Below are 54487 nucleotides of genomic sequence, written 5' to 3' on the forward strand. Positions count from 1 at the left end.
GGGGCGCCCCCATCAGCATGAGCAAGCAGGCTGAGGTTTACGGCTTACGGCTCGAATTTGTAGCCGAGGCCTCGCACTGTCACGAGGTACCTCGGCGCGCCCGGGTCCGGTTCGATCTTGGCTCTGAGGCGCTTCACGTGGACGTCGAGGGTCTTGGTGTCGCCCACGTAGTCCGCGCCCCAGACGCGGTCGATCAGCTGCATGCGGGTGAGGACCCTGCCCGCGTTGCGCAGCAGCATCTCCAGGAGGTCGAACTCCTTCAGCGGGAGATCGACCTTGCCGCCGCCGACCGTGACCACGTGACGGTCTACGTCCATCCGCACCGGACCGGCCTCCAGGGCCGCCGGGGTGACCTCTTCGGGCTCTCCGCGGCGGCGCAGGACCGCGCGGATGCGGGCCACCAGCTCCCGCGAGGAGAAGGGCTTCGTGACGTAGTCGTCGGCTCCTATCTCCAGACCCACGACCTTGTCGATCTCACTGTCCTTGGCGGTCACCATGATGACCGGAACATTGGAATGGCTGCGGAGCTGGCGGCAGACCTCGGTGCCGGGCAGGCCCGGGAGCATGAGGTCCAGCAGGACGAGGTCGGCGCCGTTGCGCTCGAACTCGTCGAGCCCGTCGGGGCCGGTGGCCGCGATGGCGACCTCGAAGCCCTCCTTGCGCAGCATGTAGGACAGGGCGTCGCTGAAGGATTCCTCATCCTCGACGACGAGCACTCGGGTCACGGAAGGACCTCCGGGTGGGGAATGGATTCGCGATCAGTGGTCTCGTACGGGCCGGCGTCGTGTGCGGACTCATTGACGCCGTGCGGGCGCGCGACCGATGACCGGTCGCGTGCTGCGGCTGCCTCGGGCAGTCGCAGGGTGAAGGTGGAGCCCTGTCCCTCGGAGCTCCACACCGTGACCTCCCCGCCGTGCGAGGCGGCCACGTGCTTGACGATGGCCAGGCCGAGGCCCGTACCTCCGGTGGCCCTGGAGCGGGCCGGGTCCACGCGGTAGAAGCGCTCGAAGACGCGCTCACGGTCCTTCTCGGAGATGCCGATGCCCTGGTCGGTGACGGCTATCTCGATGAGGTCCCCGCCGGGGGCGGAGATCCGGCGGCCCGCTATGCCGACGCGGGTGCGGGCCGGGCTGTAGTTGACGGCGTTCTCGACGAGATTGCCCAGTGCGGCGGCGAGCTGGCCGCGGTGGCCCCAGACGTGCAGGCCCTCCGTGCCGCCCGACGCCATCGTGATGTTCTTGGTGGAAGCGGCGTGGCGGCTGCGGTCCATGGCCTCGGCGACCAGTTCGTCGACGCGAACCGGCTCCGCGTCCTCCAGCGGGTCGTCGTTCTGGACGCGGGAAAGATCAATGAGCTCTTGGACCAGATTGGTGAGGCGGGTCGCCTCGATCTGCATGCGGCCCGCGAAACGGGTGACCGCCTCGGGGTCGTCCGAGGCGTCCATGACGGCCTCGGAGAGCAGCGAGAGCGCACCGGTAGGAGTCTTGAGCTCATGGCTGACATTCGCGACGAAGTCGCGCCGTACCGCTTCGATGCGGCGGGCCTCGGTGAGGTCCTCCACCAGGAGCAGCACGAGACGCGAGCCGAGCGGGGCGACGCGGGCGGAGACCGCCAGCGCCTCGCCGCGGCCGGTGCCGCGACGCGGAAGGTCCAGTTCGACCTGGCGTATCTCACCGTCCCTGCGGGTGTCGCGAGCCATGTGGAGCATCGGGTCCACAGCGAGCTTTCCGCCCCGGACCAGCCCGAGGGCGTACGCCGCCGAGCTGGCCTTGACGACGCTGTCGCTCTCGTCCAGTACGACGGCGGAGGAGCGGAGCACGGACAGCACGGTGTCGACGCCCGGCGGCAGCACCGCGTTGATGTCGGGGCGCATGGAGGACCGGGTGGGCCTGGCCTGCTCGCGCTCGCTCCAGCGGAACGTCAGCACGGCGATCACACCGGTCAGCAGACCGGCGATCGCTGCTGCTGCGGCGACTGCCGCGTTCACGTCCATGCACCCAGGTTAAGCGGGGGCTGTGACACTCCCCCAGCCAAATGGGTGGCCGCTCGAACACTCGTCGCTCAGAGTTCACCGAGGGGATGGGGCTGGTTCACTTGGGGTGCCGGAACCGGACGCGTAACGGACAGAACGTGGGAGCGTGGGGTTCAGAGGCCACAAGAAAGACAAGAGAGGGACTTTCATGCGCGACGCGTACCACGAGGAACTTGACTCGATCGGTGAAGCCCTGGTCGAGATGGCCCGGCTCGTCGGGTCCGCGATCGGGCGGGCCACCACCGCCATGCTCGATGCGGACCTCAAGCTCGCCGAGAGCGTGATTGCCGGCGACCAGAAGGTCGACGATCTCCAGCACGAGCTGGAGGCGCGCGCGATAGCCCTGCTGGCCCGCCAGCAGCCGGTCGCGACGGACCTGCGGATCGTCGTCACCTCGCTGCGGATGAGCGCTGACCTGGAGCGTTCGGGCGACCTCGCCCAGCACGTGGCGAAGCTCGCCCGGCTGCGCTTCCCGGCCTCGGCCGTACCGCACGACCTGCACGCGACCATGCTGGAGATGGGGCAGCTCGCGCAGCGCCTGATGGCGAAGGCGGCGGAGGTCATCACCACGAAGGACGTCGACCTCGCGCTCCAGCTGGAGCACGACGACGACGAGATGGACCTGCTGCACCGCACTCTGTTCCAGCACCTGATGGACGACCGCTGGAAGCACGGCATCGAGACGGCGGTCGACGTCACGCTGCTCGGCCGTTACTACGAGCGGTTCGCCGACCACGCGGTCTCGGTGGCGAAGCGCGTGGTGTACTTGGTGACGGGTGAGCACGCGGACGAGCTCCAGGCGGCGGCGGCCGCGGCGGCGACGCCGCCCGCCCAGGGCGAGTAACCGCAGTAACAATCGGAGCATTGCGCGTGTGCGCCGTTGATGCGCCCGCCGGAATGGGCATCCAATGGGCAGCAGGAATACGCCACGTGCGTCGCCTTCGAGGAGGATCCCCATGGTCGATTCCCCCACACCCAACTCCCAGCAGGAAACGCCGGTTGACGTGGTCCACCTACGTCTCGCGCTGCCCGTCCTCGGCGCCTGCGGCTGCGGGTCCGGCTGCGGCTGCGGCTGCCAGTCGGGCGGGCCGTGCCAGTGCGGTGGCTGCTCGGGCTAGGGCGACCGGTGAGTACGGAAAGGGCCCGTCCGCTGAGGACGGGGCCCTTTCCGTACCGGCTTGACCGCTTACGCCGCGTCGTCGTACTCGCCCTCGTATTCGTCGTCGTCCTCAAGGCCGAAGTTCTCCGGCACCTCCAGCATCGCCTCCCGGAACTCGGGCCGCGTCTCGTCCATGGCCGCTTCCCTGAAGAGCGCCGCGAGCCGGTGACGGTCCTCGGCGGAAAGCCTGCCGAGGTGGTCGGCGACGTCTTCGAACCAGGTCGTCGCCAGATCCGGATCGACGTCGTCCTCGTCCGTCAGATCGATGGCTGTGACCAACTGCGCCATGGCAGTGGCCAGGGTGGTCAGCAGGGTGTCGCTCATATCGTGCTCTCGCCTCTTCGCGGACCGCTCGGAACCTACACGTCACGCAGCACCGAGCCCCCTGGCGCGGAAAGTCCGCGCCAGGGGGCTCGATCCGTGCGTGTTACTTCTTCTTGCCCTGGTTCTTCACGGCCTCGATGGCGGCCTTCGCGGCCTCCGGGTCGAGGTACGTGCCGCCCTTGGTGACGGGGCGGAAGTCGGCGTCGAGCTCGTAGTAGAGCGGGATGCCGGTGGGGATGTTCAGGCCGGTGATCTCTTCGTCGGAGATGCCGTCGAGGTGCTTCACCAGGCCTCGCAGCGAGTTGCCGTGGGCGGCGACCAGGACGGTGCGGCCGGCGAGCAGGTCCGGGACGATGCCGTCGTACCAGTACGGCAGCATGCGCTCGACGACGTCCTTGAGGCACTCCGTGCGCGGGCGCAGCTCGCTCGGGATCGTCGCGTAGCGCGGGTCGTCGGACTGGGAGAACGTCGTGCCGTCTTCGAGGACCGGCGGCGGGGTGTCGTACGAGCGGCGCCAGAGCATGAACTGCTCCTCGCCGAACTCGGCGAGCGTCTGCGCCTTGTCCTTGCCCTGGAGGGCGCCGTAGTGGCGCTCGTTGAGGCGCCAGGAGCGGTGGACGGGGATCCAGTGGCGGTCCGCGGCCTCCAGCGAGAGCTGGGCGGTGCGGATGGCGCGCTTCTGGAGCGAGGTGTGCAGGACGTCGGGGAGCAGGCCGGCTTCGACGAGCAGCTCACCGCCGCGCACCGCCTCCTTCTCGCCCTTCTCGGTGAGGTTGACGTCCACCCATCCGGTGAACAGGTTCTTCGCGTTCCATTCGCTCTCGCCGTGGCGGAGGAGGATCAGCTTGTACGGTGCGTCGGCCATGCGTACGAGACTAATGGACGCCTCGGACGGTTGACGGCCCGCGTCAATTGGGTAGCTCCGGACCACTCTCGCTTGTAAGTTGCGGGTACCGCGTCAGCCTCTTACGGGGGCGGTCCACCACCACCGCCGCCGCCGAAGGTCCCCGGGGGGATTACGTATGTCCATAGCCACGCTCACACGTGCCGCGAAGGAAACGGTCTCGGGGCTTCCCGACGGTTTCTGGTGGCTGTGGACGTCGACGCTCGTGAACCGCACTGGTGCTTTCGTCCTCACCTTCCTCTCGCTGTATCTGACGCAGGAGCTGGGTTATTCGGCCTGGTACGCGGGGCTCGTCATCGCGCTGCACGGGCTCGGCGGGGTGGCCGGTTCGCCGCTCGGCGGGATGCTCACCGACCGGTGGGGGCGGCGGCCCACGATGATCGCCGGGCACCTGGGTACGGCGGCGGGCGCGGCCGCGCTCGCCGTGGTGACCAGCGCGGTCGGCGTCGCGGTGGTGGTGCTGCTGATGGGTGTCGCCATGCAGGCGGTACGCCCGGCGATCGGCGCCACGATCGCCGACATGGTGCCGGAGCACGAGCGGCGGCGCGCGTACGCCCTGAACTACTGGGCGCTCAACCTCGGCTTCGCCATAGCCGCGCTCGGCGGCGGCGCGGCGATCGTCTTCGGCTACCGGACGCTGTTCGTCGTGGATGCGGCGGCGACCGTTCTGTGCGCGATCATCGTCTTCTTGAGGCTGCCGGAAACCCGGCCCGTCGCCCCGCCGGCCGTCAAGGGCGAAGAAGCGGTCGCCGAGGCGAAGCTGAGCCTGCTGGAGGTGCTGCGCGACGCGGCCTTCCGGACGCTGGTGCTGCTCAACCTGCTCGTCTGCCTCATCTTCACCGCGCCGTGGGTCGCGCTGCCCCTGACCATGGCCGGCGAGGGGCTGGAGCCGAGTGCGTACGGCATGGTCATCGCGGTCAACGGCGTCGTGATAGTCGGCTTCCAGCTGCTCGTCAACAAGGTCACCGACCGCCGTTCGCCGGCCGCGTTGCTCACCGTCTCCGCGCTGCTGTTCGCCGCCGGGACCGGGGCGACCGCGCTGGCCGGGACGCCGCTGCTGTTCGCGGTGACCGTGGTGGTGTGGACGCTCGGCGAGATGGTCCACGTGCCGACCAACGCCGCCGCCACCGCGCGGCTGGCTCCGGAGCACGCGCGGGGGCGGTACCAGGGCGTGATGGGCATGTCCTGGGCGCTGGCCGGTTTCCTCGCGCCGATCCTGGCGGGCTGGATCGTGGACGGGCCCGGGCCGGACGTGCTGTGGATCGGGTGCGGGGTCGTCGGCTGCGTGGCGGCGGCGGGGTACGCGACGCGGCTGCGGCGGGTGCTGGCCGACGCGGAGGCCCCGCAGGCCCCGCAGCCGGCGGTGGCGGTCGCCCTCGTACCGGCGCCTGAGGCTGATGGAGAGAAGGTCAACGGCGTCTGCTGATGGCGCGTTGGCCGATGCCCATGCTGATACCCGCCTCCACGTACGTATGTGAATGGCATTCAGGTACGCGTGGGCGGCGAGCATGCCACGGGGAGAGTGCGCGGGGAAGGGTGCGTGCGACCGATCGGAGGCAGACTTCTCCCCCGTCCGGATGCCCCCATGGCGTGTGCCCCCGTCAGGTGCGCGGAGGTGGAGTGAAGTCAGACCCCGTCAGGCCCCACCCGTCACGTACGTACAGGAGAGCGAAACATGCTTCGTCGCGTCGCGATCACCCTCGTCGGCATCACCGCCGCCGGCTTCATGGCAGCCGGCCCCGCTGCCGCCGCCACCATAGACTTCGACGGCGGACCCTCCGACAACGGCCCCTTCGGCGGCGCCCCCTACAGCGGCGAGCCCTTCGAGTCCGACCGCTTCACCGACCGCCGCCACTGCAAGAACCAGCACGGGGAGTTCCACCTCTCCAACGTCGGCGGTCCCTACGGAATCACCGAGATCCACGCCTCCCACTCCTGTGGCAAGCACCACAACGGTGGCAAGCACAACGACGGCCACAAGGACGGCCACAACGACTTCCACGGCGAAGACTGAGGACTGAGACCTGAGGGCTGACAAGGCCGGCGATCCGCCGCGTCCGCCACAACCGAACGGCCCCGCCTCCACGTGTCGTCATGGCGGCGGGGCCGTTCGCCTGAGCCGAGCGGATCGGAGCGGACCGGGCGGACCGCCGGTCAGCCCGAAGGGCGCTGAGTCAGGTGCGTGAACGCGTCCAGGTTTCTGGTCGACTCGCCGCGCGACACCCGCCACGCGTACTCCCTGCGGATCGCGCTCGCGAAGCCCAGCTCCAGCAGGGTGTTGAAGCTGCCGTCCGCCGCCTCCAGGACGCTCCCCAGCAGTCGGTCCAGCTCGTCGGGAGTCACTGCCGACAGCGGAAGTTTCCCGGCCAGGTAGATGTCGCCGAGGCTGTCGATCGCGTAACTCACCCCGTACAGGCGCAGATTGCGCTCCAGCAGCCAGCGGTGCACCGCCGCGTCGTTCTCGTCCGGGTGGCGGATCACGAAGGCGTTGATGGACAGGGAGTGCTTGCCGACGATCAGGGAGCACGTCGTGGACAGCTTGCGCGTGCCGGGGAGTTTCACCACGTACGAGCCGGGCTCAGGGCTCTCCCACTCCAGCTCCGCGTCCTTGAGCGTCTGCTCCAGCGTCTCGGCGGCCTGCTGCTGTACGTCAGCCATGGTGCGAGCGTACGCGACGGCGGTGTTCGTGCATCGCGGCCAGGTATACGTCGGCCGTGCCGGACGCGGCCGTGTCCCAGCCGAACGACTGCGCGTGGCGGGCGGCCGCCGCGCCCATCCGGTCCACCAGTCCCGGCTCGTCGATGAAGCGCCGCAGCGCACGGGCGTATCCGGCCGGGTCATGGCCCTCGACCAGGATGCCGGTCCGGCCGTCCCGTACGGCGACCGGAAGGCCGCCCACCGCCGCCGCCACCACCGGTGTGCCCGACGCCTGCGCCTCTATCGCGACCAGGCCGAAGGATTCGCTGTACGACGGCATGACCAGGACCGATGCCGCCCGGAACCAGTCCGCCAGGCGGTCCTGGCCGACCGGCGGCCGGAAGCGTACGACGTCGGCGATGCCCAGCCTGGCGGCCAGCTTCTGCAGGCCCTCGGGCTTGGCGAGGCCGCTGCCGCTCGGTCCGCCGACGACCGGCACGACGAGCTTGGAGCGCAGCGACGGGTCCTCGTCGAGGAGCACCGCGACCGCGCGCAGCAGGATGTCCGGGGCCTTGAGCGGCTGGATGCGGCCGGCGAAGAGCGGAATGATCGCGTCCTGCGGGAGGTCCAGGCGGGCGCGGGCCGCCGCCCGCCCGTCGGCCGGACGGAAGCGTTCCAGATTCACGCCGGGGTGTACGACGGCGAGCTTGCCGGGGTCGGCCTCGTAGAAGCGGGCCAGTTCGTCCGCCTCCTCCGCCGTGTTGGCGATGAGGCGGTCCGCCGCCCGTACGATCTGCGTCTCGCCGATGACGCGCGCGGCCGGCTCGGGGGTGTCGCCCTCCGCCAGCGCGGCGTTCTTGACCTTCGCCATGGTGTGCATGGCGTGGACGAGGGGCGCGCCCCAGCGTTCGGCGGCGAGCCAGCCGACGTGTCCGGAGAGCCAGTAGTGGGAGTGGACGAGGTCGTAGTAGCCGGGGCGCTGGCCGGCCCAGGCCTGCATCACGCCGTGCGTGAAGGCGCAGAGCTGCGCGGGCAGCTCCTCCTTGGCCAGGCCCTCGTACGGGCCCGCGTCGATGTGGCGGACCAGGACGCCGGGCGCGAGCTCGACACTGGGGGGCAGGCCGCCGGTGGTCGCGCGGGTGAAGATCTCGACCTCGATGTTGATGGCGGCGAGGCGCTTGGCGAGCTCGACGATGTAGACGTTCATGCCGCCCGCGTCGCCCGTCCCCGGCTGGTGCAGCGGGGAGGTGTGGACGCTGAGCATGGCGATCCGGCGCGGCTTGCGGTGGTGGGCGCCGGGGAGGCGGAGGCGTGGCGGAGTCGCCAGTGTGCCGGCGAGTCGGGAGACGTACTGGCTCACGTCGGCGGTCCTCATCGCTCGGGGTCATGGCATGACGCACAGAGGGCCCGGGTCCCGGCCCTCCGTTCATCCCAAACAGCGGAATGCCTCCCTCCAATTTCCGTTTTGCCAAATCATTACTTCACTGACTCAACCTTTACGAGCCCCAGCGGGCGCTTACCCTCGCTTCATGGCCTCCCGCACATCCCCCTCGCGCCCCGTCGGCGCCGTCACCCGCGGGACGACCAACCCGAACCGCCTGCGCCGCATGGACCGCTGGATCGCCGCCGCGCACGGCCCTGAGCTGCGCCGCAGCGGCGACCCGGTCGCGGTCGACCTCGGGTACGGGGCAGCTCCCTGGACCGCCGTGGAGCTGCTCGGCCGGCTGCGCACCGCGGCGCCCGCCGCCGAGGTCGTGGGCATCGAGATCGAACCGGCCCGGGTGGCGGCCGCGAAGCCGTACGAGCGCGTGGGTCTCGCCTTCCGGCACGGCGGCTTCGAAGTACCCCTGCCCGACAGCCGCCGCCCCGCCCTCATCCGGGCGGCGAATGTGCTGCGCCAGTACGACGAGGGGGAGGTCGCGGCGGTCTGGGAGCGGCTGTGCGCGCGGCTGGCGCCCGGTGGGCTGCTGGTCGAGGGGACGTGCGACGAGATCGGGCGGCGGCATGTGTGGGTCGCGCTCGGGGCGGAGGGGCCGCGGACGGTCACCTTCGCGACCCGGCTGGGGTCGCTGGAGCGTCCTTCCGATCTCGCGGAGCGGCTGCCGAAGGCGCTGATCCACCGCAATGTGCCGGGCGAGCCCGTGCACGCCTTCCTGCGGGACTTCGACCGGGCGTGGGCGGCGGCCGCTCCGTACGCCTCACTCGGCGCCCGGCAGCGCTGGATCAAGGCCGTACGCGATCTGTCGGCGGACTGGCCGCTGGCGGACGGGGAGCGGCGGTGGCGGCAGGGTGAAGTGACGGTGAACTGGGCCGCTCTCCAGCCGCGGACCGGCTGAAACCGTTTTGGATCTTCCCGAATGAGTGGCCGCTGAGGGGAACGTGGCGAGCTGGCCGTTCGTCAGAAACCTGTGGGCGGGCGCCTCTGTCGTTTTCACGGACGGCATGGCAGCATCACCGCAGCGCACCTAAGTTACTGACGGTAAATCACATGTGGGCCATGTGATGAGGGATCTGGGATCCGGGGGAGCTTGTGAACCGACGTCGCAGCGCCGCGACCGCGATCGCGCTGATCTGTGCCTCGACGGCCTTGACCGTGCTGGGCGCGCCCGGGCAGGCGTACGCCGATCCCAGGCCTCCCAGGAGTGAGCAGCGCCTCCAGGAGGTGCGCGGCGAGATCGACGCCCTCTACCGCAAGGCGGGGGCGGCCACGGACGCGTACAACCTGGCCGAGGAGCGCGCCGACAAGCAGTCGGCCGAGATCGTGGCGCTGGCCAAGGAGATCGTCAAGGGCCAGCAGCGGATCGAGGAGCTGAAGAGCAAGGCCGGGGCCGAGGCGCGCGCCCAGTACCGCAGCGGCGGCCTGCCCCCCGAGGCGCAGATGATGCTCAGCGGCGACCCGCAGCTCTTCCTGGACGGGGCCGGCCGGATCCGCGAGGGCCAGCAGGCGGCGAAGGGCCTGCTGGGCGAACTGTCGCGGACCCAGGCCGACTTGGAGGCGTACACCCAGGACGCGTCCGCCCAGTGGAGGAAGCTGGAGTCCAGCCGCAAGAAGAAGGAAGCGGCGAAGAAGGAGATCAAGAAGCAGCTCGCCGCCGCCGAGAAGCTTGAGGCGACGCTGGAGAAGGAGGAGCGCGAGCGGCTCCTCAAGATGGAGCAGGACGCGGCGTACGAAGCGCAGACCGCCTGGCTCGACTCCGGCGCGCTCAAGGACATCGGCGGCAAGGCGACGAAGGGCGGCGAGGCGGCTGTCGCGTACGCCACGGCGCAGATCGGCAAGCCGTACGTCTGGGGCGCCGAGGGCCCGGGTTCCTTCGACTGCTCGGGGCTGACGTCGCAGGCGTGGCTCGCGGGCGGACGCGGCATACCGCGCACGTCGCAGGAGCAGTGGAAGCAGCTGCCGCGCGTCGCCATGAAGGACATACGGCCCGGCGACCTGATCGTCTACTTCGACGACGCCAGCCACATCGGGATGTACGTCGGCGACGGCGCGATGGTGCACGCGCCCCGTCCCGGCCGGGACGTCACGATAGCGGGGGCCGGCTCGATGCCGATCCTGGGCGTCGTACGCCCGGACAAGTAGATCCGGACCTGCGGGACGAGCCCTTCCGGGCGGACGTGCCGGCCGGCCCTTCCGGGCGGGCGTGCCGGGCGGACCGGTGGGGCGGGCGAGGGCCGGTCGTGAGCGGGGCTCGGGCGGCTGTACGGGTGATCCGGGGCGTGATGTTCGTCATGGCCCGGCACCCCGCCGATCACGCCGGATGCGTTGCGGGAAGCGGCAATATGACCCCGGCGGCTTTTCGAACGGCATTCCGTTGGGGCGCCGGGTAACGCTATGGTCCCCGTTTGGCGGAACGTCGATCGTCGTGCCGCCGCACCCTCGGGGGGAGGGAAGGAAACCGAAACCGATGCCCGTACCCGTACCGCGGCAGCGTGTGAGTCCGGCCGTGGAAAGCGGTCAGGCCGCCGTCCTGCCGAAACAGCAGGTCGGGAGCAGCATGGAGTCCGCAGCAGCCACAGCACCCCCGGCAGCCACGGCCCCCGCCGCCCCGGCCGCCCCCGTCGTGTCCGCGAACAGCACCGACCTCACCCTGCTGGTGATCGAGGACGATCCGGCGGGGACGTTCACCGTCCCGTCGCTGCTCGACACCGCCGGCACCCGTGTCCGTATCCGCACCGCCCGCAACCTCACCGAGGCCGAGCGGCTGCTCACGGACGACGTGCACTGCATCCTGCTCGACCTGACCCTGCCCAGCCCCTCCGGCGAGGACGGCGACGAGCTGGCCACCCTGCGGCACGTGCTGCGCCTCGCGCCCCGGCACCCCGTCCTGGCGCTGACCGCCGAGGCCGACGCCGAGCGGGCCGCCGAGGCGGTGCGCGTCGGCGCGCAGGACTACCTCTTCCGCGACGAGCTCGACGGGCGCCAGCTCAGCCGCGCCATCCGGTACGCGGTCGAGCGCAAGCGCGCCGACACCGCGCAGCACAAGCTGGCCGAGTCGCGGCTGCGCGCCCAGGAGAACGCCCGCCTGGAGCGCGGTCTGCTGCCCACACCGCTGCTGGAGGGATCGAACCTGCGCTTCGCCTCCCGCTACCGGCCGGGGCGCTCGCGCGCCCTCCTCGGCGGGGACTTCTACGACACGGTCCGCACCTCCGACGGCACGGTCCACGCGATGATCGGCGACGTCTGCGGCCACGGCCCGGACGAGGCCGCCCTCGGCGTCGAGCTGCGCATCGCGTGGCGGGCCCTGACGTTCGCCGGACTGTGCGGCGACGAGCTGCTCTCCACGCTCCAGCAGGTCCTGGAGCACGAGCGGGAGAGCGAGGAGATCTTCGCGACGCTCTGCACGGTCGACATCGCGCCGGACGGACGGCGGGCCGGGCTGTGCCTGGCCGGCCACCCGGCGCCGCTGATAGCCCGCCAGGGCAGGGCCGCGCAGCTTCTTCCGTACGAGGACGGGGGCCCCGCGCTCGGCCTGCTGCCGCGAGCCCGGTGGTCGCGCCGGCAGGTCGAACTGGGCGGCTCCTGGAGCCTGATGATGTACACGGACGGCCTGATCGAGGGCCGCGTCGGCCCGCCCGGGTCGAAGCAGCGGCTGGGTCAGGACGGGATGGTCGACATGATCAACCGGCAGCTGACGGCCGGGCTCACCGGCGAGGCCCTGCTGGAGGCCGCGGTCAACGAGGCACGGGACCTCAACGGCGGCGAACTGACCGACGACGTGGCGCTGCTGCTCCTGGACCGCGGCTGAGCAGCGGCCGAGCAGCGCCGCCGCCGCGGCCTGTGAACCGTCCGGGGCAGCGTTCAGCGCCCGCCGTTGTACGGCCCGTACGGACCGTCGCTGCTGCTGCCGCCGCCCTTGCGGCCGCCACCGCCGCCGCCACCCGAGACCTGCTTGATCGCGGGCCGTACGTCGACCATGAAGACGATGGTCGCGACCAGACCGGCGATCTGCAGGAACAGCATCGGGACGAACAGGTTCACGGCGACCGTGACACCCAGAAGGACCAGCCAGAAGACCTTGGTCTGCTTGTCGGTGGCACGGTACGCGTCCTCGCGGGCCGTCGCGGCGAAGAACAGCGCCACCACGGCGAGGATGAGCATGGCGAGGTTGAGCAACGACAACAGAGTGCCGAATGCCTGGAGCAACATGCTGTACACCGCCTAGAGAGTGGATGAGCGCCTCGCGGCCAAGGTACCCGGACAACGTGCCGGACACCCATAAAGGTGCCCGGCGCGCGCCCGCCCTACGTCACTTCTCGGCTGCCGGCGTGGCCTTCTTGGCCGGCGCCTTGCGGGCGGGAGGCGTCTTCGTCGCCGGAGCGGCCTTGGCCTCGGCGGCCTTCGGCTCGTCCGCCTTCTTCTGCGGCTCCGGGTCGGGCTCCACGGCGACGGCGATCTCGTTGATCTCCTCGGCCGCGTCGCCGCGCCACGCCCTCACGCTCTGCTCGCCGTGCTCGGCGACCTTCTCGTACGCCTCGCGCGCCTTGACCGCGTACTCGGCCGCCACACCCACGCTCCGCAGCGCGAGGTCCTGGGCCTGCTCGCCCAGCTTCTTCACGTCGGTGTCGAGCGTGCCGAGCACCTCGGTGACCTTCGCCTGAACGGTGGCCTGGGCCTCCTTGGCCCGGATGGTCACCTTCTCCTGGACGGCCTTGGGGTCGGTGTTGCGCACGGCGTCGATACGCGCCGGCGCCTCGGAGCGCAGCTGCTCGATCAGCGCCGGCACCTTCTTCGCCTGCTGTACGGCGAGGTCCGCGGTGCCGGCCGCGAAGTAGAGGGGGGTCGGGTCGGTGAGGGTCTTACGCAGGTCATCGGTGATGGCCATGACTGTGGTCCTCCCGGATCTCAGTTCACTGTGAGGGTGATGTACCGGCATCACTGCCGTCGGCCTTGCGGGGCCCGTCAGCAGAGGCGTCCGTCTCAGCGTCCGTCGTGACGTCCGCTTCGGCGTCCGTCGCGTTCTCCTTACGGAACGACTCGTAGATCTGCAGCAGCACCTGCTTCTGCCGCTCGTTGATCGACGGGTCGGCGAGGATGACGGCACGCGTCTCCAGCGCCTCGCGCTCCCGCTCGTCGAGGATCCCGGCCTGGACGTACAGCGTCTCGGCGGAGATCCGCAGCGCCTTCGCAAGCTGCTGCAGGATCTCCGCGCTCGGCTTGCGCAGGCCGCGCTCGATCTGGCTGAGGTACGGATTGGACACCCCGGCGGCGTCGGCGAGCTGCCGCAGCGACAGCTGCGCGTTGCGCCGCTGCTCGCGCAGATACTCGCCGAGATTGCCGACGTTGAGTGATGCCATGTCCCGATTGTGCGCCATCGGTGCTAACTATTGCAAGCGACCGCTTGCAATAGTGTTCCGTGTCGCACGCGTGCGATCACCTCCGACTGTCCGGTTTGTCCGTTCTCAGCAGATGTGGCGAGTCCCAGTGGTTCTGGCGAACGACCTGGCGGAGTCCCGACAAAGCTGGCCGGCTGGTGTCCTGTCGCGCTGAAGCTGTCGGATTCCCACTCGTTCTCGTTCGTACTGCCGGATTCTCTTTCGTGGCGCTCTGAGCGGCTGTCCGCTCTCACTCCAGTGGCTGGTCAGGGCTCCTTTGGATCAAAATCCAAGTGCGTACGAGCTGGTTCGCACTCGTATACTCGTGCGAGCTCATGGAGGGGGAGGTGGAGACAGTGAAGCTTGCTGAGGCACTGGCAGAACGTGCGGAAGCGACGCGCCGTGTAGAACAGTTGCGAGCGCGCGTCGTCAGCAGTGCGCGGTACCAGGAGGGGGAGGTGCCCGCCGAGGATGCCGCCCAGTTGTTGGCTGAGGCCGGTGAGGTGCTGAGCGCTCTGGAAACGTTGATCCGGCGGATCAACCGGACCAATGCCACCGTGGAGATGGGTCCCGACGGCACGCTCACCGATGCCCTCGCACGCCGGGATGTCCTGCGGTTGCGTCACTCTGTGGTCACTGCGGCGGCGGACGCGGCGGCGGGTAGCAGCGAGCGGGGATACGGCCGGCAACTCCGATCCGAGCTGATGATGCTTTCCGCGCTTCCGGTCGCGGAACTGCGTGGTCAGGCGGATGTTCTCGCGCGGGAGATCCGCGAGGTCGATGTGCGGATCCAGCGTACGAACTGGGAGGTGGATCTGCTGGACTGAGTAGTCCAGCAGGCGGGGACGATGTGGAGCAGGTAGCAGCTTCGGAGGCGTGCACACACCGAGGGCCGGCGGTTTTCCAGCCCACTCCTGGCGCGTGAAGAGCAACGCGGGGGTTCGACTCCCCATCAACAGTGCAGCTCAGCACGGCGTACAGGTAAAGGTGCACATCGCACAGCACATCACCACGTGCAGATCCGAAGCGGTGAGGGCGGGTTCGGGGCTTTCCACATCGCAGCACCATGGACGACGGCGATCCGAGCGCAACGGGGGCATGCGAATGGCTGATCCGTACATCACTCTCAACGAGCTCGCCCAGGAGCTTCGGCCGATGTCACAGGGCATCGAGTGGTTCGAGAGTCTCTCCGCTGAAGAGCAGTCCACCACCCTGCGCCTCCTGTCACATTTCTGCATTCAGGCCCGCGCCACCACCGAGGACGGCCCGGAAAGTATCCGACGTGCCGGACTTCGCGCCACGCACACACCGGCGGTTCTGATCGCACGAGGGCGGATCGACCAGCAACTCGGGAAGATCGTCAGCCTCACCCCCCACGACGAGCGCCTCAAGTCATTCCGGCTGCTGATCGCGGTGCTGGCCGTCGCCGACGGACGTCGACGGGAGCGCTTCTGCTCCGACGGTTGCAGCCACGAATGGCATCGCCTGTCTGTCGACACCCTTGCCGAAACGCTGACCTGATTCCGCGCTGCCGCCCCTACCGGGCCAGCGGCCGCAGGGGAAACATCGCGCTCAGCCGCGGCAGTTTGCGCGCCGCCTCGGCTTCGCTCCGCACGTCCCACTGCTCGCCGAGCGGCCCTCGGCTACGCCCCACATCGTCCTGCTCGGCTTCGATGGCTTCATAGAAGGCGTCGCCGCAGTCGTCGATGCCGGTGAGGAGCCCGTACGCCTCCATGGCGACGTAGTCGAGGGACTCCCACTCGGGCCAGTCGTCGTTCCAGAGCTCGCGGGGGCGAGCCACCAGGCACTGGACCTCAGGGGTGTCGGCCAGAGCGTCGGGATCGGCCTCTGCCCGAGAAAAGGCGTTCCGGCCTAGCCCCACCATCCACAGGCCGAAGTAGCAGAACCCGTCGTCCGAACACCAGCCGCCGAAGATCCGCTCCGCCGCAGCCCATAGATCCCAGGTGAAGGCTACGAGCGTCACTTCGTCCAGGCGAACCTGGAACTGCACGATCTCTGTCAGCGGCCTCCGCGACAACTCGTCACGCAACCAAGCCAGCCGTTCGTCCCGGCCCCGCGCCTGCCGTCGGCACTCTTCGATGAGCTTCCAGAAGGAATCGATGTCCACGACGGCACTGTGCCAGGCACCTCTGACACCGCGTGGTCGGCGAACTATGTTCGAGCAGTGGAGAACGCGGAGATCATCATCAAGCTCAACCCTGATGAGGCCATGGTCCTGTCCGATTGGCTGGAGAGGGTGCAGATGACGGACCTCAGCCGTCTCGTCGACGATGAGGCAGTCTGGGCACCGATTCGCAGGCTGGCCGGCACGCTCGACAAGTCCCTGCCGGGGATCTTCGCGGCGGACTACGGCGAACGCCTGTCTTCGGCACGTCGCAGGCTTCGACCCGCCTCAGGCGATGCCGCCAATGATCACGCAACCTCTGACTGAGCTGGCTCGCAGCATCACTCACTTGAGGGGTTTCATCCCAAAACTTCTGGTGGATTCCCATTGATTCTGGACAGTGAAGTCCATGGGGCTGGGTGGGACGAGCGATACGGCACCGCTACACGTGGACGAATTCGAGGTCGGTTGGCGGGATGCCGGAGGTGAACACCGACGACCACTGAGTGAGGCGGAAGAGGTCGAGTTCGAGAAGGGATTACCAGTACGTGGCTTCCCTTCATACCGCGGTCAGCGGAACTTCCCGGGCCTGTACTGGTCGGCCACGACGGGCGGGCACGTGGGGTTCGAGTCGTGGCTGGAGCGGGATCACGCGATGCTGCTGGACTTCACACCCGAGGTGACCGGGCTGCTGTCGCAGCCGCTATGGCTGTTCTGGCAGAACGACAAGGGCCGGGCGGTCTCCCACGCGCCGGACTACTTCGCACGGTTCGAGGACGGCCGGGGGTTGCTGGTGGACTGCCGGCCTCTGGACCGGGTGGACGAGCGATCGGCGGCCAAGTTCGCGGTGACGCGGCTGGCGTGTGAGGCGGCGGGCTGGGGCTATCGGGTGGTCGGGATGGTGGACCCGGTCCGTATGGCCAATGTCCGCTGGCTGGCGGGTTATCGGCACCCTCGGCATGCGACCACCGTGGGGATGGCCGAGCGGCTGATGGCGGTGTTCTCGGTGCCCTCACCGTTGGTGGGGCAGGCGTCGCTGTTGGGTGATCCGATTGCGGTGTTACCAGCGGTGTTCCATCTGCTCTGGGCGGGGCGACTCCGGGCGGACCTGTCGAAGCCGCTGACGGACACGACGCTGGTGTCGCGGGTGGAGGCGTGGTGAGCGGACGGGCGGCGCTGCGCGTCGGCGACCAGGTCCGGCTCGACGAGCGGCTGCACACCGTGGTCGGGTTGTCAGGGACGCTGGTGCGGCTGGCCGACGAGGCTGGTCGGGCGAGTCTGGTGTTGCTGCCTCACCTACTGGCCGCCGAAGGCTTCGAGTTCCTTGGTAAGCGGGACGGGTCACCGGTAGTGGCGCCCTTCGCGTTGCTGGACACCGTTCCGCCGCTGGAGGCAGAGAAGGCCACCGCCTGGGAACAGCATCTACTGGAGCTGGAGTCCGGGCGGCAAAGCGGTATCGGAGCCGGGGCGGGGCCGCGGCCGGAGTACGACCCGGCCCTGCATACCTTGGAGGAGCGGATCGCCGCGAAGGCCACCGAGTTGCGCGCCCTGGGCTGGACGGTGAGCGCGCGGACGGTCGAGAGGATGCGGGCCCGCTACCGGGATCAAGGGGTCTGGGGGCTGGTCGATCACCGCAAGACCCGTCTGTCCTCGCCGACGGGCCGGGCTGATGAGCGGGTGGTTTCAGCCGTCGCGGAGGTGCTGGCCTGCCAGCTGAACGAGTCGACTGGGACACGAGGCCGGGTGCGGCGCCGGGTCGAGGCCCTGCTGGCCGAGCAGCACGGGGCCGGGGTAGTGCCGATGCCGTCGAAGACGACGTTCTACCGGCTTGTCGAGGCAGTGAGCGCGGGCACGCATGCCTTCGGTTCGGCTGCTTCCCGCCGCTCCCAAGCTCGGCGGCCCGAGGGAATGTTCACGCCGTCCGCGGCCTGCCGACCTGGCGAGCTAGTACAGATCGACACGACTCCGCTGGACGTGCTGGTGATCCTGGAGGATGGGGTGAGCGGTCGTCCGGAACTGACCATCGCCGTTGACGTGGCGACCCGGACAATCTGCGCGGCGGTGCTGCGGCCAGCGGGCACCAAGGCGGTCGATGCGTCGCTGCTGCTGGCGAAGATGCTGGTCCCCGAGCCGCTGCGGCCGGGCTGGCCGGAGGCCCTGGCCCTGTCGGCGACGCTGATTCCGCACGCCCGGCTGCTGGACATCGACGCCCGGCTGGAGCAGGCCGCCGCGAAACCGGTGATCGTCCCGGAAACCATCGGCATCGATCACGGGAAGGTGTTCGTCTCCAGCACCTTCCTGACCGCCTGCCGGTCGCTGGGCGTCTCCGTTCAGCCGTCCCGCCCGGCGACCCCGACTGACAAGGGAATCGTCGAGCGGCCGTTTCCTCGATCAACACACTGTTCTGCCAGCACATCCCTGGCTACACCGGTTCGAACACGACCCGCCGGGGGGCCGAGGTCGAGGCCGTCTGGACGCTCGCGGAACTGGACGACCTGTTGCAGGAATGGATCGTGGCCTGCTGGCAGCAGCGGCCGCACGAAGGACTGCGCAGCCCGTTCCTACCGGGCCGGCCGATGTCTCCCAACGACGCGTACGCCCTGCTGGTCTCCCGCACCGGCTACCTGCCGATGCCGCTGAGCGGCCCCGACTACTTGGAACTGCTGCCAGCACTCTGGCGTTCGGTCAACGACTACGGCATCCGCGTCGACCACCGCACCTACAACTGTCCCGGACTGAACCCGCTGCGGCGCCGCTCCTCGGGAGTGACCGCCAAGGGCGGGCTCTGGGAGGTCCACTACGACCCCTACGACCTGTCCCAGATCTGGGTACGCGACGCGCGCATCGGAGAGTGGATCACTGTTCCGTGGACACACCGGCACCTGGTCTCCGCGCCGTTCGCGGACTTCACCTGGCGCCGGGCCCGGGACCTGCTCGCGATGCGGGGCCAGGACGACACCAACCAAGCCGCCGTGGCCGCCGCAGTCGACCAGTTGCTGACCCGGGGGGAAAGCGGACCGGGCCGCCGAATCGCGGCCCGCACCCGCGCCGCCCTGGAGTCCGCTCGGTCCGTCCCTGCGCTGCCGCAGGCACCGGCTCCGGAAGACGCCGAGGACGAGACCACCGTCCTGGAGCAGCCGTCGAACATCATTCCCTTCAGCGTCTTCGATGCCTTCACCGACGGGAGTCGCCTGTGAGCGAGGCTCCGCTACAGGACATCGCCAACCCGCAGATGTCGCTGACCACGAAGGAAGGCTGGCGGGCGTTCGTCGACGACGGCAGCGAACGCATCACCCGCCGCCGGCTCGACACCATCCACGTCGACCACGCCAGTGAAAGGGCCTTCCGCGGCGAAGCCCGGCGCGGCAGGACAGCCTGATGACCGGCCGACAGAGAGGTCCTGCTCCCGTCACGCTGGCTCCAGTGCCCGCTCAACGAACTGGAACGGCTGGAACTCATCAGCGGCCAGCCCCGCACCACTCTGCTCTGGGCACTGCCAGAACTGCGGCACCACGCTCCCGACATTGTCCCGCCACCCGAGACCTTCATCGTCAACCACCGCCCCGCCTGCGACCTCTGCGCTTGGCGCTCCGGCAGTAACGGCCAACCCATCCACGTCTACATCCGAGGGTTCCATGACAACGTCTGCATCCGTCATCAGCGCTGGCTGAGCTACGGACACGTGAACGACTCCAAACAGATGGACCTGTCACAGGCTCCCGAAATCGCGCAGGCCCAGATTCTTCTGGACCAGCTCGAACGCCGGCACGGCGCCTCCGTTCTCCTTGAGTGTTACCGCCGGTGCGAAAAGTTCTGGACGGAAGTAGACAATCGGGCACTGGTGCACCGAGACAGAGACTCCGTACTCCAGCGCATCTACCGACCCAGCAACGGGGCTCTCCCGAACCGCTTCGCCGCCCATCGAACACCACGGCTCAAACGAGCCGCCAACTATCCCCAAGCCGCCAGGTTCACGAAGCTGATTATTTCCCTGGCACAGCGACCGGAGACCGAACGCAGAGTCGCGCACCTCACCGGCACCACCCAGATCGCGTTCGAGCAAGCCTTCCGCCTGGACCACCGCCCCCGAGGCATCACGCTCCCATGGCTCCGCAACGGCCTTATCGGCTTGGTGGAAGCCGTCGCAGACCTGACTCACGATGGTGAACCCGAAGACGCCTCGTCCTGACTGACCATCACAAAGCGCCCGCGTCGTGGTCGATGAGGGACATGCCCGATGCCAGTGCGCGGGCGGTGTCGGCAAAGTACTGCTCATCGGCACCGGGGGCAAGACCGAGGGGGACGCCCTGACTGAGGCCGACGAACAATGCCCTGAGCGCGGTGGTCAGGCGTTGTGCCTGTTGCGACGTCACGACGCTTCCGTTGTGCGACCTTCCGGTGAACAGCGCGATCAGATGGTTCTCTTGCGACCGGATGGACGCGGCGAGCTGGGAACCCAGCTCTGGGTCATGCAGGGCCATGTCCAGCAAGGTGATCTGGAGCGACAGGCCAGACAGCGCGTCCGAGGCGTCACAACTGCGCCGGTAGTACCGGGCGAAGGCGTCGACCGCTTCCAGCAGATCAAGTCCAGCGGGAACCGCCTGCTCGATCTCCTCGTAGTGCGGCCGCAGGTAGTCGGCGATCAGGGCGACCACCAGGCCGTTCTTGCTTCCGAATAGCGAGTAGATGGCGCCGGTGGTCAGGTCGGCGCGTTCGGCGATCTCATCAAGCTTGGCCCGGTACCCGTCCCGGGACACGACCTGGAACGCAGCGTCCAGCAAGGCGCGGCGGTTGCGTTCCTTGGCCTCCGCTCTCGTCATTCTCATAGTTTGATTATTGCCGTAATCTCATTACGAAACCAGTCGTGACGAGCTTCAAGGAGGACGCTCATGGCCCAGGTCTCGGCATCGCGGGTGACCCGCCAGACGGTGGGCGCCATCGCCGATGGCGCCTTCAAGGTGTTGCTTGCCGCTGTCTCCATCGCCGGCGCTGCGCCGCTCGGCCGGTTACTCGGAACGCCAGCCTGGCTGATGGTCGTCTCAGGCGTGGCCCTGCTGATCGGCGGCGGCATCGAGATCAGATACACGCGCAGCCGGTCGATGCGCACCTACACGCAGCTCATGATTGCCTACGACAGTGGCTGGGTGTTGGCGGCCCTGACCGGTCTCCTGATGGCGTGGCAGGGCAGCAGAGCCGGGGGTGAAGTCTGGATGGGGTACCAGACAGTCGCCCCCGTCGTGTTCGCCGCCCTGCTGGTCGCCGCTGCCCCTACGCAGGTAACCCCGGGCACTCAGCGCGACACCTCAGTTTGAGCGAGACAGCCGGCCCGCCCCCGTCTCGCTCAAACTGAGGCACCCCAGGTCAGGCACTGACTCTGCCTCACCTCGAGCGAGACCGGACACCGACGAAGCCCTAGCGGCCCGTGCGGCCGTCGGCCAGCTCCCGCAGGATGTCGAGGTGGCCGTTGTGCCGCGCGGTCTCCTCGATCAGGTGCAGCATGATCCAGCGCAGGTTGACGCGCTTCCCGTTGTCCCTGGCGCGCTGCGCCTCGGTGTCCAGGTCGTGGTCGGCGACCAGCTTCCGGTACCGGGCGCACTGGGCGTCGTACGCCGAAAGCAGGTCGGCCAGCGGCACGTCGAGCGCGATGCGCATCTCCCGGTCGGGGTCCTCGTCCGTCCACGGCCCCTCGTCCTCCTCGCCGAGGAACACCACCTGGAACCAGTAGTACTCGACCCAGTGGAGGTGGCTGATGAGCCCGCACAGCGTCATCAGCGGAGATCCGGGCAGCGGGGCCCTGCGGGCGTCTTCGTGCGACACGTCGTCGCACTTGGCGCGCGCGGTGTCGCGGACGTAGTCGAGGAACGTGGCGAGCGAGGCGCGCTCGTCGGGCGCGGGAGGCATATCGGTTCGTGTCATCGGGGTGAATGTTCTTTGCCCGTACGCCCGCTGTCGAGCGATTTTGAGTCACCGCAGGCTCCAGGGGTGACTCTTGAGAAGGTCCGGCACTACGCCGGGACCAGCGATACGGCGAGAAGGAGCAGCACACGTGACAGCACACGTGACACACGAAAACGGCGGTGGCGACGGCATCGGTACGGGTACGGGTGCGGTCAAGCTCAGTCCCAGCGGCTGGGTGGCCGAGCAGGCCGAGCTGTACGAGGAGTCCGGCGGCACCAAGGGCACCACCATGCAGGGCGCGCCCTGCCTGCTGATGGACTACCTCGGGCGGCGCAGCGGCGCCATCCGGCGCACCGTGCTCATTTACGGGCGCGACGGCGACGACTACCTGGTCGTGGCGTCGAAGGGCGGCTCGGACGAGCACCCCCTGTGGTACCTGAACATCCAGGACAACCCGCACGTACAACTGCGCGTCGGCACCGAGCGGTTCCCGGCCCGCGCCGAGACGCTTTCCGCCGAGGAGAAGGCCCGCGTGTGGCCGCATCTGGTGGACATCTTCGCGCCGTACGAGACCTACCAGAAGAAGACCACCCGTGACATCCCGGTGGTGCGGCTGCGGCGTACGGACAAGACGAACGGCTGAGGCGGCGGGCCGCCCGGCGCCGGATGACGCCGGGCGGCTCCCGCATTCCCGGCCAAACCCACTGCTGCCGAGGCGACTTCGCGCCGTACACTCCGCGATCATGACGACTGAGACGACCGCACAGACGACGCCCGCGCTCTTCGACACCATGTCGACGATGCGCGCCATGCGCCGCCTCAAGCCCGACCCCGTGCCGGACGAAACGCTCGACCAGCTCCTACAGGCCGCCGTCTGGGGCCCGAGCGGCGGCAACATGCAGTGTTACGAGTACGTCGTCGTGACCGACCGCGAGGTCATGTCCCGGCTCGCGCCGCTGTGGAAGCGGTGCGTGGACGCGTACCTGGCGACCACGGGCAAGTACGCGCCGAAGGGCATGGACGAGGCGGCGTACGCCCGGATGGTCGCCGCCATCGAGTACCAGCGCGACCACTTCGCCGAAACCCCCGCGCTCATCGTCCCCTGCTACCGCTTTCCCGAGCCGCGCACGGACGAGGCCGGGCTCCAGGCGTCGGCGCAGGCGCTCGGCCCGGAGGGTGTCGCGCACATGATGAACACTCAGACGCGTTTCATGGCTCTCGCGGAGGGCTCGTGCGTGTACCCGGGCGTACAGAACCTCCTCCTCGCGGCGCGCGGTCTCGGCCTCGCCGCCAACATCACCATCTGGCACCTGATGCTGGAGCAGGAGTGGAAACAGGCGCTGGGCATCCCTGAGGACATGCATACCTTCGCCGCCGTCCCGGTGGGGTGGCCGCTGGGGAAGTTCGGTCCCGTACGCCGCCGCCCGGTCGCCGAGGTCATCCACCGGAACCGCTGGTAGGGCGGACAGGCCGGCCTCAGGCCGGCATGGGCGCCGGGAGCGGGAGGCGGTGCAGTACGTCGAGGCGGCTGACCGCCCGGGTCAGCACCACGTAGAGCCGGTGCAGGCCCCGCTCCTCGGCGCCGGCGATCTCGGCCGGTTCGACGGCGATGACGTGGTCGTACTCCAGGCCCTTGGCGAGCGTCGCCGGCAGCACGGACAACCGGGGCGCGTCGCCGAGCCCCGCCGCGTCCAGCGCCTCCCGCAATTCCCGCACCCGGCCGGCGTCCGCGATGACGCCCACCGAGCCCTCCCTGGTCAGGGCCGCCCGTACCGCATCGACCGTCGCAGCCGCCACATCCCGCACCTCACGCACTGCCAGTTCGCCGTCCGCGCGCAGCGACCGGCCCGGCGGTACGTCGACGTCCAGCGCCCCGAGCAGCCGGTTCGCCAGCTCCACGATCGCGGCCGGGACCCGGAAACCGGTGGTCAGCGGCACGACGGCGGCCGTCTCCTTGCCGAGGTGGGCGAGGAGTTCGGGCCAGGTGCGGGCGGCCCACGGCGTCGTACCCTGCGCCAGGTCGCCCAGCACCGTCACCGATCCGAACTCGACGCGGCGCGCGATCGCCCGGCACTGCATCGGGGAGAGGTCCTGCGCCTCGTCGATGACGACGTGGCCGTAGCTTTCGGGGCGCTCGACGAGGCCGGCGACCTCGTCGATCAGCACCAGGTCGGCGGCCGACCACTTGGCGCTCTTCCAGGAGCGTGGCGGCTTCGCCCAGCGGATCGCCCGCCGCTCGGCCGGCGTGAGGAGCGGATCGCAAGGGTCGGTGAGCACCGCCGCCACGATCTCCTCCGGCTGGACCTTCGGCCACACCGCGTCGACGAACGCCCCGATCGCCCGCGACCGCCCCATCCTTCGCAGCCACTCGTCGCTGGGCGGACCGGCCCGGCGTTCGGCCTGGAGCTGGAGCGCCCGCACCGCGCGCGTGCGCACGCGCTCACGGCCGACGGCGTACGGGGGCGCCTCGGCCCGCACCTCCTCGACGATCCGCTCCAGCTCGCCGCGCGCAATCCGCCAGCGGTACGAGCCGTCCGGCACGGCCACGGTCTCGGCGGGCGCCGACACCCGCCCGTACAGCGCCCGGTGGAGCACGCGGCCCATGCGGGCGTCGTGCTTGACGACGGCGGCGGCGGGGCTGTCCTCGGCGCGGACGGGATGACGCCCGATCTCGTCGTCGACGGTCGACTGCCGGATGCCACCCTCCCCCAGCGACGGCAGCACCTCTGCGATGTACGAGAGGAAGGTCCGGTTGGGCCCGAGGATCAGCAGGCCGCTGCGCTGGAGGCGCTGCGGATACGTATAGAGGAGGTACGCCGCGCGGTGCAGGCCGACGGCGGTCTTGCCGGTGCCGGGGGCGCCCTGCACGCAGACGGATTCGGTGAGTCCGGAGCGTACGAGATCGTCCTGCTCGGGCTGGATGGTGGCGGCGATGTCGCGCATCGGGCCGACGCGGGGCCGCTCGATCTCCTCGGCGAGGATGCCGCTTTTCGCCGCGCCGCCGCTTTCCTCCCCGGCCGCGAGCCGCTCGTCCTCCATCCCGGTCAGGTCCTTTGACGCCCCCTTGCTCCACGGCGCCCAGCCGAACCGCCGGCGCACCAGGACGCCCTGCGGGTCCTGCGCGCTCGCCTGGTAGAAGGTGCGGGAGACGGGGGCGCGCCAGTCGATGACCAGCGGCGGATCGGCGGGGTGTTCGGCGATGCGGCGGCGACCGATGTGGTGGCTCTGGCCGTCGGCCAGATCGAGCCGTCCGAAGAAGAGCGGGCCTTGCGGCTCTTCCCTCAACTCCTTGGCGTACGAGCGCAGATGGAAGCCGAGGGTTTCGGCGTCGGCGCCGGAGGCGGAGACGTCCGCGCCGGTGACGACCTGTTCACCGGCGCCTTCGGTCATGCGGGTCAGGGCTGCGCGGCAGAGGTCGTGGAAGGTCCGCTCCTGGCTGAGGGCATGGTCGAGTGACGTCATCCACCCAAGATAACGTAACCAAGTAACGAATTTGACTGAGGCCTAAAATCGCGGACGGAGGCCGGTACTCAGCTGCTCGAAGGCCAGCTCGGCCGCCGCCACAGCCCCCGGAAGTACCTTCCGCGCGCTCTCCCCCGCCTCGATCCGACGCCAGTTCTCCTCGGCGAGGATCCGCTGTACGGCCACGATCTGCCCGGCCGCGAGCCGCGCGGCCAGGGGGTCGGGCCCGTCGAGGGCGGCGGCGAGCGCTTCCTCGGAGCGCTTCACGTACGCGTGGAGCCGGGCGACCAGGCTCGGCGTCCCGTACAGCAGCCGGTGGAAGGCGAGCACGTCGGCGTCGTCGCTGAGCCCGGTCACGGGGTCGCGCCGGTCGAGGCCGGCGAGGAAGTGCCGCCGCAGGGCGTCCAGCGGCGAAAGCCCGTCCGCGCGCCCGTCGACGACCACCCGGGCCGCCTCGTCCTGGTGGTCGGCGAACCGGTGCAGCGCGAGGTCCTCCTTCGTGGGGAAGTAGCGGAAGAGGGTCGGCTTGGAGATCTCGGCCGCGGCGGCCACCTCGGCCACGGAGACCTTGTCGAAGCCCTTTTCCAGGAAGAGGGCGATCGCGGCATCGGAGACGACCCGGTACGTCCGCTGCTTCTTCCGCTCGCGCAAACCACTCATGAGGACGAAGCGTACGCGCTTGACCTCAACAGAACTTGAGGTCACAGACGCACAGACGTCGGAGTGGGGAGTGAGCGTCACAGAGTTCGGCGGTCCGGAGGCACTGGTGGCGGCCCGGTCAGAAGATGTCCGGGCACCACGGTCGCCTGGGCGTACGGAACAGGGCGTCGGCAACGGCGGCGGCACCCGCCGACTCCTCCACGACCCGGCCCAGCGCCACCAGCCGCACCGCGGACTCCTCGCCCAGGTACAGCGCCCCCAACTCCCGTACATCCAGCGTCAGATCGGCCGCCTCGGCCGAAGTGGCACACACCGCCCCGTCCGCCGAGGCATCAAGCCGGAACCGCCCGCCGGCCAGCCCCGCCGCGTCGTGCACCTCCAGCACGAGCGAGGCGGGCACCGCGTACGTACGAGCCGCCAGGGCCCGTACGACGTCGAGCAGCCGCACCCACAGGAAATCCGCCTGAGTGACGATCCTGGCAGCCCGGGGATCCGGGAGCAGGAGGGGAAGCAGATCGTCACTGGCGCGGTATCCGGACCGTACCGTCGAGATCCAGTCGATGGCGCAGACGAAGTGCCACAGCGCGCGCTCGGCCGCCGGCGACACCGCGATCATGTCGCCCACGTTCGCTATGTTCAGCGGCTGCTTCGCGTCGCCCCACTTCTCCTCGGCCCGGTAGACCAGCAGGCCCTCGACCTCGCCGTGCGCCGAGCGGTAAACGGCGTAGAACGGCTCGCGCCAGGGCTCGTGCGCCATGACGACCTGCCCCGTGTTGACCTGCCACCAGCGCTGGTCCCGGCTGACCGCACCGGGCTGCATCGCGCGGAAGCGGTCGTGGAGTTCGGGTCCGAGCTTGCGTACGTCGGCCCCGTCGACCAGATCGACCCGGCCGCCACCGTCGTCGGGCCCCGCCCAGCGCGCGTCGAGCCCCGCCCTGGGTACGTCGATCTCCCACTCGCTGATCGACGCGGCGTGCCCGAACCCGTACCGCCCGTAGATCGGATACTCTGCGGCGATCAGCGTCGACAGCACGTCGCCGCGCTCCTTCGCCGCCGCGAGATCCGCGTCCATCATCCGGCTGAGCAGACCGCGGCGGCGGTGCGTCGGCGACACGGTCACGTTCGACACGGCACTCGCCGGGACCGCCGCGCCGCCCGGCACCGTGAGCTCCTGCGCGAAGGAACGGTACGTCGCGACACAGCGCCCGTCGTCGAACGCGCCCCGCACACGGGCCAGGTCCGTATGTGCCAGGCGTTCCGCCGCTTCCTCTTCCGAGGCGAGAGGTGCCCGGAGGAAGCCGGTGGCCAAGGCGCGCAGCCAGTCGCGGAACTCGGACGCGGTGATCGTACGGACGTCGACGCTCATGCGTCCACGCTATGCACACCGGCCGCCGCCTGTCGCCCGTATTTTTCCGGGCGCCCGGACCCCCGCGTCCAGGCAGACTCCGCTCAGAACGCCGCGCGTATCTCCCCGACCTCGGCCGCCCCGCCCATCAGCGGCGCCCGCCCGATCCGGTCCACCACCGGCCCGTCCACACCCAGCCGCCGCAGCGCCCGCGCCAGCACCGGACCCAGCGCCCGCGTCGCACCGTCGTCGACCTTGAACGCGACGGCGCGGCCGTCCGGCAGAGCCACCGCCTGGACCGCCTCGGCGCCCATCTTCGACAGCGCGCCCGGCACCTCGCGCATCAGCCAGGTGTCGGGGCGGCGCGTACCCGCGACGTACTGAGGGTGCGCGCGCATCGCGTCCGCGACGCGTCGCTCGGCCGTGCCCGGCTCCGCGAGCACGAAGCTGCGGAAAGCCGTCGCCAGCCCGACCAGGCTGATGCCCATCAGCGGCGCGCCGCACCCGTCCGTACCCACCGCCGTGACGCGCTCGCCGCTCGCCTCCTCCACCACCCGCAGCACGAGCCGCTGAAGCGGATGACTGGGGTCCAAGTAGGAACCCGTGTCCCACCCGTTCAGACCGCAGGCCGCCAGCATCGCCGCGTGCTTGCCGGAGCAGTTCATGGTGACCCGCTCGCGCACCCCGCCCCCGGCCAGGTACGCCTCCGCCTCCACCGGGTCCAGCGGCAGATCCGGCGGAGTCTGGAGGTCCGCCTCCGTGAGCCCGTACTCCGCCAGCATCTTGCGTACGAGATCCAGCTGGAACCGCTCCCCCGAGTGGCTCGCGGCCGCCAGCGCCAGCCGCTCCCCCGACAGGTCGAGCCCGGCTCGCAGGATCGCGGCGGCCTGCATCGGCTTGTTGCTGGAGCGCGGGAAGACCGGGGCGTGCGGATTCCCGACCGCCAGCTCCACGCTGCCGTCCGCCGCCAGAACGACCAGCGAACCCCGGTGATGGCCCTCGACGAAGCCGGAACGGACGACTTCCGCGAGGACCGGGGATATGGCGGTGACGGCGGCGGCGTTGCTGGAGGACATCTCGACCTTCCGGGGCGGGAACAGGACCAGGCTCCCGTACGGCCGGATCGCGGCGTCAGGTCAGCAGGTCGTCTACTTGAGCTTCCCCATCACGGTACCTGCGGGCAATCTCCGCACTGCAATCGTCCGCCGTCCGCTGCAGATGCTGCCGGCGCCGCGAGACCTGCTGTTCGTAACGGACCAGCCGCCCCATGGCCGCGTGCAGCTCCTCGTCCGTACGGGCGGCGAGATCCGACAGCTCGACCTCGGCCAGCATCTCGGCCGCCAGCAGCCGGAACTCCTCGCTGTGCGGTGTGGACAGCGTCACGTGACGAGCGGAGGAACGGTGCCGCGAAGGGGCGTCCGCGAGGATCTCCGACAGCCGGTCGACGACAGGGGACTCCGGCCCCGTACGCCGCGCCAGCTCGGCCCGCAGAATGTCGATCCGCCCGTGCAGCAGACGCCGCACATAACTGAGGTCCGCCTCGTCACGCTGCGAGTCACGGCGCAGACCGCGCAGCTCCGGCAGCCCCAGCACACCGAGATCGGTCTTCGGCTGACGCTCCGCGCTCTCACCGGTCCGCTGCGCGGGTGGTCGTGCGGCGGGAGCGGAAGGCGTCAGCTGAATCATTGGCATAGGTACGGGACCGAGCGGCTGCCCGGCGCCAGATGTGCTCATGGATTGTTCCGTCCCCTCGACCGGTGCGGGGCGCGCACCGCCTCCCGTGCATCGTGCCACTCCTGACGGCGGCTACGCAGGCGCTCTACGCCCGTTCAGCCCCGGATAGATTGGGCCGCATGCGTGCAGTGGTGCAGAGGGTCGACGGCGCGAGCGTCGTGGTGGCCGGACAAACGGTCGGCGAAATCGTGGGCGAAGGCCTGTGTGTGCTGGTGGGAGTCACCCACGGGGACACAACGGACAAGGCCGCCCAGCTCGCCCGGAAGCTGTGGTCGGTTCGGATCCTTGCGGGCGAGAAGTCCTGCTCCGATGTGAATGCGCCACTTCTGGTCATTTCACAGTTCACTCTCTACGGGGACGCCCGCAAGGGCCGCCGCCCCACCTGGAACGCCGCGGCCCCCGGCGAGAGCGCCGAGCCGCTGGTCGAGGAGGTCGTGGCCCAGCTCCGCGCACTGGGCGCGCACGTGGAAACGGGCCGCTTCGGAGCGGAGATGCGAGTCTCCCTCACGAACGACGGCCCGTTCACGATCCTGATCGAAATCTAAGGACTGACCTTCAAGCAGTCCTACGGCTCTACGACGACTTCCTGCGCCGCGGCCGTGTTCCCCGCCAGCAGCTCCGCGTCCACCGGCACATTGCGCTTGACCAGCGCGAGAGCGATCGGCCCCAGCTCGTGGTGGCGGGCCGACGTCGTGATGAACCCCAGCTGGCGCCCCTCCTCGCCGTCCGCCGCCAGCCGCACCGGCGTCCCCGGCCCCGGCAGCAGGACATCGCTGCCGTCCAGGTGCAGGAAGACGAGCCGCCGCGGCGGCTTCCCCAGGTTCTGGACGCGGGCAACGGTCTCCTGGCCCCGGTAGCAGCCCTTCTGGAGGTGTACGGCGCTGCCGATCCAGCCCAGCTCGTGCGGGATGGTGCGGTGGTCGGTCTCGAAGCCGAGGCGGGGCCGGTGCGCTTCGACGCGCAGGGCCTCGTACGCCAGAATGCCGGCCGCCGGACCATGAGCCCCGGCGTACTCCTCCAGCCGGCCGCGCGGCAGGAAGAGATCGCGGCCGTGCGAGGTCTCCCGTACGGCCACCCCCTCCGGTACGCCGGCGATCGAGCCGGCCGGCAGGTGGACCACGGCGAAGTCGTCCGTCCGGTCCGCCGTCTCCACCCGGTAGAAGAACTTCATCGACTCCAGGTACGCGACGAGATCGCCCTGCGTACCCGGCTCGACGTGCATCCACACCGTCTCGCCGTCGTCGACGAGGTACATCGCGTGCTCGACATGACCGTGCGCAGTGAGGATCAGCGCCTCGGTGGCCCGGCCGGCCGGAAGGTCGCTGACGTGCTGCGTGAGCAGGAGGTGCAGCCAGGTCAGCCGGTCGTCACCGGTGACGGTGACGACGCCGCGGTGGGAAAGGTCGACGAAGCCGACGCCGTCGGCAAGGGCGCGCTGCTCGCGGAACAGGTCGCCGTAATGCGCGGCGACGCCTTCGTCGCGCCCTTCGGCGGGCACGGCACCGGGCAGGGACAGCAGGGGGCTCTTCATGCCGCCAAGCCTACGACTCGGTAGTTGAAGCTTCCGCGGAAGCCTTCGCGGCGCACTTCTGACAGCGCCCGAAGATCGCGAAGTGCTTCATGTCGGTCTCGAAGCCGAACGTCTCGCGCAGCTTGGCCGTGAAGTCGGCGGCGATCGCGATGTCGGCCTCGATCACGTTCGTACAGTCGCGGCAGACCAGGTGGATGTGGTGGTGGCGGTCCGCCAGGTGGTACGTCGGTGCCCCGTGCCCCAGATGCGCGTGGCTGACCAGCCCCAGCTCCTCCAGGAGCTCCAGGGTCCGGTACACCGTGGAGATGTTCACGCCGGACGCGGTCCTGCGCACCTCGACGAGGATGTCGTCGGGCGTCGCGTGTTCCAGGGCGTCCACGGCTTCCAGGACGAGCTGACGCTGGGGCGTCAGCCGATAGCCGCGCTGCCGCAGGTCGCTTTTCCAGTCGGTGCTCACCACGTGCCCAGTGTAGGCAGCGCGGCAGGCAACCCACGTGGTGTCGGCCTACTTGAAGGCTTACTTGAAGAACGCGATCCCGTCGTCGGGCAGGTCTTTGAGGTCCTTCGCCCACTCGCTCGGGTCGACGACCTTCTTCAGGTGCGCCGACATGTAGGGGCGGAGCTCGACGTCAGGGGTGGCCTTCTCGCCGACCCACATGAGGTCGCTCTTGACGTAGCCGTAGAGACGCTTGCCACCGGTGTACGGACCGGAGGCGCCGGTGCGCGCGACCGCGTCGGTCACCAGGTCGATCTGCGGCTTCTGGTCGGCGAGCTCGCCGTACCAGATCTCGACGACGCCCTGGTCACGGATCATGACGACCTCGACCTTGCGGTCCTTGTCGACGCGCCAGTAGCCGGACTCGTTCTCCAGCGGCCGGACCTTCTTGCCCTCGTTGTCGAGCACCCACGTGTGGGAGACGTACTCAAGGAAGTCCCGGCCGTCGTGGGTGAAGGTGACTTCCTGGCCGAAGTTGCACTTCTCGGCGCCGGGGAAGTCGGAAACGCCCGCACCCTCCCAGCGCCCGAGGAGGAAGACGAGGGGGACGAGGTCCGGGTGGAGGTCGGACGGGATCTCGATCATGAGCTGCTCAGACGATCTGTGAGGGGAGGGGTGGCGGGGTGGGTCAGCGCTGACCCTGGTAGAGCTTCTTCACGGTCAGACCGGCGAAGGCCAGAACGCCGACGCAGACCAGAACCAGCAGGGCTTCGAAGAAGATCGTCAGCACGGGGTTGCTCCTTGCACGAGCGGTGGGCGGTACGGGGCCGGGCCCCAGCTTAGTCGGCGGGGCCCGGCACGGCCGTCGCGGGTTCGCAGCTGCTGGTCGTCAGCCGGAATCAAGACGCGATGGACGCGATGGACACGATTACAGTTCGGACATGGCGAAGAAGCTCGTGATCAAGGTGACCGCCGGGGCCGACGCCCCGGAGCGGTGTTCGCAGGCGTTCACGGTGGCGGCGGTGGCCGTCGCCAGCGGGGTCGAGGTCTCGCTCTGGCTGACCGGCGAGTCCTCGTGGTTCGCGCTGCCGGGGCGCGCGGCGGAGTTCGAGCTGCCGCACGCGGCGCCGCTGCCGGACCTGATCGAGTCGATCAACGCGGCGGGACAGATCACGCTGTGCACGCAGTGCGCGGCACGCCGCGAGATCACCGAGAACGACGTGATCGAGGGCGTACGGATCGCGGGCGCCCAGGTCTTCGTCAGCGAGGTCATGGCGGGCGACGTGCAGTCCCTCGTCTACTGACCTGCTTGGGGCCTGCTGGGGAGGTCCACTGGCGAGGTCTACTGGGGACGCTTCTTGCCGTCCAGCTCGTCCCACCAGTCGTCGGACTTCGGGTCTCCGGACGGGTCGTCCCACCAGCGGTCGTCCGGCCCCCGCCGGTTGGCGACCATCGCCGCGATCGGCGGAATGACCATCGCGACGAAGCACATCCCCACGGCCACCGGCACGGACCACAGCCGCACGAGGGCCCAGGCGGAGACGAAGAGAACGATGCATCCGCCCATCAGCAGGAAGTAGGCGTGCCGCCGCCGCTCGTACATACCTCCACGGTACGACCGAAGGACCGCACCTGGTCCGGGACAGCGTCCAACCCCCCGGGGTGCGGCCCTTCGGCCAGTGAGAAAGCGCCTCGTCAGACGGCGATCGCGACCTCTGCGAGGCCGCCCGTCTGGGCGACGACCGTACGGTCGGCCGTGCCGCCGGGGACCAGGGCGCGTACGGTCCACGTGCCCTCGGCCGCGTAGAAGCGGAACTGGCCCGTGGCCGAGGTCGGGACCTCGGCGGTGAACTCGCCGGTCGAGTCCAGGAGGCGGACGTAACCGGTGACGGGCTCGCCGTCGCGGGTCACGCTGCCCTGGATGGTGGTCTCACCGGGCTTGATCGTCGAGGCGTCGGGGCCGCCGGCCTTTGCTCCACACATGTTGAATCCGTCCTTCAAGTCGCAGGCGATGAGGGGTTACTTGTTGGCGCCGAGCTCGATCGGCACGCCGACCAGGGAGCCGTACTCGGTCCACGAGCCGTCGTAGTTCTTGACGTTGTCGACACCGAGCAGCTCGTGCAGGACGAACCAGGTCAGGGCCGAGCGCTCACCGATGCGGCAGTAAGCGATGGTGTCCTTGGCCAGGTCGACCTGCTCGGCCTCGTACAGGGCCTTGAGCTCTTCGTCGGACTTGAAGGTGCCGTCGTCGTTGGCGTTCTTCGACCACGGGATGTTGCGGGCGGACGGGACGTGGCCCGGGCGCTGCGACTGCTCCTGCGGGAGGTGGGCCGGGGCGAGCAGCTTGCCGCTGAACTCGTCGGGGGAACGTACGTCGACGAGGTTCTGGTTGTTGATGGCCGAGACCACGTCGTCGCGGAAGGCACGGATCGAGGTGTCCTGCGGCTGGGCCTTGTACTGCGTGGCCGGGCGCTGCGGGACCTCGGCGACCAGGTCGCGGGAGTCGAGCTCCCACTTCTTGCGGCCGCCGTCCAGCAGGCGGACGTCGCTGTGGCCGTAGAGCTTGAAGTACCAGAAGGCGTACGAGGCGAACCAGTTGTTGTTGCCGCCGTAGAGGACCACCGTGGTGTCGTTCGCGATGCCCTTCTCGGACAGGAGCTTCTCGAAGCCGGCCTGGTCGACGAAGTCGCGGCGGACCGGGTCCTGGAGGTCCTTGGTCCAGTCGATCCGGATCGCGTTGCGGATGTGGTTCTTCTCGTACGCCGAGGTGTCCTCGTCGACCTCGACGATGGCGACCTTCGGGTCCTCGATGTGGGCCTCGACCCAGTCTGCGTCTACCAGGACGTCGCTGCGGCTCATGCTGTTCTCCTCCGGGGCAGTGTGCGGCGGTTATGCGCGAGGTGCGGATGTGCGGGTGTGCGGGCACGCCGGTACGCGGAACGGGACGGCGTTACGACCGCACGGGGGGCCGGCCCTGACTGCGACTGCACCAGTTCGGTCGGTCGGTGGGCCGGGGGGAAGGCGGGTGCCGGACTGTGCCGGTCAGAACCCGCTCAGGCAGTACGACAGAGCATGGCGGCGACGCGGCACAGGTCTACTGCCCGCCGCTTCGTGAGGTCCGCCTGTCGCTGCTGCATGGGACCGATCGTAGGGATGTCACGACCGGCATGTCACCGGTGTGTCGCATGTTGAGACACGATCGTCCGGGATGCGGGATGGGATGCCGGCGCAAGGGCTTCGTTCCGGGCCGGCGCGCCGCCTGCGGCCGCCCGCTGCCTGAGGGGCGGACGCAGGCGTCTCACTATCCGGCGAGGCCCACGTTCGTACCGGTGCCGGAGATCTCCAGCCCGCCCTTCGTCGCCTCGGCCTTTTCGAGCTTCAGGCCGATGGGCAGCCCGCTGATCTGCCGGTCGAAGTCGGTCTTCTCGCGGACCTTCGCCTCGATGCCGGGAAGGCCCTCCCCCGGAACCTCGTCCGCCCGCACCCTGAGCGTGTCGCCGTCGACGACGGTCACGCTGGACAGCACGCTGCGGGTGATCTCGCGCCCGAGGAGCTGGACGGAACCCGTCACCTTCACCTTGCCGTTGCCGCCGTAGGCGACGGGAAAGCCGCTCTCGGAGGCCTTGGTCAGGTCCTCGTACGAGATGCGCGCCTTGCCGGTGGCGAGCTCCGCCGTCGCGTCCGAGAAGCCGCCGACGGTGCCGCGCACCCGCACGTCGTGGAGTTCGGCGGTCATCTCACTGATCCGGACCTTGCGGCCCTCCGCGCTCGCCTCGACGCCCTCGACGGTCACGTCGACCTGGTCGAGATGCTTGGCGGCGACCTGGGTCAGGAAGGGAAATCCCTTGATCGATACATCGGCTCCGCCGGTCAGACCCTGTTGGCTCTGGACGCGCTTCGCGACCTCGGACTCGGCGAAGTTGACCGCGAGGCGGTCCACGACGACAAAAATGCCGCCGAGGATCACGGCGACGGTCAGCAGTATTCGCAGCGCACGCATTTGTTACGGATCCCCCACACTCGTCGACTACTGCCAGGTAACCACAGGCGTCAGGAGATGACCCGGCCGATCAGGTAGACGGCGGGGGCGGCGGCGGTCAGCGGCAGGGCCACTCCGGCCGTCATGTGGACGAACCGGGAGGGGTAGTCGTAGCTGGCCACGCGCAGACCGATCAGCGCGCAGACCCCGGCCGCGAGCCCGAGCAGTGCGCCGTCGGCGCCGATGTCCGTCATCCCTCCGGCCGCGACCCCGGCGCCCGCTGCGGCGAGCAGCGCGACGGTCACGGAGGCGACGCCGGGCAGCGGCAGCGCGCGGGCCAGTACGGCGACGGCGACGGCCACGCCGCCGACGGTCACGGCGTCGGCGGCCGCGGCGTCGGCGGCCGCGGCGAGGTGACCTGCGGCGATCACGGCCAGGGCGGCCGAGGTGACGGTGGCCGTCAGGCCGTACATCCGCTCGTCGGCGGGGGCGCGGTTGCGCAGCTGCAGTACGAGCGTGAGCAGCACCCAGACGCCGAGCGTGCCGATGATCGCGGCGGGCGCGTGCTCGGCGTCGACGGCCAGCAGCGCGATGTCGGCGGTGACGCCGCCGAGGAACGCGAGCGCGATGCCCTGCCTGGCGGGCCACATGCCGTTGAGCCGGAACCAGCCGGCGGCGGTGACGGCCTGGAGCAGCACGAGCGGCACCACGAGCGCGTACTGGCCGACGGCCGCGGCGCCGGCGAGCAGCAGCGCGAGCCCGGCGGTCAGGGCGGCGGGCTGCATGCCGGGCGCGATGATCGGCGAGCGGCCCTCGGCGCGGGCGCGCTGGGCGGCGGTGATGCCGGCGTTGCCGGCGGTGGTGGGCGAGCTGTACGCCGCGGAGCCGGTGGCTGCCGCGGGGTGGGGCTGGGGCGCGGGAGCTGCGGTGGCCGCGGGTGCGGGTTCGTACGCGGCCGCTGCGGTCGCGTACGCCTCCGGGGCGGGCTGGTACGTCCCCGGAGCCGGCTCGTACGCCGTCGGAGTGGCGGGGTACTGGGCGGCGGGGTACTGGGCGTACGGGTCGGGCGCCTCCGGCGGCAGCGGGTACGCGCCGTTCTGGGGGTCCTGCGACCGGTACGGCTGCTGCACAGGCTGGAACTGCGTGTCCCAGGTCTGTCCCTCCCAGGTCTGGGTGAACGGCTCCTGCGCGGGCGGCGCCTGCTGACCGTCCTGCGGGTCGTGTCCGTCGTACGACGGGTAGGGCTGCTGGTTGCTCATGGTTCGGTGATCATCCTCCTGCGAACGGCGGGAGCACCTCGACCGTGCCGCCCTCGGCCAGCCGTACGGTCTCATGACCGCGGGTCCCGACGGGGTCGCCGTCGATGAGGAACGAACACCGCTGGAGTACGCGCGTCAGTTCCCCGGGGTGCCGTTCGCGCACCGCGTCGAGCGCCTCGGCGAGCGTCGCGGCCGCGTACGGCTCCTCGGCGGTGCCGGCGGCGGCCTTGGCCGCGGCCCAGAAGCGGATGGTGCCTACTGCCATAGCGCGGCTCCTTTCGTCGGCTTCCATGATGGGCTATGCCGCTGTCAGCCAGGCGCCGATGCGGGTGAGGAGTGTCTCCTCGGCCGCGTTCTCGGCGTGACCCATGCCGGGCACGATCCACAGTTCGCTGCGGCCGGCCGCAGCGGCGAGTGCCCGCGGATGGTCCAGTGGGAAGTACGGGTCGCGGTCGCCGTGCACGACCAGCAGCGGAGTCGGTCCGAGCCTGGCCGCCGCCTCGACCGGCGAGAGCGGCACCGGGTCCCAGTCCCGGGCGTGGATCCGGGTACGCAGCCCGAAGCGCCCGACGAGGCGCCCGGCGGGCCGGGTGATCACCCAGTGCACCCGCCGCATCGGCGCCGTACCCCGGTAGTACCAGCGGGCGGGGGCGCTGACCGCCACCACGGCGTCGGCTCGCGCGGACACGTGGCCCGCCGGGTGCGCTTCCATGCGCCCCCCATGCGGGGAACCGCTTCCGTCCCGGTACAGCGCCGCGTGCCTGACGACCACCGAGCCGCCCATCGAGAAGCCGACGGTGACCACCCGCTCGTGTCCCAGCGAGCGTGCCCAGCGGACCGCCGCCGCCACGTCGAGGACCTCCCGGTCGCCGACCGTGGAGCGGCCGCCTGAGCCGCCGTGTCCACGGAATGAGAACGTGATCACGGCGGCGTACTGCCTGAACACCCGCGCCGCCCGCCGCACCGCGGGCCGGTCCACGGAGCCCGTGAAGCCGTGCGCGACGACGATCGCCAGGGAGTTGTCCCCGCCGTCATCGGCCTCCCCGCCGTCATCGCCGCCTTGCGACGGCTCGTACAGCGCCTCGATACGGACCCCGTCGTCCGCCCGCAAAACCGTGCGCCGGGAGCCGTGCGTGACGGAGGGAACACGCGATCTGCGGACAGGACCCTCCGGTACGGAACTCATGTGGGCTATTCTGCTGGGCATAGGACCTGGGCAACGTTGCCCCCGGGTCCTTTTGTGTTTTCTGACCGTTGTTACGGACAGATGACGCGGTGAGGTCTCAGGGCGCGGGACCGAACCGTACGAAAGCAGTGCCGCATACGCCCCCAAGCTCTTAAGGAGCAGGGGGTACCCCCTCCGCAGGGACCGAGGAGGAACCGACGTAATGGGCAAGCGAAACGTGCACGACCGGACGACCCGGGCAGGTGGCCGACGATGAGTTCTCTGCTGCTCCTGACCAATGCCCTCCAGCCGTCGACGGAGGTGCTTCCCGCCCTCGGCCTGCTTCTGCACAGTGTGCGGGTGGCCCCCGCCGAAGGCCCGGCCCTCGTCGACACCCCAGGTGCCGACGTCATCCTGATCGACGGCCGCCGTGACCTCCCGCAGGTCAGGTCGCTGTGCCAGCTGCTGCGGTCCACCGGACCCGGCTGTCCGCTGATACTCGTCGTCACGGAGGGCGGCCTCGCGGCCGTCACCGCCGACTGGGGCATCGACGACGTACTGCTCGACACGGCAGGCCCGGCAGAGGTCGAGGCGCGGCTGCGCCTCGCGACGGGCCGCCAGCAGATCACCTCGGACGACAGCCCGATGGAGATCCGCAGCGGCGACCTGTCGGTCGACGAGGCGACGTACAGCGCGAAGCTCAAGGGGCGGGTCCTGGACCTGACCTTCAAGGAGTTCGAGCTGCTGAAGTATCTGGCGCAGCACCCCGGCCGGGTCTTCACGCGCGCCCAGCTCCTCCAGGAGGTGTGGGGCTACGACTACTTCGGTGGTACGCGGACGGTCGATGTGCACGTACGGCGGCTGCGCGCGAAGCTCGGCCCGGAGCACGAGTCGCTCATCGGGACCGTACGCAATGTGGGCTACCGCTTCGTGACTCCGGAGAAGGTCGAGCGGGCGGCCGCGGCCGAGGAAGCCAGGGCCGCCAAGGCCGCGCAGAAAGCGGTGCCCGCGGCCGTCACCCACACGGCGGACAGGGACCCCGACGACTCCGCGGTGCCCCAGCGGGAGGAAGAGGCAGTACGGCCTGCCCAGCGGTAGGTCACCACGCGTAGACTGCCGCGCGTGGCCAAGGTGACGCGGGACGATGTGGCACGACTTGCGGGGACTTCCACCGCGGTCGTCAGTTACGTCATCAACAACGGACCCCGGCCGGTCGCCCCGGCCACGCGCGAGCGTGTCCTCGCGGCGATCAAGGAGCTCGGCTACCGGCCGGACCGGGTCGCGCAGGCCATGGCGTCCCGCCGCACCGACCTCATAGGCATGATCGTCCCCGATGCCAGGCAGCCCTTCTTCGCCGAGATGGCGCACGCGGTCGAACAGGCCGCCGCCGACCGCGGAAAGATGGTCCTCGTCGGCAACTCCGACTACCGCGACGAGCGCGAGGTCCACTATCTGCGGGCCTTCCTCGGCATGCGGGTCTCCGGCCTGATCCTGGTCAGCCAGGGCCCGAGCGAGTGGGCGGCCGCCGAGATCGAGGCGTGGGACGCGCGGGTGGTGCTGCTGCACGAGCGGCCGGAGACGATCGACGACGTGGCGGTCGTCACGGACAACATCGGCGGCGCGCAGCTCGCGACCCGCCACCTCCTGGAGCACGGTCATGCGTACGTCGCCTGTCTGGGCGGCATGGAGTCGACGCCGATGGTGGGCGACCCGGTGGCCGACCACGTGGTGGGCTGGCGCCGGGCGATGCGGGAGTCGGGGCGCTCGACCGACGGCCGGCTCTTCCACGCTCCGTACAACCGGTACGACGCCTACAAGGTGGCCCTGGACCTGCTCGCCGGACCGGACCGGCCGCCGGCGATCTTCTGCTCCACGGACGACCAGGCGATCGGCGTGCTGCGGGCCGCGCGTGAGCTGCGGATCGACGTACCGGGCGAGCTGGCGGTCGCGGCGTTCGACGACGTGAAGGAAGCGGCGCTCACCGATCCGCCGCTGACGACGGTCTACTCCGACCGGCCGGCGATGGCGCGGGCGGCGGTGGACCTGGTGCTGGACGACTCGCTGCGGGTGGCGGGGTCGCGGCGCGAGCGGCTGAAGCAGTTCCCCTCGGCGCTGGTGGTACGCCGCTCCTGCGGCTGCCCGGCGACGTAACCGTTCCTAAGGACTGAGCGGGAGTGAGTCCTGTTGCCAGGCCTCATGCTCGGCCGAACGCCCCGAACGGTTTTGGGCGTTCTGGTCCCCCGCGTTCGCTCCGCGTCCGGGCGGCACGGATCGTGTCCGTGGTCCGGGAATGCGGGGGCGGGTTTCCTCACGCCCAAGAGCACGCCGGCTGGCCTGGACGGTCCGATGCCCACGACGATCGCTCTGGTCGTTGTGGGGCGGTGCCGTCCGTCGCCGGATCGGGTGCCCTTGGGCGCGCCTTCCGATCGCCACGGCGGCAGCGTCGTGGCGAGTGGTCTTACGGGTGGTGCTGGTGAGGGGCTTCTGCCAGTGCTGCGCGCCCCACTTGCTGGTGTAGGCCGGGTCGACGGCGATGATCGCGGTGCCCGTTTGGTCGGCCATGGAGGTCAGGCGGGCGCGGAGTTTGCCGGTGGGCATGCCGGAGATCAGCTGCCGGAAGCGGCGCTTGCGGCCGTGCTTCTCGCGGGTCTTCTCCGCCGCGAAGTCCAGGTCCTCGACCGCGATCGCGGCAACCCCACAGGTCTTCGCCCAGTTCAGCAGCCGGGACAGGGCGTGGCGGACCTGCGCGTCGCGGTGCTGGGCGTTGCCGGACAGGTCGTAGAAGAAGCGGCGGGGCCGGCCGATGGGGTTGCCATGGACATCGAGGCGCCAGGCGGCGAGATGGTCCGCATTGGTATCGACACCGATCACCCCGTGTGCGAGCGCCGCCTCCAGCGGGACCGTGGGCGAGGGCGGGATCTGCCAGGACGCCGTCAGGTACCAGCGGCCGCGCCGGGTGTCGTGGTGGATGCGGTAGGCGACCGCCCGGTTCGCCTCCATGCGATCAGCCCACTCGGTGCCCCGATGCGCGAACCGCACCTTCGCGGCGAGCACGTACCGGCCGTGCGGGGCGTTCGCCAGCCCGGCCAGCGGCACCGGCAGCTTGATCGACACCTGGCCGTCGGGGCTGACACGGATCGTCTCGTTGCCATACCGCTTCCCCGACTCACCATCAGCCGACAGAAACCACCGCTCCGCCTCCCACCGCTCCCGCCACTGCGCCTCGGTGAGCTGGGCATCGGCGAGATGGTGGCGGGTGTTCAACAGGCCCTTGCCGCCCCGCACCACCCGCACCCGGCCCGCCCGCCAGTCCAGCACAGCGGCAGTACGGCGGGCCTCCAGAGCGGCCAGCCGCCGCGACTTCGCATGCCACTCCCGCCGCGACCGGTAACCACCCGACGCCCGCTTGCTGCCCCGCTCGCCGATCGGCAGGGACAGACGGTGCCGAAGCATCCCGATCCCCGCCTCAAGACCCCGGATGTGAGCCGCCTGGCAACGCCGGGCCAACGCCCACTGATCATGCGACGCCTTCGTCACCGCACCCGCCCACCGCGACGACGACACCTCCGTCAGCGCCCGCTTGCGCCCCGCCCACGACTCCGCAGAATGCTCCAGACCATCAGCGCAGCGCACCTTGAGGTCCCGGGAGGCCAGCGCACCCATGTGCGCGCCCACCAACCGCAGCACCTCCACATCCCCGGCGGTCAGCTGCTTCAACCGGTCACGCACAGCGACACCAGTAGGCCCCGGAACGACGAACGGCGCAGCCGCCACCCGCAGGCCCGAAACCGACCGCTGCACCGCAACCAACCCCCGCTCACATCTCTGAAGCCCCTCACGCCGGACTGGTCAACGAACCACACCGCGAAAGGTCACCCGTTCCCACCCCGAACACCGCAACCCAACGCACACACACCCACACACACACAAATGCAGTAATACGCAGAAAACAGCCAGCCGTTGAACACCCCTCTTTATTAAGGGCATACGCGCTTCTGTCGGGCTTCTCAGCGGCTCCTCAGACAGTTCTCATAAGAGCTGACCAAGCTCTGAGACATGACCAAGTACCCCGAGCATGAGCAGCAGCCCTCCTCTTACTCGTACGGTGCCGCGTATCCGCCGCCGCCCGCGTACGCCCCTCCGGTGGCCGCACCCCCGCGAGCCCGGCGGCCCGTCGCCCTCCTCGCCGCTGTCGCCATCGTCGCGGCCATGATCGGCGGCACAACGGCGGCCTTCGCGGAGCGCCTCACCGGCACGGAGCCCGCCACCGGCGGCAACGGCGTCAGCGGTACGAACGTCTCGCAGAGCAGCAAGGGCACCGTCTCCGGGGTCGCGCAGGCCGTGAGCCCCAGCATCGTCGAGATCAGCGCCACGTCCGCATCGGGCGACTCCACCGGCTCGGGGGTGATCATCACCGCCGACGGCGAGATCATCACGAACAACCACGTCGTGTCCGGCGCGGACTCGGTCAAGGTCAAGCTGAGCGACGGCAGGACGTACACCGCCGATGTCGTCGGCACCGCCCCCGGCAAGGACCTCGCTCTGATCAAGCTCCAGGGCGCGAGCGGCCTGAAGGCGGCGACGCTCGGGAGCTCCGACGACGTGAAGGTCGGCGACGAGGTGGTGGCGATCGGCTCGCCGGAGGGCCTGACCGGGACGGTGACCAGCGGAATCGTCTCCGCCCTGGACCGGGACGTGACGGTGTCGAAGGAGGAGAACCCGGGGCAGGAGCAGCAGGGCCAGGGCGGGGACAGCGGTCAGTGGCCGTTCGAGTTCGGCGGGCAGCAGTTCAACGGCGACACCGGCTCCTCGAAGACGACGTACAAGGCGATCCAGACCGACGCCTCGCTCAACCCGGGCAACTCGGGCGGCGCCCTCATCAACATGAACGGCGAGATCATCGGCATCAACTCCGCGATGTACGCGCCGAGCGGAGCGAGCGGTTCCACGGCGGGCAGCGTCGGGCTCGGCTTCGCCATCCCCATCGACACGGTGAAGGCCGACCTGGGGCAGCTCCGCGCCGGGGACGCCGGCTGACATCCGTACCGTGCGAGGGTGAAGGCGACGTACGCCACCCCGCAGCGACCAAGCCCGAGGAAACCCGATGAACACCCCCGCCGAGCGCATCCTGATCGTCGACGACGAGCCCGCCGTGCGCGAAGCGCTTCAGCGCAGTCTCGCCTTCGAGGGGTACGGGACGGAGGTCGCCGTCGACGGCCTCGACGCGCTCGCGAAGGCGGCGTCGTACGACCCGGACCTGATCGTCCTCGACGTCCAGATGCCGCGCATGGACGGTCTGACGGCGGCCCGTCGCATCCGCTCGTCCGGCGACACCCTTCCCATCCTGATGCTCACCGCCCGCGACACGGTCGGCGACCGCGTGACCGGGCTCGACGCGGGCGCCGACGACTACCTGGTGAAGCCGTTCGAGCTGGACGAGCTGTTCGCCCGCATCAGGGCGCTGCTGCGGCGCAGTTCGTACGCCGCCGGGGCGGCGTACGGCGAGGAGGCGCCGGGCCATGTCCTGTCCTTCGCCGACCTGCGGATGGATCTGGCGACGCGCGAGGTGACGCGGGGCAAGCGGCCGGTGGAGCTGACCCGCACCGAGTTCACGCTGCTGGAGATGTTCCTCGCGCATCCGCGCCAGGTGCTGACGCGCGAGCAGATCCTCAAGGCGGTGTGGGGCTTCGACTTCGAGCCCAGCTCGAACTCCCTCGACGTGTACGTCATGTACCTGCGCCGCAAGACGGAGGCCGGCGGCGAGCCGCGCCTGGTGCACACCGTGCGGGGTGTGGGGTACGCGCTGCGGGGCGGTGAGGCGTGAGCGGTGCGCTGCGCAGATTCCGGGCGCTGCCGCTGCGTTCCCGGCTAGCGCTGCTGACGGCGACGGCGGTGGCGATCGCGGTGGCGGCGGTGGCGGCGGCATGCTGGTTCGTGACGCGGGTCCAGCTGCAGAAGCAGCTGGACGACTCGCTGCAAAACGTCGAGGTCGGCGCCGGGTACGTGCAGACGCTGCGGCTGTCCTGCGCGGGCGGCGACGCCGCCGTGACGGCGCCCCAGACGTACACCATCCAGCTCGTCATGGCCTCCGGCGAGCCCTGCACCTCCCCTGGTGTCCCGCCGATCCCCGCGCAGCCCGCCGACACCGCCGTGGCCTCCGGCGAGCGGGAGGAGGCGCTGCACACGACCGAGGCGTCCGACGGCAGGGAGATGCGGGTCTACACCTACCAGTTCACGGACGCCCGGCAGAACCTGATCCCCGGCCCGCCGTTCGCAGTCTCCGTGGCCCGCCCGATGAGCGAGGTCGACGATCCGCTGAGCTCCCTCGCCTGGGTGCTCCTCACACTGTCCGGCATCGGCGTGCTGGGGGCGGGCGCCACCGGCCTGTGGGTGGCGCGTGCCGGGCTGCGCCCGGTGGACAAGCTGACCGACACCGTCGAACACGTCGCGCGTACGGAGGATCTGACCGTACGTATCCCGGTCGAGGGCGAGGACGAGATCGCCCGCCTGTCGCGCTCCTTCAACGCGATGACCAGCGCCCTGGCCTCCTCCCGCGACCGCCAGGCGCAGCTGATCGCCGACGCGGGCCACGAGCTGCGCACCCCGCTGACGTCTTTGCGTACGAACGTGGAACTCCTCGCCCGCAGCGACGAGACGGGCCGGGCGATCCCGCCCGACGACCGGGCCGCGCTGATGGCGTCCGTCAAGGCGCAGATGACGGAACTGGCCGCTCTCATCGGCGACTTGCAGGAGCTCGCCCGGCCCGACACGGCCGACCAGGGCAGGCCGCTGCGGGTGGTCGCGCTGCACGAGATCGCGGCCGCCGCCCTGGAGCGCGCCCGGCTGCGCGGCCCGGAACTGACGATCAACGCGGACCTCTCCCCCTGGTACGTACGGGCGGAGCCGGCCGCGCTGGAGCGGGCGCTGGTCAACGTCCTCGACAACGCGGTGAAGTTCAGCCCGCCGGGCGGCACGGTCGACGTGGCCCTGAACCGCCACGGCGAACTGACGGTGCGCGACCACGGCCCCGGCATCCCGGACGGCGAACTCCCGCACGTCTTCGAACGCTTCTGGCGCTCGCCGTCCGCCCGCGCCCTGCCGGGTTCGGGCCTCGGCCTGTCGATCGTGGCCCGCACGATCCAGCAGGCGGGCGGCACGGTAACCCTGCGCCGCCCAAGCGACGGCACCCCCGGCACGGAAGCCCTGATCCGCCTCCCGGGCGCCCCGACCCCACCCCCGGCCACGACGGCGTGACGCCTTGCCCTGCGGAGCTTCGCGCCGCACGCGGCTTGCGAACGCACCGAGGGGCGGCACCCGGACCAGGTGCCGCCCCTCGGTGAACCACTGCGCCGCACCGCCTACTTAAGGACCGTTATGCGGTCGGCGGCAGGCGGGGCGATCGGGCTCGCCGGGCTGGAGTTCTTCGCCAGGAAGGCGTTGAAGACGTCCAGGTCGGACGCGCCGACCAGCTTGTTCTTGTGCTCCTTGAAGACCGGGAAGCCGTCCCCGCCGCCCGCCAGGAACTCGTTCATCGCGACGCGGTACGTCTTCGCCGGGTCGAGCGCGACACCGTTCAGCTTCACCGACGCCACATCGATCCGCGCCGCTCCCGTCTTCGTCATGTCGAGGGTGTACGTGAAGCCCTTCGACACCTGGAGGATCTTCGGCGAGGCCTCGTTGCCGCCGCTGACCTGCTGCTGGAGCGCGGTGATCAGCTGCGCGCCTGTCAGGTCGACGACGTTCATCATGTTGGTGAACGGCTGCACGGTGAACGCCTCGCCGTACGTCACGACCCCGTCGCCCTCACCACCGCTCGCCTTGAAGACCAGGTCGGAGCGGATCCCGCCCGGGTTCATGAAGGCGATCTGCGCGCCGCCCTTGTCGGCCGGAGCCAGGCCCTCCAGCTGCGCGTCCGCGATCAGGTCGCCGAGCGGCTTCTCGGGGGCCGTCGAGCCGCGCCCGTTGATGTCGGCGGCGATGAAGCCCTGCGGCTTGCCCGCGATGGGGGCGGCCAGCGCGTTCCAGCGGCTGATGAGCGAGGTCATGTCCGGGGCCCAGATCTTGGCCTGCTCCTGGTCGCGGACGACGATGTGGTTCGCGCTCTTGACGCCCGTACGCACGATGTCCTTGGTGCGGCGGTCGTAGGTGAGCGTGGTGTCCGTGTAGAGCTTGCCGTACGACGACGCCGAAGTGACCATGCGGGGCTTGCCCGCCGGGTCCGGGACCGTGCAGACGTACGCCTGGTGGGTGTGCCCGGTGACCAGCGCGTCGACCTTCGGGGTGATGCCCTTGGCGATGTCGACGATCGGGCCCGAGATGCCGTCACCCGCGCCCGGCGAATCGCAGTCGTAGTTGTACGAGGAGGAGGCCGGCGAGCCGCCCTCGTGGATCAGCGCGACGATCGACTTGACGCCCTGGCGGTCGAGTTCCCGGGCGTACTTGTTGACCGTCTCGATCTCGTCGTGGAACTTGAGGCCCTTGATGCCGTTCTCGGTGACGATGTTCGGCGTGCCTTCGAGCGTCACGCCGATGAAGCCGATCTTGACGCCGTCCTTCTTCCACACCGTGTACGGCTTGAGGACCGGCTTGCCGGTCTTCTCGTCGGTGACGTTCGCGGCGAGGTACGGGAAGTCCGCGCCCTCGAATTCCTTGCCCTCCTCGAAGCAGCCCTCGACCGGGTGGCAGCCGCCGTTCTGTATGCGGGCCAGTTCGGTGGCGCCCTCGTCGAACTCGTGGTTGCCGACGGCCGATACGTCGAGGTCGAGCTTGTTCAGCGCCTCGATCATCGGCTCGTCGTGGAAGAGCCCGGACATGAGCGGGCTGGCGCCGATCATGTCGCCGCCGGCCGCGGTGACGGAGTACCGCTCACCCTGGCGCGCCTTGCGCAGCGAGGTCGCCAGGTGCTCGACGCCACCGGCCGGTATCGCCTTCACCGTGCCGTCGGGCTGCGTCTCGCTGACCGTGCCGGCCGAGCCCGCCGGGGGCTCCAGGTTCCCGTGCAGGTCGTTGAAGGACAGCAGCTGTACGTCCACGGTCCGCGAGTACGCCGAGGAACCTGCGGCGAGCTGCCCGCCGCCTTCCTCGGCGCCTTCCTCCGCCCCGGAGGCCGGCATCGCGGCGACGAGAGCACCGAGGGTGGCGAGTCCAGCCGCGGACGCGAGTACGCGCCGGGTCGCTCGGTGCTTGCGGGTGGTACGAGGGTTCGCTGACATCGGTCCCCTTGTGAGTTCAGCGTGACGGACGAACCGCAGCCTAAAGTCAACGCGCGTAGCGCAACAGGGGGTGACGGGTTACAAGCTGGTTGCCTTCGGCGGTACGTCAGCAATTGCCCGGCGGCCACTCGTATGGCGGACGCCATCCATAACTCAGCGCGACGAACGGGTGGACCACGCAACTGTGTGCGTATGAACGAAGAGATCACAGCCAAGCCCGTTGTCCCCGCCCAGCCCTCCGGGCTGCCCCCGGGCTTCTTCGATCTGGTGGCTGAGCTGAAGAACCTTGTGCGCGGTGCGCATGTGCGGGCGCAACTCAAGGTCAACGCCGAAATGCTCCAGATGTATTGGGACATCGGACGGACGATCCTGGAGCGACAGCGCAACGAGAAGTGGGGCACCAAGGTCATCGAGCGCATCTCGGCGGAACTCCGGACGGAGTTCCCGAACCAGCGCGGCTTCAGCCGCGCCAACCTCCACTACATGCAGCAGATGGCCCCGACCTGGCCGGAGCCAATTGTCCAGCAAGCTGTTGGACAATTGCCCTGGGGTCACATCGTCACGCTCATGGGCAAGTGCAAAACCCGCACTGAGCTGGACTTCTACGCCCAGCACGCGGTCCGTAACGGCTGGTCCCGGGACGATCTGGCCTCAGCGGTGCACCGCGCCCTGCACCTCTCGCACGGCGCTGCCGCCAACAACTTCGACGCGGTCATTCCTATCGACCTGCTCTTCTACCACTGCAAGCTGCACTGCTTCGTCGTCGTCGAGCTGAAAACGCGTGCGGCCGCGCCCCAGCACCTCGGCCAGCTCGGCTTCTACGTCGAAGTGGTGGACGACCTGGTCCGCGACAAGGCCGTAGACGGCCCCACCATCGGGATCCTCATCGCGGACAGCAAGAACCAGCCAGTGGTGGAGTACGCCCTGCGTAGTCAGCGCAACCCGCTCGCCGCCGGCACCTACGCGGCGCTTCCCGAGCCGGTACGGAAGCAGCTGCCCAGCGGCGAAGACCTGGCCCGCTTGGCGGACCGGGCCCTCCACCCTGCCGAAGACGGCCAATGAGGTCCGGGACGCCACCCGGACCATTTGTCCAACGTCCTGCTGCCCAGTTGCCGCCGTACGCTCGTACTTATGACGACTGACCCCACGGCCCCCGGCTCCCTCAGGAAGATCCAGACCCTCGACGCGCTCGACGAGCAGCAGGCCCAGGAAGTCCTGGCGCTCCTCGAAGAGGCCGCCCGCGTGGACGGCATGCAGGCCGTCTCCGAGCAGGGCCGGCTTCAGCTGCGTGGCGGACACCGGGAAGGAATCCGGCACTTCCTGCTGTACGTCGGCGACGGGCCCCTCCTCGGATACGCGCAGCTGGAGGACACCGACCCCGTCGAGGCACCGGCCGCCGAGCTCGTCGTACACCCCTCGCATCGCGGTCAGGGGCACGGCCGCACGCTCGGCATGACCGTGCTGGACGCGTCCGGCAAGCGGCTGCGGGTCTGGGCGCACGGCGGAAAGGCGGCGGCGCGCCACCTCGCGCAGGTCCTCGGGCTCACCCTCTTCCGCGAATTGCGCCAGATGCGCCGCCCGTTGAGCCCGCTGGACATCCCGGAGCCGGTCTACCCGGCCGGGGTGAGCCTGCGGACCTTCGTGCCGGGGCAGGACGACGCCGCCTGGCTCGCCGTGAACGCCGCCGCGTTCGCCCACCACCCCGAGCAGGGCGCTCTCACGCAGCGTGACCTGGACGACCGCAAGGCGGAGCCCTGGTTCGACCCCAAGGGGTTCTTCCTGGCGGAGCGCGCGGGCGAACTCATCGGCTTCCACTGGACGAAGACGCACGCCGAGGAGCAGCTCGGTGAGGTGTACGTCGTCGGCATCCGCCCCGACGCGCAGGGCGGCGGCCTCGGCAAGGCCCTGACGGCGACCGGCCTTCGGTACCTGGCGGCGCAGGGGCTGCCGACCGCGATGCTGTACGTCGACGCGGACAACACGGCGGCGGTGACGGTGTACGAGCGGCTCGGCTTCACCACGCACGAGACGGACCTGATGTACCGAACCGAGTCGTAGCCAGTAGCCAACACGGCGGGGGGCGGCGTCTGTTGACACCGCCCCCTTCTTTGCGGCACGCTTCCACTACTTAACTAGTGAAAGGGTGGTGCAGCAACGTGGTCGAGTTCCGCATCGACCGGCGCTCCGGCGTCGCCACCTACCTCCAGATCGTGCAGCAGACCAAACACGCCCTCCGCCTGGGCCTCCTGGAGCCCGGCGACAAGCTCCCGACCGCCCGTGAGGTCGTCGAGGCGACCGCGATCAACCCGAACACCGTGCTCAAGGCCTACCGCGAGCTGGAACGCGAGGGCCTGGTCGAAGCGCGGCGCGGGCTCGGCACCTTCGTACGCAAATCACTGGGCAGCGCCCCCGCCGACTCGCCGCTGCGCGGCGAGCTCGTGGAGTGGGCGGCGCGGGCCCGTAAGGCCGGGCTGGAGAAGGACGACGTGGCCGCGCTCTTCACATCCGTACTGGACGAACAGTTCGAACAGGTCAAGGGAGATCAGGCATGACCGACACCGCCATCGAGGCGGCCGCCCTGGGCAAGAGCTACGGGCGGCGAGGATGGGCGCTGCGCGAGTGCTCCTTCCGGCTGCCCGCGGGACGCGTCTGCGCGGTCGTCGGCCCCAACGGCGCCGGCAAATCCACCCTGCTCGCCCTCGCGGCGGGGCTGCTGCGCCCCACCGAGGGCTCGCTCACCGTACTCGGCACGTCCCCCTCGGCGGCCCGCCACCGCATCGCGTACATCGCCCAGGACAAGCCGCTCTATCCGCAGCTCACCGTCGCCGACACCCTGCGGCTGGGGGCCGAACTCAACACCGGGCGCTGGGACGCGCGGGTCGCGGACCGTGTCGTGCAGGAGGGCGGGCTCGATCTCGGCGCGCGCGTCCGTACGCTCTCGGGCGGCCAGCGCACCCGCGTGGCCCTGGCCCTCGCGCTCGGCAAGCGGCCCGAACTCATGCTCCTGGACGAGCCGATGGCCGACCTAGACCCGCTGGCCCGCCACCAGCTGATGGGCACGCTGATGGCCGAGGCCGTCGAGCACGGCACCACCGTGGTGATGTCGTCGCACATCATCGGCGAACTGGCCGACGCCTGCGACCACCTGCTGCTCGTCTCCGGGGGCCGCATCCGCCTCGGCGGCGGCATCGACGACCTGGTCGCGGCACACACCCTGGTCACCGGTCTGGCGCCGGCATCGGACCTCGCCCCGCACACCGTCGTCGAATCCCGCGCCAGCGGGCGCGGAACCACTGCCCTGATCCGCCCCGAAGGCCCGGTCGGCGACGACTGGGAGGCCGAAGAGCCCTCCCTGGAGGAAGTGTTGCTCGCCCATCTCCGCTCCCCGGACGCGCCCCCGCTCCTCACCCCGGGCGCGACGGCCCTCGACGAAGCGCGCGAGGTGACCGCGTGAGTACCCCCACCCTGACCTCCCCGGACACCAAGCCGAGCGCCACCTCGGACAAAACCCTGCGCGGACCCCGCTGGGCCCTCCTGCGCATCCACCGCACCGCCCTGCGGGCGGCCCTCGCCTTCGTCGTCCTGGCGGCGGCGGTCACCGGCTTTCTGCGATGGGCGGCGTCGGCCTTCCCCATGAAGGAGATCGGCTGTTCCCGCGGCGGCCCCTGCAGTGAGACCTTCCTCGGCTTCGCCAGCGCCGAGACGCTCCTGACCGAGTACATGAAAAACGGATCCACCGCCGTCCTGCTGCTGCCCCTCCTGGTCGGCGCCTTCATCGCCGGCCCGGTCGTCGGCCGCGAGCTGGAGTCCGGGCTGCACCGCCTCGCCTGGACCCAGTCGGTCTCCCCGGCGCGCTGGCTCGCCTCAAAGCTGGCGGTCGCCGCGACCCTCGCCGTGGCCGGGACGCTCGCCCTCATGGGCATCTTCCGGCTCGGCGTGTCCGGTCTGCTGGGCCAGTCGGACCTGCACTGGCCCGACCGTGGCGTGTACGAGGCGCTCGGCCCTGCCCTGGTCGCCTACGTCCTGCTCGCCGTCGCGGTAGGCGCGCTCATCGGTCTGCTCGTCCGCCGCACGCTGCTCGCCATGTCCATCACGGGAGTGGTGACCGGCGCCGTGCTGCTGGTCCTGGGCAATGTGCGATGGAACCTGATTCCGTCGCTTACGGTCACCGGCCCCAGAACCAGTGAGCCGTTCGGGGGCATGCAAGTGCCCGTCGACTCCTTCATGACCGACATAGGGGAGCAGAATGCCGCCGGTGAGCGCTTCGATCTCCACCGGTGCGTTCCGGACCAGATCTCCACCGGGTTCTGCCCCACCGACCTCAAGGCCACCAACTGGTACGTGGACTTCCACCCGTACTCGCACTTCTGGTACGTCCAGTTGATCGAGACCGGCATCGTCCTGGCCCTCACCGCCGCAGCCACCTACGCCGCCTTCCGGGTCCTGCGCCGCAGCACGGCCTGACCGGTCTGCCTGACCGGTCTGCCTGACCGGGCCGACGGGGGGAGGATGCGGGGCCGGATCCGGAGGGAAACACGCCCTTCGGGCCCCGGCCCCGCATCCTGCATGTCATGTCTCCGTTACCGCACATTCAGACACGCTTGCGACCCTCTCGGAATGCAGCCCGCTGTGCCATCCTCCCCAAACGGGAGAGCCTCCCGCACATCACCCCTTCTCGGCGCGCCCGGCAGCCCCCCGGCGCGGAACAATGGGGTCATGAGCCAGCAGCCGAGCGCCGATGTCCCCGTCCAGCATGCTCAGCCGTCCGTCGGTTCCATCGCCGCGCACCGCCCGCATACCCTGGCCGGGTCGCCGGTGACCAACCTGGACCCCGACATCGACGCCGATCTTGACGCGTACGTCGAGGACGCCGAAGGGGACACCGAGCTGCCCCAGGGCCGTTTCCTCGACCGCGAGCGCAGCTGGCTGGCCTTCAACGAGCGAGTGCTCGAACTCGCCGAGGACCCCGCCACACCCCTCCTCGAACGAGCGAACTTCCTCGCGATCTTCGCCTCGAACCTGGACGAGTTCTTCATGGTCCGGGTCGCCGGCCTGAAGCGCCGTATCGCGACCGGTGTCGCCACCCGCTCCGCGTCCGGCCTCCAGCCCCGCGAGGTCCTGGAGCTGATCTGGACCCGCTCCCGCGAGCTCATGGCCCGGCACGCCGCCTGCTACCAGCAGGACATCGCCCCGGCCCTCGCCGACGAGGGCGTCCACCTGATCCGCTGGCCCGAGCTGACCGAGAAGGAGCAGGCGCGCCTCTTCACGCTCTTCCGCCAGCAGATCTTCCCGGTCCTCACGCCACTCGCGGTGGACCCCGCGCACCCCTTCCCGTACATCTCGGGTCTCTCCCTCAACCTCGCCGTGGTCGTACGCAACCCGGTCAGCGGCCACCGTCACTTCGCGCGCGTCAAGGTCCCGCCGCTGCTGTCCCGCTTCCTGGAGGCCTCGCCGCAGCGGTACGTACCCCTTGAGGACGTCATCGCCGCGCACCTCGAAGAGCTCTTCCCGGGGATGGAGGTCCTCGCGCACCACATGTTCCGGGTCACGCGCAACGAGGACCTCGAAGTCGAGGAGGACGACACCGAGAACCTCCTCCAGGCCCTGGAGAAGGAGCTCATGCGGCGCCGCTTCGGGCCGCCGGTGCGGCTCGAGGTCGAGGAGTCCATCGATCCGTACGTCCTCGACCTCCTCGTCCGCGAGCTGAAGATGTCCGACGCCGAGGTCTACCCGCTGCCCGGCCCGCTGGACCTCACCGGCCTGTTCGGGATCGCGGCGCTGGACCGGCCCGAGCTGAAGTTCCCGAAGTACATCGCGGGCACGCACCGCGAGCTGGCCGAGGTCGAGTCGGCGTCCGCGCCGGACGTCTTCGCCGCGCTGCGCGAGCGCGACGTACTCCTGCACCACCCGTACGACTCCTTCTCCACCTCCGTGCAGGCGTTCCTGGAGCAGGCGGCGGCCGACCCGGACGTCCTGGCGATCAAGCAGACGCTGTACCGGACGTCGGGCGACTCCCCGATAGTGGACGCGCTGATCGACGCCGCCGAATCCGGCAAGCAGGTCCTCGTACTCGTCGAGATCAAGGCCCGCTTCGACGAGCAGGCCAACATCAAGTGGGCGCGCAAGCTGGAGGAGTCCGGCTGCCATGTCGTGTACGGCCTGGTGGGCCTCAAGACCCACTGCAAGCTGTCGCTCGTGGTCCGCCAGGAGGGCGACCAGCTGGTCCGCTACTCGCACGTCGGTACGGGCAACTACCACCCCAAGACGGCCCGGCTCTACGAGGACCTCGGGCTGCTGACCGCCAACCCGCAGGTCGGCGCGGACCTCTCCGACCTCTTCAACCGGCTGTCCGGCTACTCGCGCCGCGAGACCTACCGCCGGCTGCTCGTCGCCCCCAAGTCGCTGCGTGACGGCCTGATAGCCCGTATCAACAAAGAGGCCGCGAACCACCAGGCGGGCCGTCCCGCGTACGTCCGGTTCAAGGTCAACTCGATGGTCGACGAAGCGATCATCGACGCGTGCTACCGGGCGGCGAAGGTGGGCGTACCGGTCGACATCTGGGTACGCGGCATCTGCGCGATACGCCCCGGAGTCGCCGGCCTCTCCGAGAACGTCCGGGTCCGCTCGATACTGGGCCGCTTCCTCGAACACTCGCGGATCTTCGCCTTCGGCAACGGCGGCGAGCCCGAGGTGTGGTTCGGCAGCGCCGACATGATGCACCGCAACCTCGACCGCCGCATCGAGGCACTGGTCCGGGTCACCGACCCGGCCCACCGGGCGTCCCTGACCCGGCTGCTGGAAACCGGAATGTCCGATTCAACAGCCTCCTGGCACCTCGGCCCCGACGGCAACTGGACGCGGCACGCGACAGACACCGAGGGCCAGCCGCTGCGGCACGTACAGGAGATGCTCATTGACGCCCGGAGGCGCCGGCGTGCGAAACCGTGACACCGCATCCCGACCCCGCACCCGCCCGCAGCCCCGGCCGGACGCGGAACGGGACACCTCCCCGGCCTTCCCCTCCGCGGAAGGCGGGCCGGACGTCCTCTCCCGGGAGCTCCTGGCGCCCTACCTCCACGCGCAGGCCGCCGACTTCCTGCGCAGCCTTCGCCTGCACCGCGAGAGCGGCCAGGATCCGCAGGGCGCCGCGGACGCGGCGGAGGCGGTCCATGCGCTGCGCGGGTCGGCGCGGCGGATCAGCGGGACGCTGCATACGTTCCGGCCCCTGACCGACACCGGGTGGGCGGACACCCTGCGCGCAGAGCTGGCCTGGCTCTCCGGCACCCTGGCCCGCGAGCACGCCTACGCCGCCCGCCTGACCCGGCTGCTGGGGGCGCTGAACCGGCTCTCCGGGACGGGCGGCGCCGACGCCGGACCCGCCGCCGTCCCCGCGGCGCGCGGTGGCGGGGCCGAGCACCCGGGCTCGCTGACCGTGGGGGCCGCGCGGGCCGGGGCGCTGCTGGAGCGGCAGCTGACGCTGGCCAGGACGCGGGCACACTCGGCGGCGCTTCAGGCGCTGGGTTCCTCGCGGTTCCACGCGGTCGCCGACGCGGTGGCTTTACTCGCCTCGGACGTGCCGCTCGGCCCTGCCGCCGCCGCGCCCGCCGCCGAGGTGCTGGCGCCGCTGGCCGTCGGCGCCGAGCAGCGGCTCAAGGAAGCGGTGGCCGCACTGCCGCTGGGGCGCGCCTCGCACCCGTACAACGCCGAGGCACTCGTCCACGGCCTCGCCCCGGCGCCGGGCGGCGAGACGCAGGACGCGCCCTGGCACCACGTACGCCTGCTCCTGCGCCTGCACCGCTACGCGCAGGAGGT

Annotated in this window: 61 protein-coding genes and 1 pseudogene (1 of these 62 running past the window's edge); 32 read left to right on the forward strand and 30 right to left on the reverse strand. The window is 70.1% G+C overall.

The features are described 5' to 3' along the window. Positions 1-44 precede the first annotated feature (44 nt). Both J7E96_RS09805 and J7E96_RS09810 read right to left on the reverse strand, forming a co-directional pair. A complete protein-coding gene (locus J7E96_RS09805) occupies positions 45-725 on the reverse strand; it encodes a response regulator transcription factor (protein ID WP_028814608.1) in 681 nt (226 codons plus the stop codon). Next, the gene (locus tag J7E96_RS09810) at positions 722-1993 is read right to left on the reverse strand and encodes a cell wall metabolism sensor histidine kinase WalK (protein ID WP_215129584.1); all 1272 of its coding nucleotides are present in this window, start codon (positions 1991-1993) and stop codon (positions 722-724) included. Before J7E96_RS09810 ends, J7E96_RS09805 begins: the two co-directional genes overlap by 4 nt. A gap of 187 nt (positions 1994-2180) precedes the next feature. Between J7E96_RS09810 and phoU the strand changes: the two genes are divergently transcribed. Beyond that, complete coding sequence (phoU, locus tag J7E96_RS09815; RefSeq protein WP_215129586.1) at positions 2181-2876, forward strand: phosphate signaling complex protein PhoU; 696 nt, start codon at positions 2181-2183, stop codon at positions 2874-2876. A gap of 112 nt (positions 2877-2988) precedes the next feature. Continuing rightward, positions 2989-3150 (forward strand): hypothetical protein, encoded by a 162-nt coding sequence (locus tag J7E96_RS09820; RefSeq protein ID WP_215129588.1) that lies wholly within the window; start codon positions 2989-2991, stop codon positions 3148-3150. A gap of 68 nt (positions 3151-3218) precedes the next feature. On the opposite strand, the gene J7E96_RS09825 is transcribed toward J7E96_RS09820, so the two are convergent. Both J7E96_RS09825 and J7E96_RS09830 read right to left on the reverse strand, forming a co-directional pair. Next, positions 3219-3515, reverse strand: coding sequence for a hypothetical protein (locus tag J7E96_RS09825; protein WP_215129590.1), 297 nt, complete (start codon positions 3513-3515; stop codon positions 3219-3221). Between the two features lie 103 nt (positions 3516-3618). Beyond that, complete coding sequence (locus tag J7E96_RS09830) at positions 3619-4380, reverse strand: phosphoglyceromutase (protein WP_215129592.1); 762 nt, start codon at positions 4378-4380, stop codon at positions 3619-3621. Positions 4381-4537: 157 nt separating this feature from the next. Here J7E96_RS09830 and J7E96_RS09835 point away from each other — a divergent pair, with 157 nt between their 5' ends. Both J7E96_RS09835 and J7E96_RS09840 read left to right on the forward strand, forming a co-directional pair. Beyond that, positions 4538-5845: an MFS transporter gene (locus J7E96_RS09835; protein ID WP_215129594.1), complete on the forward strand. Its 1308-nt coding sequence runs from the start codon at positions 4538-4540 to the stop codon at positions 5843-5845. Between the two features lie 249 nt (positions 5846-6094). Next, a complete protein-coding gene (locus tag J7E96_RS09840; protein WP_215129596.1) occupies positions 6095-6433 on the forward strand; it encodes a hypothetical protein in 339 nt (112 codons plus the stop codon). Between the two features lie 140 nt (positions 6434-6573). Here J7E96_RS09840 and J7E96_RS09845 read toward each other — a convergent pair whose 3' ends face one another. Next, positions 6574-7077 carry a YbjN domain-containing protein gene (locus J7E96_RS09845; RefSeq protein ID WP_215129598.1) on the reverse strand — a complete coding sequence of 168 codons (504 nt, stop codon included), beginning with the start codon at positions 7075-7077 and terminating at the stop codon, positions 6574-6576. Next, positions 7070-8416 carry a D-inositol-3-phosphate glycosyltransferase gene (gene mshA, locus J7E96_RS09850; RefSeq protein ID WP_215129600.1) on the reverse strand — a complete coding sequence of 449 codons (1347 nt, stop codon included), beginning with the start codon at positions 8414-8416 and terminating at the stop codon, positions 7070-7072. Before mshA ends, J7E96_RS09845 begins: the two co-directional genes overlap by 8 nt. Before the next feature lie 169 nt (positions 8417-8585). On the opposite strand from mshA, the gene J7E96_RS09855 reads away from it, so the two are divergent. The 3 genes from J7E96_RS09855 to J7E96_RS09865 all read left to right on the forward strand — a co-directional run bounded on the left by J7E96_RS09855 (position 8586) and on the right by J7E96_RS09865 (position 12302). Continuing rightward, complete coding sequence (locus tag J7E96_RS09855) at positions 8586-9392, forward strand: class I SAM-dependent methyltransferase (RefSeq protein WP_215129602.1); 807 nt, start codon at positions 8586-8588, stop codon at positions 9390-9392. Between the two features lie 194 nt (positions 9393-9586). Then, positions 9587-10636 carry an NlpC/P60 family protein gene (locus J7E96_RS09860; protein WP_215129604.1) on the forward strand — a complete coding sequence of 350 codons (1050 nt, stop codon included), beginning with the start codon at positions 9587-9589 and terminating at the stop codon, positions 10634-10636. Positions 10637-10961: 325 nt separating this feature from the next. After that, entirely contained in the window at positions 10962-12302 is a 1341-nt protein-coding gene (locus J7E96_RS09865) for a PP2C family protein-serine/threonine phosphatase (protein WP_215129606.1), read from the forward strand. A 53-nt stretch (positions 12303-12355) separates the two neighbouring features. On the opposite strand, the gene J7E96_RS09870 is transcribed toward J7E96_RS09865, so the two are convergent. The 3 genes from J7E96_RS09870 to J7E96_RS09880 form a co-directional block, all read right to left on the reverse strand. After that, a complete protein-coding gene (locus J7E96_RS09870) occupies positions 12356-12703 on the reverse strand; it encodes a DUF2516 family protein (protein WP_215129722.1) in 348 nt (115 codons plus the stop codon). 100 nt (positions 12704-12803) lie between these two features. Continuing rightward, complete coding sequence (locus tag J7E96_RS09875; protein ID WP_215129608.1) at positions 12804-13379, reverse strand: hypothetical protein; 576 nt, start codon at positions 13377-13379, stop codon at positions 12804-12806. A gap of 25 nt (positions 13380-13404) precedes the next feature. Continuing rightward, a complete protein-coding gene (locus tag J7E96_RS09880; RefSeq protein ID WP_215129610.1) occupies positions 13405-13851 on the reverse strand; it encodes a helix-turn-helix domain-containing protein in 447 nt (148 codons plus the stop codon). A 374-nt stretch (positions 13852-14225) separates the two neighbouring features. Here J7E96_RS09880 and J7E96_RS09885 point away from each other — a divergent pair, with 374 nt between their 5' ends. After that, positions 14226-14696, forward strand: a complete 471-nt coding sequence (locus tag J7E96_RS09885) for a DIP1984 family protein (RefSeq protein ID WP_215129724.1) — start codon at positions 14226-14228, stop codon at positions 14694-14696. Between the two features lie 277 nt (positions 14697-14973). After that, positions 14974-15390, forward strand: coding sequence for a DUF5958 family protein (locus J7E96_RS09890; RefSeq protein ID WP_215129612.1), 417 nt, complete (start codon positions 14974-14976; stop codon positions 15388-15390). 16 nt (positions 15391-15406) lie between these two features. Here J7E96_RS09890 and J7E96_RS09895 read toward each other — a convergent pair whose 3' ends face one another. Further along, complete coding sequence (locus tag J7E96_RS09895; protein ID WP_215129614.1) at positions 15407-15997, reverse strand: DUF4240 domain-containing protein; 591 nt, start codon at positions 15995-15997, stop codon at positions 15407-15409. Positions 15998-16054: 57 nt separating this feature from the next. Here J7E96_RS09895 and J7E96_RS09900 point away from each other — a divergent pair, with 57 nt between their 5' ends. The 6 genes from J7E96_RS09900 to J7E96_RS09920 all read left to right on the forward strand — a co-directional run bounded on the left by J7E96_RS09900 (position 16055) and on the right by J7E96_RS09920 (position 20183). Further along, positions 16055-16321 (forward strand): hypothetical protein, encoded by a 267-nt coding sequence (locus J7E96_RS09900; RefSeq protein ID WP_215129616.1) that lies wholly within the window; start codon positions 16055-16057, stop codon positions 16319-16321. Between the two features lie 121 nt (positions 16322-16442). Continuing rightward, a complete protein-coding gene (locus J7E96_RS09905; RefSeq protein WP_215129618.1) occupies positions 16443-17156 on the forward strand; it encodes a TnsA-like heteromeric transposase endonuclease subunit in 714 nt (237 codons plus the stop codon). Continuing rightward, positions 17153-18634, forward strand: a complete 1482-nt coding sequence (locus J7E96_RS09910) for a hypothetical protein (protein WP_251069663.1) — start codon at positions 17153-17155, stop codon at positions 18632-18634. The genes J7E96_RS09905 and J7E96_RS09910 overlap by 4 nt, the downstream gene beginning before the upstream one ends. Continuing rightward, positions 18571-19191 (forward strand): Mu transposase C-terminal domain-containing protein, encoded by a 621-nt coding sequence (locus J7E96_RS37195; protein ID WP_251069664.1) that lies wholly within the window; start codon positions 18571-18573, stop codon positions 19189-19191. Before J7E96_RS09910 ends, J7E96_RS37195 begins: the two co-directional genes overlap by 64 nt. Next, positions 19188-19373 carry a hypothetical protein gene (locus J7E96_RS09915; protein WP_215129620.1) on the forward strand — a complete coding sequence of 62 codons (186 nt, stop codon included), beginning with the start codon at positions 19188-19190 and terminating at the stop codon, positions 19371-19373. Before J7E96_RS37195 ends, J7E96_RS09915 begins: the two co-directional genes overlap by 4 nt. A gap of 303 nt (positions 19374-19676) precedes the next feature. Beyond that, positions 19677-20183, forward strand: coding sequence for a hypothetical protein (locus tag J7E96_RS09920; RefSeq protein WP_215129622.1), 507 nt, complete (start codon positions 19677-19679; stop codon positions 20181-20183). 7 nt (positions 20184-20190) lie between these two features. Here the strand turns inward: J7E96_RS09920 and J7E96_RS09925 are convergent, their stop codons facing one another. Next, on the reverse strand, positions 20191-20814 hold the full coding sequence (locus J7E96_RS09925; protein WP_215129624.1) for a TetR/AcrR family transcriptional regulator: 624 nt from the start codon (positions 20812-20814) through the stop codon (positions 20191-20193). Positions 20815-20883: 69 nt separating this feature from the next. Between J7E96_RS09925 and J7E96_RS09930 the strand changes: the two genes are divergently transcribed. Next, a complete protein-coding gene (locus tag J7E96_RS09930; protein ID WP_215129626.1) occupies positions 20884-21306 on the forward strand; it encodes a hypothetical protein in 423 nt (140 codons plus the stop codon). A 100-nt stretch (positions 21307-21406) separates the two neighbouring features. Here the strand turns inward: J7E96_RS09930 and J7E96_RS09935 are convergent, their stop codons facing one another. Next, a complete protein-coding gene (locus J7E96_RS09935; RefSeq protein WP_215129629.1) occupies positions 21407-21910 on the reverse strand; it encodes a DinB family protein in 504 nt (167 codons plus the stop codon). A 172-nt stretch (positions 21911-22082) separates the two neighbouring features. On the opposite strand from J7E96_RS09935, the gene J7E96_RS09940 reads away from it, so the two are divergent. Both J7E96_RS09940 and J7E96_RS09945 read left to right on the forward strand, forming a co-directional pair. Continuing rightward, on the forward strand, positions 22083-22535 hold the full coding sequence (locus J7E96_RS09940; RefSeq protein WP_215129726.1) for a nitroreductase family deazaflavin-dependent oxidoreductase: 453 nt from the start codon (positions 22083-22085) through the stop codon (positions 22533-22535). Between the two features lie 100 nt (positions 22536-22635). Continuing rightward, entirely contained in the window at positions 22636-23352 is a 717-nt protein-coding gene (locus J7E96_RS09945) for a nitroreductase family protein (RefSeq protein WP_215129630.1), read from the forward strand. A 16-nt stretch (positions 23353-23368) separates the two neighbouring features. Here J7E96_RS09945 and J7E96_RS09950 read toward each other — a convergent pair whose 3' ends face one another. The 5 genes from J7E96_RS09950 to J7E96_RS09970 all read right to left on the reverse strand — a co-directional run bounded on the left by J7E96_RS09950 (position 23369) and on the right by J7E96_RS09970 (position 29093). Next, complete coding sequence (locus tag J7E96_RS09950; RefSeq protein ID WP_215129632.1) at positions 23369-25354, reverse strand: AAA family ATPase; 1986 nt, start codon at positions 25352-25354, stop codon at positions 23369-23371. Between the two features lie 42 nt (positions 25355-25396). Next, the gene (locus J7E96_RS09955; protein ID WP_215129634.1) at positions 25397-26014 is read right to left on the reverse strand and encodes a TetR/AcrR family transcriptional regulator; all 618 of its coding nucleotides are present in this window, start codon (positions 26012-26014) and stop codon (positions 25397-25399) included. A 118-nt stretch (positions 26015-26132) separates the two neighbouring features. Further along, positions 26133-27380, reverse strand: a complete 1248-nt coding sequence (locus J7E96_RS09960; protein ID WP_215129636.1) for a GNAT family N-acetyltransferase — start codon at positions 27378-27380, stop codon at positions 26133-26135. Positions 27381-27463: 83 nt separating this feature from the next. Further along, complete coding sequence (locus tag J7E96_RS09965; RefSeq protein ID WP_215129638.1) at positions 27464-28435, reverse strand: asparaginase; 972 nt, start codon at positions 28433-28435, stop codon at positions 27464-27466. Between the two features lie 55 nt (positions 28436-28490). Continuing rightward, complete coding sequence (locus J7E96_RS09970; RefSeq protein ID WP_215129640.1) at positions 28491-29093, reverse strand: ABC transporter substrate-binding protein; 603 nt, start codon at positions 29091-29093, stop codon at positions 28491-28493. A gap of 119 nt (positions 29094-29212) precedes the next feature. Here J7E96_RS09970 and dtd point away from each other — a divergent pair, with 119 nt between their 5' ends. Beyond that, on the forward strand, positions 29213-29638 hold the full coding sequence (gene dtd / locus J7E96_RS09975) for a D-aminoacyl-tRNA deacylase (RefSeq protein WP_215129642.1): 426 nt from the start codon (positions 29213-29215) through the stop codon (positions 29636-29638). 20 nt (positions 29639-29658) lie between these two features. Here dtd and J7E96_RS09980 read toward each other — a convergent pair whose 3' ends face one another. Genes J7E96_RS09980 through J7E96_RS09990 form a run of 3 tightly spaced genes read right to left on the reverse strand, consistent with a single transcriptional unit; the run spans position 29659 to position 31705 of the window. Continuing rightward, positions 29659-30624, reverse strand: coding sequence for a folate-binding protein YgfZ (locus J7E96_RS09980; protein ID WP_215129644.1), 966 nt, complete (start codon positions 30622-30624; stop codon positions 29659-29661). A 10-nt stretch (positions 30625-30634) separates the two neighbouring features. Beyond that, the gene (locus J7E96_RS09985) at positions 30635-31084 is read right to left on the reverse strand and encodes a Fur family transcriptional regulator (RefSeq protein WP_215129646.1); all 450 of its coding nucleotides are present in this window, start codon (positions 31082-31084) and stop codon (positions 30635-30637) included. 57 nt (positions 31085-31141) lie between these two features. After that, entirely contained in the window at positions 31142-31705 is a 564-nt protein-coding gene (locus tag J7E96_RS09990; RefSeq protein ID WP_215129648.1) for an FABP family protein, read from the reverse strand. A 296-nt stretch (positions 31706-32001) separates the two neighbouring features. Between J7E96_RS09990 and J7E96_RS09995 the strand changes: the two genes are divergently transcribed. Beyond that, entirely contained in the window at positions 32002-32364 is a 363-nt protein-coding gene (locus J7E96_RS09995; RefSeq protein WP_215129650.1) for a DsrE family protein, read from the forward strand. Between the two features lie 38 nt (positions 32365-32402). Here J7E96_RS09995 and J7E96_RS10000 read toward each other — a convergent pair whose 3' ends face one another. The 8 genes from J7E96_RS10000 to J7E96_RS10030 all read right to left on the reverse strand — a co-directional run bounded on the left by J7E96_RS10000 (position 32403) and on the right by J7E96_RS10030 (position 37484). Beyond that, positions 32403-32663 (reverse strand): DUF3099 domain-containing protein, encoded by a 261-nt coding sequence (locus tag J7E96_RS10000; protein ID WP_215129652.1) that lies wholly within the window; start codon positions 32661-32663, stop codon positions 32403-32405. Positions 32664-32755: 92 nt separating this feature from the next. After that, positions 32756-33043, reverse strand: a complete 288-nt coding sequence (locus J7E96_RS10005; RefSeq protein ID WP_018101653.1) for a DUF1416 domain-containing protein — start codon at positions 33041-33043, stop codon at positions 32756-32758. A 36-nt stretch (positions 33044-33079) separates the two neighbouring features. Further along, the gene (locus J7E96_RS10010; RefSeq protein WP_214979820.1) at positions 33080-33919 is read right to left on the reverse strand and encodes a sulfurtransferase; all 840 of its coding nucleotides are present in this window, start codon (positions 33917-33919) and stop codon (positions 33080-33082) included. A gap of 194 nt (positions 33920-34113) precedes the next feature. Beyond that, entirely contained in the window at positions 34114-34197 is an 84-nt protein-coding gene (locus tag J7E96_RS38710) for a putative leader peptide (protein WP_355254274.1), read from the reverse strand. Between the two features lie 164 nt (positions 34198-34361). Further along, on the reverse strand, positions 34362-35060 hold the full coding sequence (locus J7E96_RS10015; RefSeq protein WP_215129654.1) for a DUF2993 domain-containing protein: 699 nt from the start codon (positions 35058-35060) through the stop codon (positions 34362-34364). Between the two features lie 50 nt (positions 35061-35110). After that, the gene (locus J7E96_RS10020; protein ID WP_251069665.1) at positions 35111-36298 is read right to left on the reverse strand and encodes a hypothetical protein; all 1188 of its coding nucleotides are present in this window, start codon (positions 36296-36298) and stop codon (positions 35111-35113) included. A 10-nt stretch (positions 36299-36308) separates the two neighbouring features. Then, positions 36309-36563: a MoaD/ThiS family protein gene (locus J7E96_RS10025; RefSeq protein WP_215129657.1), complete on the reverse strand. Its 255-nt coding sequence runs from the start codon at positions 36561-36563 to the stop codon at positions 36309-36311. 33 nt (positions 36564-36596) lie between these two features. Continuing rightward, complete coding sequence (locus tag J7E96_RS10030) at positions 36597-37484, reverse strand: alpha/beta hydrolase (RefSeq protein WP_215129659.1); 888 nt, start codon at positions 37482-37484, stop codon at positions 36597-36599. Positions 37485-37736: 252 nt separating this feature from the next. Here J7E96_RS10030 and J7E96_RS10035 point away from each other — a divergent pair, with 252 nt between their 5' ends. Then, positions 37737-38561, forward strand: coding sequence for a response regulator transcription factor (locus J7E96_RS10035; RefSeq protein WP_215129661.1), 825 nt, complete (start codon positions 37737-37739; stop codon positions 38559-38561). Between the two features lie 24 nt (positions 38562-38585). Continuing rightward, on the forward strand, positions 38586-39614 hold the full coding sequence (locus J7E96_RS10040; RefSeq protein WP_215129663.1) for a LacI family DNA-binding transcriptional regulator: 1029 nt from the start codon (positions 38586-38588) through the stop codon (positions 39612-39614). A 6-nt stretch (positions 39615-39620) separates the two neighbouring features. Here J7E96_RS10040 and J7E96_RS10045 read toward each other — a convergent pair. Next, positions 39621-41264: pseudogene (locus J7E96_RS10045) on the reverse strand (IS200/IS605 family accessory protein TnpB-related protein). 255 nt (positions 41265-41519) lie between these two features. On the opposite strand from J7E96_RS10045, the gene J7E96_RS10050 reads away from it, so the two are divergent. The 3 genes from J7E96_RS10050 (at position 41520) to J7E96_RS10060 (ending at position 44717) form a co-directional block, all read left to right on the forward strand. Beyond that, positions 41520-42500 (forward strand): S1C family serine protease, encoded by a 981-nt coding sequence (locus tag J7E96_RS10050; RefSeq protein WP_215129668.1) that lies wholly within the window; start codon positions 41520-41522, stop codon positions 42498-42500. Positions 42501-42567: 67 nt separating this feature from the next. Then, complete coding sequence (locus tag J7E96_RS10055) at positions 42568-43287, forward strand: response regulator transcription factor (RefSeq protein ID WP_215129670.1); 720 nt, start codon at positions 42568-42570, stop codon at positions 43285-43287. Continuing rightward, positions 43284-44717, forward strand: coding sequence for a HAMP domain-containing sensor histidine kinase (locus tag J7E96_RS10060; protein ID WP_215129672.1), 1434 nt, complete (start codon positions 43284-43286; stop codon positions 44715-44717). Before J7E96_RS10055 ends, J7E96_RS10060 begins: the two co-directional genes overlap by 4 nt. Before the next feature lie 104 nt (positions 44718-44821). Here the strand turns inward: J7E96_RS10060 and J7E96_RS10065 are convergent, their stop codons facing one another. Beyond that, positions 44822-46675: a bifunctional UDP-sugar hydrolase/5'-nucleotidase gene (locus tag J7E96_RS10065; protein ID WP_215129674.1), complete on the reverse strand. Its 1854-nt coding sequence runs from the start codon at positions 46673-46675 to the stop codon at positions 44822-44824. A gap of 192 nt (positions 46676-46867) precedes the next feature. Between J7E96_RS10065 and J7E96_RS10070 the strand changes: the two genes are divergently transcribed. The 7 genes from J7E96_RS10070 to J7E96_RS10100 all read left to right on the forward strand — a co-directional run. Continuing rightward, a complete protein-coding gene (locus tag J7E96_RS10070; protein WP_215129676.1) occupies positions 46868-47737 on the forward strand; it encodes a PDDEXK nuclease domain-containing protein in 870 nt (289 codons plus the stop codon). Positions 47738-47806: 69 nt separating this feature from the next. Further along, positions 47807-48733 (forward strand): mycothiol synthase, encoded by a 927-nt coding sequence (gene mshD, locus J7E96_RS10075; RefSeq protein ID WP_215129678.1) that lies wholly within the window; start codon positions 47807-47809, stop codon positions 48731-48733. Between the two features lie 98 nt (positions 48734-48831). Next, the gene (locus tag J7E96_RS10080) at positions 48832-49227 is read left to right on the forward strand and encodes a GntR family transcriptional regulator (RefSeq protein WP_215129680.1); all 396 of its coding nucleotides are present in this window, start codon (positions 48832-48834) and stop codon (positions 49225-49227) included. Next, entirely contained in the window at positions 49224-50129 is a 906-nt protein-coding gene (locus J7E96_RS10085; RefSeq protein WP_215129682.1) for an ABC transporter ATP-binding protein, read from the forward strand. Before J7E96_RS10080 ends, J7E96_RS10085 begins: the two co-directional genes overlap by 4 nt. After that, entirely contained in the window at positions 50126-51139 is a 1014-nt protein-coding gene (locus tag J7E96_RS10090; protein ID WP_308295897.1) for an ABC transporter permease, read from the forward strand. Before J7E96_RS10085 ends, J7E96_RS10090 begins: the two co-directional genes overlap by 4 nt. 252 nt (positions 51140-51391) lie before the next feature. Continuing rightward, entirely contained in the window at positions 51392-53623 is a 2232-nt protein-coding gene (locus J7E96_RS10095; RefSeq protein ID WP_215129684.1) for an RNA degradosome polyphosphate kinase, read from the forward strand. Further along, positions 53610-54487 carry the 5' portion of a CHAD domain-containing protein gene (locus J7E96_RS10100; protein ID WP_374196651.1) on the forward strand. It continues 226 nt past the right edge of the window, so 878 of the gene's 1104 nt are visible here — the first part of the coding sequence; its start codon is at positions 53610-53612; the stop codon falls past the right edge of the window. Before J7E96_RS10095 ends, J7E96_RS10100 begins: the two co-directional genes overlap by 14 nt.

It is taken from the genome of Streptomyces sp. ISL-96 (assembly GCF_018614035.1).
In the GTDB taxonomy this organism is placed as follows: domain Bacteria; phylum Actinomycetota; class Actinomycetes; order Streptomycetales; family Streptomycetaceae; genus Streptomyces.

Bases quoted from the DNA above. Each gene is read 5' to 3' on its own strand.
- J7E96_RS09810 (WP_215129584.1), bottom strand. From the start codon at position 1,993: ATGGACGTGAACGCGGCAGTCGCCGCAGCAGCAGCGATCGCCGGTCTG.
- phoU (WP_215129586.1), top strand. From the start codon at position 2,181: ATGCGCGACGCGTACCACGAGGAACTTGACTCGATCGGTGAAGCCCTG.
- J7E96_RS09820 (WP_215129588.1), top strand. From the start codon at position 2,989: ATGGTCGATTCCCCCACACCCAACTCCCAGCAGGAAACGCCGGTTGAC.
- J7E96_RS09825 (WP_215129590.1), bottom strand. From the start codon at position 3,515: ATGAGCGACACCCTGCTGACCACCCTGGCCACTGCCATGGCGCAGTTG.
- J7E96_RS09830 (WP_215129592.1), bottom strand. From the start codon at position 4,380: ATGGCCGACGCACCGTACAAGCTGATCCTCCTCCGCCACGGCGAGAGC.
- J7E96_RS09835 (WP_215129594.1), top strand. From the start codon at position 4,538: ATGTCCATAGCCACGCTCACACGTGCCGCGAAGGAAACGGTCTCGGGG.
- J7E96_RS09840 (WP_215129596.1), top strand. From the start codon at position 6,095: ATGCTTCGTCGCGTCGCGATCACCCTCGTCGGCATCACCGCCGCCGGC.
- J7E96_RS09845 (WP_215129598.1), bottom strand. From the start codon at position 7,077: ATGGCTGACGTACAGCAGCAGGCCGCCGAGACGCTGGAGCAGACGCTC.
- J7E96_RS09855 (WP_215129602.1), top strand. From the start codon at position 8,586: ATGGCCTCCCGCACATCCCCCTCGCGCCCCGTCGGCGCCGTCACCCGC.
- J7E96_RS09865 (WP_215129606.1), top strand. From the start codon at position 10,962: ATGCCCGTACCCGTACCGCGGCAGCGTGTGAGTCCGGCCGTGGAAAGC.
- J7E96_RS09870 (WP_215129722.1), bottom strand. From the start codon at position 12,703: ATGTTGCTCCAGGCATTCGGCACTCTGTTGTCGTTGCTCAACCTCGCC.
- J7E96_RS09875 (WP_215129608.1), bottom strand. From the start codon at position 13,379: ATGGCCATCACCGATGACCTGCGTAAGACCCTCACCGACCCGACCCCC.
- J7E96_RS09880 (WP_215129610.1), bottom strand. From the start codon at position 13,851: ATGGCATCACTCAACGTCGGCAATCTCGGCGAGTATCTGCGCGAGCAG.
- J7E96_RS09890 (WP_215129612.1), top strand. From the start codon at position 14,974: ATGGCTGATCCGTACATCACTCTCAACGAGCTCGCCCAGGAGCTTCGG.
- J7E96_RS37195 (WP_251069664.1), top strand. From the start codon at position 18,571: ATGTCTCCCAACGACGCGTACGCCCTGCTGGTCTCCCGCACCGGCTAC.
- J7E96_RS09925 (WP_215129624.1), bottom strand. From the start codon at position 20,814: ATGACGAGAGCGGAGGCCAAGGAACGCAACCGCCGCGCCTTGCTGGAC.
- J7E96_RS09930 (WP_215129626.1), top strand. From the start codon at position 20,884: ATGGCCCAGGTCTCGGCATCGCGGGTGACCCGCCAGACGGTGGGCGCC.
- J7E96_RS09935 (WP_215129629.1), bottom strand. From the start codon at position 21,910: ATGACACGAACCGATATGCCTCCCGCGCCCGACGAGCGCGCCTCGCTC.
- J7E96_RS09945 (WP_215129630.1), top strand. From the start codon at position 22,636: ATGACGACTGAGACGACCGCACAGACGACGCCCGCGCTCTTCGACACC.
- J7E96_RS09950 (WP_215129632.1), bottom strand. From the start codon at position 25,354: ATGACGTCACTCGACCATGCCCTCAGCCAGGAGCGGACCTTCCACGAC.
- J7E96_RS09955 (WP_215129634.1), bottom strand. From the start codon at position 26,014: ATGAGTGGTTTGCGCGAGCGGAAGAAGCAGCGGACGTACCGGGTCGTC.
- J7E96_RS09960 (WP_215129636.1), bottom strand. From the start codon at position 27,380: ATGAGCGTCGACGTCCGTACGATCACCGCGTCCGAGTTCCGCGACTGG.
- J7E96_RS09965 (WP_215129638.1), bottom strand. From the start codon at position 28,435: ATGTCCTCCAGCAACGCCGCCGCCGTCACCGCCATATCCCCGGTCCTC.
- J7E96_RS09970 (WP_215129640.1), bottom strand. From the start codon at position 29,093: ATGAGCACATCTGGCGCCGGGCAGCCGCTCGGTCCCGTACCTATGCCA.
- dtd (WP_215129642.1), top strand. From the start codon at position 29,213: ATGCGTGCAGTGGTGCAGAGGGTCGACGGCGCGAGCGTCGTGGTGGCC.
- J7E96_RS09980 (WP_215129644.1), bottom strand. From the start codon at position 30,624: ATGAAGAGCCCCCTGCTGTCCCTGCCCGGTGCCGTGCCCGCCGAAGGG.
- J7E96_RS09990 (WP_215129648.1), bottom strand. From the start codon at position 31,705: ATGATCGAGATCCCGTCCGACCTCCACCCGGACCTCGTCCCCCTCGTC.
- J7E96_RS09995 (WP_215129650.1), top strand. From the start codon at position 32,002: ATGGCGAAGAAGCTCGTGATCAAGGTGACCGCCGGGGCCGACGCCCCG.
- J7E96_RS10000 (WP_215129652.1), bottom strand. From the start codon at position 32,663: ATGTACGAGCGGCGGCGGCACGCCTACTTCCTGCTGATGGGCGGATGC.
- J7E96_RS10005 (WP_018101653.1), bottom strand. From the start codon at position 33,043: ATGTGTGGAGCAAAGGCCGGCGGCCCCGACGCCTCGACGATCAAGCCC.
- J7E96_RS10010 (WP_214979820.1), bottom strand. From the start codon at position 33,919: ATGAGCCGCAGCGACGTCCTGGTAGACGCAGACTGGGTCGAGGCCCAC.
- J7E96_RS38710 (WP_355254274.1), bottom strand. From the start codon at position 34,197: ATGCAGCAGCGACAGGCGGACCTCACGAAGCGGCGGGCAGTAGACCTG.
- J7E96_RS10015 (WP_215129654.1), bottom strand. From the start codon at position 35,060: ATGCGTGCGCTGCGAATACTGCTGACCGTCGCCGTGATCCTCGGCGGC.
- J7E96_RS10020 (WP_251069665.1), bottom strand. From the start codon at position 36,298: ATGAGCAACCAGCAGCCCTACCCGTCGTACGACGGACACGACCCGCAG.
- J7E96_RS10025 (WP_215129657.1), bottom strand. From the start codon at position 36,563: ATGGCAGTAGGCACCATCCGCTTCTGGGCCGCGGCCAAGGCCGCCGCC.
- J7E96_RS10030 (WP_215129659.1), bottom strand. From the start codon at position 37,484: ATGAGTTCCGTACCGGAGGGTCCTGTCCGCAGATCGCGTGTTCCCTCC.
- J7E96_RS10035 (WP_215129661.1), top strand. From the start codon at position 37,737: ATGAGTTCTCTGCTGCTCCTGACCAATGCCCTCCAGCCGTCGACGGAG.
- J7E96_RS10050 (WP_215129668.1), top strand. From the start codon at position 41,520: ATGACCAAGTACCCCGAGCATGAGCAGCAGCCCTCCTCTTACTCGTAC.
- J7E96_RS10055 (WP_215129670.1), top strand. From the start codon at position 42,568: ATGAACACCCCCGCCGAGCGCATCCTGATCGTCGACGACGAGCCCGCC.
- J7E96_RS10065 (WP_215129674.1), bottom strand. From the start codon at position 46,675: ATGTCAGCGAACCCTCGTACCACCCGCAAGCACCGAGCGACCCGGCGC.
- J7E96_RS10070 (WP_215129676.1), top strand. From the start codon at position 46,868: ATGAACGAAGAGATCACAGCCAAGCCCGTTGTCCCCGCCCAGCCCTCC.
- mshD (WP_215129678.1), top strand. From the start codon at position 47,807: ATGACGACTGACCCCACGGCCCCCGGCTCCCTCAGGAAGATCCAGACC.
- J7E96_RS10085 (WP_215129682.1), top strand. From the start codon at position 49,224: ATGACCGACACCGCCATCGAGGCGGCCGCCCTGGGCAAGAGCTACGGG.
- J7E96_RS10095 (WP_215129684.1), top strand. From the start codon at position 51,392: ATGAGCCAGCAGCCGAGCGCCGATGTCCCCGTCCAGCATGCTCAGCCG.